The organism is Vreelandella profundi (genome assembly GCF_019722725.1).
GTDB lineage: Bacteria > Pseudomonadota > Gammaproteobacteria > Pseudomonadales > Halomonadaceae > Vreelandella > Vreelandella profundi.
The window spans coordinates 1,896,166-1,953,836 of the sequence record NZ_CP077941.1; the positions used below are offsets into that span (position 1 = coordinate 1,896,166).

Sequence of the window (57,671 nt, forward strand, 5' to 3'; positions counted from 1 at the left end):
TGCCCGCAATGGCTTTTACCCGATTGTCTTGAAAGAGTCCCTTCATCTCCGCTTTTTTTGCTGGTTCTGGCTTGTTGGCTGGCGGCAGGTTGTCTGAATGATTATCTGAATGATTGTCTTCTGACATTATGCGTTCCTCTATGATCTACGCTTAGATTGGCAAGCCAAGGTGTGTTCAAACTGAAGAAAAAAGATAGCAACAGCGATTCCCTTGCGGCGGATGACTACCCTTTCAGCATACACAGCTCACTGCATCTAGCCAGTTTGTTAGTGAATTCTTATCGCCATGATGCTGTCGAGCTACTGCTTAGTTTAAAAGCTAATGCTGTAGGCTAACGTGAATGCTTACCTTCATGAAAGCCTGACGCCTGACCCTCAAGCACATCAAACCATGCAAGGGTCGTGTGTAAGGACACCACGCTGCCTACTATTAGCAGCGTAGGTGGTTTTATGTCGTCCGCCAAGAAAGCATCGGGCAGCGATGAAAGGGTTCCCACGTGCGTACGCTGCTGGCGAGTAGTGCCTTGTTCAATAAGGGCCAGCGGCGTTTGTGGCGACAGCCCGTGCTTCATCAGCGCCTGGCTAATGACCCTAACGCTGCCTAACCCCATGTAGAAAACCAGCGTTTGCGCGGGTCGGGCAAGTGCATCCCAGTCGAGCTCGCATTCTCCCTGCTGCAAGTGGCCGGTCACAAAGCGAACCGACTGCGCATGATCTCGATGAGTAAGCGGAATGCCTGCATAGGCGGCACATCCTGAGGCTGCCGTGACGCCAGGAATGACTTCCACGCTGACCTTAGCGGCTCGCAGAGCTTCTAGCTCTTCACCCCCTCGGCCAAATATAAAAGGATCACCGCCTTTGAGGCGCACAACGCGCTTACCCTGATGGGCCCATGCCACCAACGCTTGATTGATCTCATTTTGAGGGACGCTGTGCAGCGAACGAGCCTTGCCAACATAGTAGCGCTGCGCTTCGCTAGGGATGAATGCCAGAATCTCATCACTAACTAAGCGGTCATAGAGCACAACGTCGGCCGCTTGCAGGCGTTTATAGGCCTTAAGCGTCAGTAATTCTGGGTCACCAGGGCCCGCGCCGACCAAACTCACCCAGCCATATGGCTGATCAACGTGCTGTTGTCCTGCTTCCAAGAAACCACCTCGAGGAATAAAAATTGGATTCTATATATTAAAAAGTAATTAATTTTATCATTAAATCCCGTAAACGCCTCGACTAAATTGACGTGTTTCCAACTCGGAAAAACTAAAATGCAATAACTATATTTTAAAAAAGTATAAAAAAGAGACATTTTGTCAGCAATTGATTACATTCTGGTTACGTATTTAGGGATAATCTTCGCGATTGAATTTTATTGGCATTTGTATGGAGATTCACGCATGCCCGTGAATGAAATTGATGCACCACAGCAAATTAGTGCCGACCACTTTATCCCGCATATACCGGGCGTTATTTTTCAACTCCACCGCGCGCATAGCGGGCATATGCGATTTCCGTATTTAAAGGGCGGAGGCGTCGCTCTCAAGTATATTGACTGCGACCTACTTGCTCTAAATGCCGGACCGCTCGTTGAACAATTAACCGGTAACGATCACCCTAAAATCATGTCCGCTATAGAGCACTCAGCACGCCTAATGCTGCCTCTTAAAACGCGCTTTAGGCTATCGCTTCCCAAAGGCGAGCCTCATTGGATTGCCGTTAGCGCCAGCCCCAAACCGGTCAGCGACGGCGTGCAATGGAACGGCATGATGATGGATATTAGTGATCATGTGGCCGAGGAACAGCGGCTACGCAAGCTATCCGATACAGACCCCCTGACCGAGTTGCCCAATCGGCGTAGGCTGATGGGACACCTAACCCACGTTGCGTCTCTAAGTGCTCGCCACGGAACCCCGCTTTCGATCATGATGATCGATATCGATCACTTTAAACGCATTAACGACCGCTGGGGCCATCTGCATGGGGACGACGTCCTCAGGCAGTTAGCCACGCAGGCACAGACGCTAATGCGCCGTGAAGACATGATTGCCCGCCTGGGAGGCGAAGAGTTTATGGTCGTGCTGCCGCTGACGCCGCTGCAGCAGTGCCATGCACTTGCCGACCGGTTACGACAAACTATCAGTGCGCATGACTTTGGCATGGGTTCAGGCCATGTCACGTTAAGTATAGGTGTTGCCGAATACCGCTGCGGCGAGCCTCTAACGAGCCTAATTGAGCGAGCGGATCAGGCGCTGTATAGCGCCAAAAGCGTAGGCCGCGACTGCGTTCGTCTTCTACGCTGATAGCTACACTAATATTCGCTAATAAGCCGTACTTATGGCACATCAGCTCATCACCGCATCAGGAGTCCCCTCATGGAAACGCTCGCCCGCTTAACGTGTGAACCATGCCGTAAAAATGTGACTCCACTGAATTCAAAAGAGGCATTCACGCGGCTAAAAAGCCTTAGCCAGTGGCAGATTGTTGAGCACGATGGCATCATGAAGCTGTCGCGATGCTTTAAGTTTCGCGATTTTGCTAGCGCACTGGCATTCACCCAGCGCGTTGGCGATCTTGCAGAGCAGGCCAATCATCACCCCGTTATTATCACGGAGTGGGCCAAAACCACCGTTACGTGGTGGACGCATGCCATCAAAGGCCTGCATTTAAATGACTTCATTCTTGCCGCCAGAACCGACGAGGTAGCCGACTAAATGTTTGAGCATATTGAGCGAGTCCCAGGAGACGCCATTCTCGGGCTGATCGAAGCTTTCAAAAAAGATACCAATCCGCAAAAAGTGGATCTAGGTGTTGGTGTTTACCGCGATACACAGGGCAATACGCCGGTAATGCGCGCCGTGAAGGAAGCAGAAGCTCGCCTGCTCAAAAATGAAACGACGAAAACGTATATTGGCTCTCACGGTGCCCCAAGCTATGGAGAAGTAGTGCTGCCCATGGTGTTTGGCGCTGACTCCGCCGTATTAAAAGCCAATCGTGCCAGCGCCACCCAGTCTCCAGGCGGTACCGGTGCGCTGCGTCTTGCGGCTGACTTTATCGCCTCGCAGCTGCCGGGCAAAGGTATTTGGGTCAGCGATCCCACGTGGCCAAATCACCACGGCATTTTCACCGCAGCGGGTATTGAGCTTCACAAGTATCCCTATGTTGATCCTGATAACCGTCTGGATTTTGACGGTATGCGCGCCGCGCTAAACAGCATTCCACAGGGCGATGTCGTTGTCCTTCACGCCTGCTGCCACAACCCGACGGGCTTTGATCTTTCCCATGAGCAGTGGCAGGAAGTATTAGAGATTGTTCGCGAGCGCAAGCTGCTACCGCTGATCGATTTTGCGTATCAAGGATTTGGCGAAGGCTTAGAAGAAGACGCTTATGGCGTTCGCTTACTGGCTGAACAACTTGATGAAGTCATTATCACCAGTTCTTGCTCGAAAAACTTCGGCATTTACTGTGAGCGCACCGGCTGCTTGATAATGGTGGCGAAAGATAGCGAGCAGATGGAAAACATTCGCTCGCAGGCGGCGATCGTTGCTCGGGAAAACTATTCCAACCCCCCGGCTCACGGCGGCTCTATTGTCAGCGAAATTCTACATGACGCAGAGCTTACTGCGCTGTGGCGTGAAGAGCTGACCGAAATGCGCGACCGCATTAATACACTGCGCCGCGATTTTGTTGAAGCACTGAAGCCTTACGGGCTGGATCAGAAATATGCGTGCGTTGCTGAACAGCGCGGTATGTTCTCTTACACCGGCCTAACGCCGGAACAGGTCGATCGCCTACGTGATGAGTTTGGCATTTACATGGTACGTTCAGGCCGTGCCAACGTAGCGGGGTTTTCTAATGAAAATCTGCCCTACCTTGCCAAAGCTATTGCTGCCGTTAACGACTAGCATTACGTTTTGTAATGCGTTAAATGCCCAGGCAATGCCTGGGCATTTTTGTATCTTGGGATGCTATATCGACTTGTGTACAATTACCCGCTTGCCGCCAGAGCCTGGGGCGCCCGTGCGGCGCTCATTGCAACGCAACGACTGACCGATTAGTCAACTCCTCGGTACACTCAGCGAAGCCTTGTAAACAACCATCACACTTTAGAGGCCTATCATGGCGGCTGCTAGCACCCACTATCCGTGGTACAAAAAAGAAGATACCGACGCGTTCTTCGCGCTGTTTCAAAACAATATTGCCAATTTCGTTATCATCGCCATTACTATGCTAAACATGGGGTTCCCCTCTTCCATTGTTTATGGACAGGTATTGCCAGGCGCCGCAGTCGCCGTGATGGTGGGAAATTTTTACTATGCCTGGAGTGCGACAAGGCTGACGCGTAAAGAAAATCGTGCTGATGTAACGGCGCTGTCTTACGGCATATCAACCCCCGTTATGTTCGTATTTTTATTCGGTGTTTTGCTGCCCGCCAAGCAGCTAACTGGCGATGCGGAAATGGCCTGGAAAGTCGCCGTGGCCGCCTGTTTTATTAGTGGTGCCATCGAAGCCGCCATTAGCATTATTGGCCGCTGGGTGCAGCATCATTTGCCTCGCGCCGCTATGCTTGGAGCCGTTGCGGGTGTCGCGCTCACTTTCATTGCCGGTGAAATGCTGTTTAAGACCCTGGAAATGCCGATCATTGGCCTACTGGTGTTAGCGATCATCATCGTCGGCTTAGTCGCGCGGGTCAGCATGCCTTTCAAGCTGCCTGCGTCTCTGTTTGCGATTATTGTCGGCACGGCCATGGCCTATTTAATTGGCGATGCTGACACAGAGCGCTTCAGCGATGCTTTTACTCACCTAGGCTTCTACCCACTACTGCCTAACCTGGCATGGTTTGAAGGGTTGGGACTGCTGCTGACGAGCATGCTCGCCATACTCACGGTAGTGCTGCCCATCACCCTCTATAACGCTATTGAAACAATGAATAACGTAGAGGCAATGGAAGCGGCCGGCGACAAATATGATGTACGTGAGTGCCAGGCAGTAGACGGTGTAGGCACCATGATTGGAGCACTATTTGGCGGGGTATTCCCTACCACGGTATACATTGCAACGGTGGGTGCTAAATGGATGGGCGCAGGGCGCGGCTATAGCCTGCTCAATGGAGCCGTTTATGCGCTTGCGACAATGTTCGGATTAATCGCCGCGCTGGCAGCGATTATTCCCGTTTCCGTGGTCGCGCCTATTTTAGTTTTTGTTGGGATATCGATGATTGCGACGGCGTTTCAGGCCAACGATACACGCTACTATCCTGCTGTTGCCTTGGCCATGCTGCCCTACTTCGCAAACTATGTGATGACACGCTTCAATCGTGGCGCCGGCGAAGTGGTTAGCGATATTTCCAGCGCCATTGTCGTTATGGGCCAAGGCGCTATGTTTATGGCGATCCTGCTGGGCGCCATGACGGTGTCAGTCATCGATCATCACTTCAAACGCGCGGCAGCCTTTGCGGCTATTGCCGCAGGCTTTTCGTTTATCGGCTTAATGCATGCGCCTAAGCTTAGCTTTAACGCCGCGCCCGAATTTGTAATGGGCTACTTAGGAATGGCGTTACTGTTTGTATATTTCTCGTTTCAAGAATCAGCCCGAAAACGCTAATTGACGAATCCCGCCTGCCGGTGTGGGCGGGATAAAATACGCGTTAGCACGCGCCAAGCCATTAAACCTGCCAGCAGATTTCCCACGGCCCCACCGGCCGCTAGCCCCCACCAGCCGAAGAGCTGAGACCCCACCCATAGGCAAGGTAAGTAGCAAATAAATAGCCGCGCACTGGATAATAGCATCGCGCGCAATGGCCAACCCAAGGCATTGCCGGCAGAGACTACTAACATACAAATGCCAAGAGCGGCGTAGCTAGGCAGTAAAAAGCGTATCAACAACGTAAGCTCACTTTGCACATCTGGATTGCCTGCTAGCGCCATGGCAAGCCAAGGAGCGCCAAGCGCCAGCACCACGCCAAGGCCTAGCTGCCAAAACAGCGCCACTTTGATAGCTAATTTCATCAACTGATGGATTTGCCCCCAGTCGCCCGCGCCATAGCAGCGTCCCAGCCACGGTGGTAGTGACATCGTCATTGCCAGAATCACCATTAGCGAGAGCGTTTCCAAACGGCTCGCCAACCCCCAGGCGGCTACTTCGCTTTCACCCAGGCCTGCTACCACAGAAATAGCCAACATGGCCGCTAAGGGCGGCATCAGTTGACTGACCATGGCAGGGGCAGCAATTCCCGTAAACGGTCGCCATGACTGCTTGGCCTCTAGCCACAGCCCGTCTGTGGATGCCCACTGGCGGCGGGCCAGTTTCAAACCTGTGATCGCCAACCCTACTGAGAAAGCAATTGCGGTAGCCCAAGCAGCGCCTGGCAACCCCCAGCCCTGCCAATCACCTACACCGAAAATAAACACAGGATCGAGAACAAGATTGATGAGACTGCTGAGCACCATCATTTTACCCGGTAACCGAGTGTCTCCATGGGCGCGAAATACGCTATAGCTAAAATACAGCAGCGCCCCTAACCATGCAGATAGCAGCTGAGGCCCCCAGTAGATACGGATATAAGATAGCGTTGCTTCATCCGCCCCCAGCAGTTGAAAAATGGGCACATGAAATAACCACAAAACGATCGCCAATACGCCGATCACGCCACCGCCGGCCATTAACACTAGGCTGCTTAAGCGCTTTGCGCGCTCTTCTTCTCCAGAGCCCAGCGCCCGGGATATAAGTGCGGCGATAGCGATCCCCATTCCCACCTGAATACCAATAATCAAAAATGACAACGGGAAGGTAAACGACTGGGCTGCCAATGGCGCGGTCCCCAAGCGGGCAATGAACGCGCTATCAACCAGTTGAAAACCCAATAGCGCCAGCACGCCAATAGCCATAGGCCACGTTTGGCGCCATAGGGTTGTCGCCAACTCTTTTTGATGCATAACGGCTACCAAGCACTCTCTCCTTACGACAGGGGTTAATACATACAGGGCTTAATACATCATCGGTTTAACGTAAAACGCCACCGCCCTTTTAAAGAGCGGTGGCGCAAGCACTAAAGCACTGTATTACTGACGAATGCCTTCGAAGGTCACATAGAGCTCAACTTCATGCATTGCCTCAGGGAAATCGCTCATGTCGATTCCATAGTCGCTCAGCAGCAGCGTGGTGGTACCTTCGAAGCCTGCGCGAGAATTGCCCCACGGGTCATCGCCTTCACCCAGTAGCGTCACAGGCATTTCGATTTCTTGAGTTTCACCGTGCAGCGTTAGGTCACCCGTTAGCACGCCTTCGTCATCACCCGTTGACTCGAACCCTGTTGAGGTAAAAGTAGCCGTCGGAAATTCGCTCGCGTTCAGAAAGTCGCCGCTCAAGATATGACGATCACGCTCAGCGTGATTGCTATTCAAGCTATCAACCTGCACTTCGATTTCAGCAGAGGATGCGTCAAGGTCTTCAGAGTCATAAGAAAACTGACCGTCAAACGTTTCAAAGCTGCCTAAAAGGTAAGAAAAGCCCAGGTGGCTAATTTTGAACTGCACAAAAGCATGCTGACCTTCCGTATCAAGCTGGTAATCAGCTGCCTGTGCTTGGCTCAATGGCACCAGTGCGAGGGCGGCAATAGCAGATGCAAATGCGGTTTTTTTGAACATCATTGATAATTCCTCTGTTGACTGAAAAGTCACTACGTTGGCTCAAAAGCGTCGTAGTGTTTAGAAAAAGTGCAGTGTTTAGAAAATATAGCGTTTAGAAAACATAGCAATCGGTAACGCTTTTATCATGACCTGTGAGCACAGCATCAACGTACGCTGCGATTGCTACGCTGGGCGTGAACAGGATTCACCATACGCACCAGCGTCTTATTACGATTCAGCCAATGGTGTTTTAGCGCAGCAAGCGTATGGCCTGCAGCTAAAAACATCAGCGTTAGAGCGCTATACCAGTGGACGTCACCTGCAAGGCTTGCCTGATTGGGAAAATTTTGCAGCAACGCCGGGACTTCAAACCAACCAAAAACGCTGACGCCGCGACCATTGGCAGTAGAAATTAAGTAGCCACTGACCATTACCAGCAGCACAACCGCATATAGCCCGATATGTCCTAAGTGGGCCGCAATAATTTCTAAGCGGCGGCCTTCCAGTTGGGGTGTAGGCTGGCATAAGCGCCACACCAAGCGCCCTAGAGTAGCAAACAAGAGTAAAACACCAATTGAGCGGTGTACCCATGGGCCTTGATTATACCAAGGATCATAATAGCCCAACCCCGTCATCCACCAGCCCAGTGCAAATAAGCCAATAATAACCAGGGCACTTAACCAGTGAAGCAGAATACTGACGATCCCCCAGCCACGCTGCGTGTTACGCCACATTAGTTATTCCTCACTTTATTAACGGCTGTTTGCTGTGACGATTGGCACATACTGAAGGCTAATCATTTATTAGCAGCCAGCATACCGTTTAGCGCTAGTGGAATCTGCTGAAAAAACCAGAAAAAGTCATTCGTAAAAATCATTGATTAGCGCGCTAGCAATAGCCAATAGCAGCACTGGTGTCACATTGACCTCGGCTGACATAAAGCTTTACAGCGAAACAAAACAGCAAAACAGGCGCCTCGATTCATTCTAAAATATAGAATGATAAGTGCAATTTAAATCAATTTTTATATTTTATTAGCGGGCTTACAATAGTCACATGTTCGAAAACGAACACGGCGAAATCGCCACCAATACATAATTGAAGCACGCTAATGAGGTTAACTATCATGAACAAATTTACCGCAGCCGCCGCCATTGCCCTGACACTTTTTTCTGGTGCAGCACTGGCAGAAAGAGGCTCGGATGAATTAAATGAAGTCGCTCACGCTACTTCTCAGATTCAGCACCCAACAATTGCCGAGCGCAGCATGACGCCAAGCGATTTAACTGCCGTGAATGGCGATGATGCAAAAAATGCGGTTAGCCATCCAAAGTCGACGGCCCAATATCAAAGTAATGGCGGACAAGACATCGCACTTACTGAATTAACGTCAAGAAATTCGTAATACGGATAGCTGTAGGCTCTCATTCAAGCCGATATCCAGCGGCGCTTTTTAAACATTTTAAGTGCCGCTTTAAAACACACAACCCCACTTCTGGTGGGGTTGTGTCGTTTCAAAACAATAAAAGTAGAGCCACTGGTCTTTTAGACTGTTTTGGCCATTAGCGCATCCAAACCGCGGGCTAAATCGCGCTGAATGTCTTCCTGACTCTCGAGCCCAACCGCAACACGAATAAGCCCGGGAGCAATACCCGCCGAAGCCTTTTGAACATCTGAAAGACGCCCATGCGTGGTCGTCGCCGGATGCGTAATGGTGGTTTTGACATCCCCTAGATTGCCCGTAATGGAAAGCATTCGAGTCGCATCAATAACCTGCCAAGCCCCCTCTTGACCACCCTGCACTTCAAAACCTAGCACTGCGCCAAAGCCTTTTTGCTGCTGCTTAGCCAACTCATGCTGAGGATGTCCTTCCAAGCCGCTGTAATACACCTTTGTCACCGCCGGATGGGCATATAACCAGCGCGCCAGTACCAAGGCATTTTCACAGTGTGCCTTCATACGCAGTGACAGAGTTTCTAACCCTTTGGTAAAAATCCACGCATTGAAAGGACTCAAGCAAGGGCCGCAAGTGCGCACCACGCCAAATACCTCTTCGAGCAATGCATGACTACCGACCACCGCGCCGCCAATTGCGCGGCCTTGGCCATCCAGGTACTTGGTTGCTGAGTGAATGACTAAATCCGCGCCAAGCGCCAACGGCTGCTGAAGTGCCGGGGTTAGAAAGCAGTTATCAATCGCTAACAGCACATCATGTCGCTTGGCTAACGCGGCTAGCGCCGAGATATCGGCGATCTCAGACAGCGGGTTAGACGGCGTTTCAGCAAATAATAACCGCGTCTTTGGGGTAATCGCAGCTTCCCAAGCAGAGAGATTGGAAAGCTCTACATAGCGGGTCGTGATGCCTAGTTTGCCCAGATATTTATCGAACAAGCTCACCGTGGAGCCAAACAGCGACCGAGACGCTACAATTTCATCTCCCGCAGAGAGCAGCGCCAATGCGGTCGATAAGATGGCAGACATGCCAGAGCTTGTCGCCACGCAGCGCTCTCCACCTTCAAGTGCCGCTAAGCGCCGTTCAAAGGTATGTACCGTGGGGTTGGTGAAGCGCGAATAAACGTTGCCGGGCTCTTGTCCACCAAATTTACGCGCGGCTTCCGCAGCGCTTTCGTAGACAAAGCTCGACGTCGGAAAAATAGGCTCAGAGTGCTCCTGCTCAAAGGTACGCTGATGACCTGCACGGATCGCCAGCGTCTCTAATGACCACTCATCCTGGTGATTATCGTCATGCATAGAGCTTACCTCTTAATCGTCCAGGTCATTAATCGTCCAGGTCATCGTCCTGATTGTGCATGCCGACCAGGGCATGATCACCAGCGCTCTGATCTTTCGCCGAATCGTTACGGCTGGCTTCCAACGCCGCCAAATAGGCGTCATCAATATCACCGGTTACGTAGTTACCGTCAAACACGGAGCAGTCGAAGGCCTCCATTTCAGGATTCACTTCGCGACAGGCCGCCTTTAGATCTTCTAGATTTTGATAGAAAATGCGATCAGCGCCAATCAGTTCGCCCACTTCCTCTTCGGTACGCCCATGGGCAATGAGTTCAGAAGCGGCCGGCATATCGATGCCGTAAACATTTGGGAAACGCACCGGCGGAGCCGCCGAGGCAAAATAGACCTTACGTGCCCCCGCGTCGCGGGCCATTTGAATAATTTGCTTACAGGTAGTGCCGCGCACGATCGAATCATCAACAAGCAGTACATTCTTACCGTTAAACTCAACGTCAATGGCATTGAGTTTTTGGCGAACCGATTTTTTACGCTGGACCTGCCCCGGCATAATAAAAGTGCGCCCGATGTAGCGGTTTTTCATAAACCCTTCGCGATAGGTCACTCCCAGGTGCTGCGCCATTTCAAGCGCGGAGGTTCGCGACGTATCAGGAATGGGGATAACTACGTCGATATCGTGATCTGGCCACTCATTTAAAATGCGATCACCCAGTTTACGACCCATCTGCATGCGGGTTCCGTAGACATAGGCACCGTCAAGCAGCGAGTCCGGGCGCGCTAAATAAACATGTTCAAAGATGCAGGAGCGAAGCTGCGGGCGATCCGCACACACCTGGGTATGAATATTGCCTTCGATATCAACAAAAATGGCTTCACCTGGCGATAGATCGCGCTCAAGTTCAAAGCCACCTACATCCAGCGCAACGGATTCGGAGGCAATCATGACGGCTTGGCCGCTCTCTTCTTCACGGGTGCCAAACACAACAGGACGAATCCCGAAAGGATCGCGGAAAGCCACCATGCCGAAGCCATTAATAATCGCCACCGCCGCGTAGCCACCCTTGCAGCGGCGATGAACTCTACGCACGGCATCAAAGATATCTTCCGCTTCCAGGTGCAGGCCCTGCTTACCCAGCTCATGGGCAAACACGTTAAGCAGCACTTCGGAATCAGAACTGGTGTTAATATGGCGAAGATCTGTGGAAAACAACTCTTGCTTCAACTGCTCCGAGTTGGTCAGGTTACCGTTATGCGCTAGGGCGATACCGTAGGGGGAGTTGACATAAAACGGCTGAGACTCAGCTTCACTCGAGGAGCCGGCCGTTGGGTAACGTACGTGGCCAATGCCCAGGTTACCTTTTAAACGAGCCATATGGCGGGTATGAAATACATCACGTACCAAACCATTACTCTTACGCAGCAAGAAGCGTCCTTCGTTCCACGTCATCATGCCGGCAGCGTCTTGGCCACGATGCTGAAGTACGGTCAAGGCATCGTAGATTCCCTGATTTACCGCCTGCTTGCCCAGAAGGCCCACTATACCGCACATTCACGTTACCTCGCTTAATGCCATGGCTTCACCTAAGTCACTTACCTAGGCAAGCCCGTACGTTCGAAGAATCGACTTCAGTAACAGGTCAATCACCTGCCGGAATAACTTAACTACTTATATGCTCGCAGCGAGCCCCAATCATCAAACGCCTTCGCGGAGGCGTAGGTCGGGTAAAGAAATATCGCGTAGCGACGCGGGCGCTTCTGGCAATTCGCGATCCCACTGATCTAATTGGCTAACGGCCCAGTCGCGCAGTTGGATAAAGGTCGGGCGCAGCTCAGCCTGCTGCCAGGCCTGCAGCTCTGACAGCGGAGTGAGCGTAATCAGTACCGTCGCGACCAGCAGGATAACGGCCCCGCGCGCCACGCCAAAGGCGGCGCCCGCGACGCGGTTTAACAACCCCATGCCAACCCACTCAACCGCAGCATGCACTAAGCGAATAACAATGCCGCAAAGCAAAATAACCGCGAAGATCACTAACGCAAAGGCTAGAACCAAGCGCGCATCAAAGCTTTCAATAAATCCGCTCATTAGCTCTGCAACCGGCTCGGCCAGCACTCTTGCCACCATTAGAGCCACTACCCAAGCCGCCAAGCCTAGCGCTTCACGAACAAATCCTCTTACGAAACCCGCCAGCATCGAAAGCGCTAGCACGGCCAAAAAAACGGCATCAATCCATGTTAATGCCATCGTTAGTCTCTTACCCGTACAAGCAGTCCCTGCACATTGGCACGCTCTTTAATCGACGTCATCGCAGCTTCACCATCTTCCGACGTCGCGTAAGGTCCCACAAATACGGTCGTCATGTTGTTATCCCGATCACGCTGATAGACGGTAAAACCTTCGCCGGAAAGCTGCTCGCCCAAGCGCCGGGCATTTCCCGCTTCACCAAAGCTACCAACTTGTACCGCCCACTCCCCTTGAGCACTAGCGGATGGGCTGGATGAGCTTTGTGACGTGGTATTACTATTGCTGCTGCCACTGCCGGCATTACTGCCGCTGTTATTACTGGCCATTAAATCAGCGATAGGATCGTTATCAGGCGCAGCCGGTTCAGCGCTACCGGGTGATGGGCTTGCAGCCTCAGCTTGATCGGTTTGTGGCGTGCGAGGACTGACGTCAATGGGTATATAGCCGTCACTATTCGCACTGCTAGGTGTTGACGACAATGAGGGCTCGCTAACGGTTGAAGGTCGCTCAGGCGCAGGTACATCGCGGCGCTCTACCTCAGCCGGCTTTTCAATCACAAAGCTCGGCTGAGGGCGCTCTTCCCTGGGCGCGGGGTCACTCATTAGCCATGGCACAAAAATCGCCAGCAGCGCGAGTAAAATCACTATTCCACTGATACGTTCCGTTTTACCGTATTTCATTTTCGTCTCCATCAAGCGGCACCGCGCCTGTTGGCAGTGGCCTAGCTAACAACGCCGCTACAGTAAAGAACGACCCGGTGGCCAAGACACGATCATTGGGCGTTAACACCTTCGTAAACCAATCAGCGCCTGCTTGCGGCGTGTCAGCGCAAAAGTGTACCCGCCCTCCCTGAGCAATTATTCGTTGAGACAACTCTTCCGCTTGGCAGCCACGCTCCCCAGTCAGGGTCACACACACCCAGTCAGTGATACGGGCCGACAACGCCTTTATGACACCGTCGATATCTTTATCATTCAACATACCGATAAGGCCCCACTGCCGGCCGTTGCTGGGCGGAAGCGGCAAATAGCTGGCGATATATTCCGCAGCATGAGGGTTATGCCCGACATCTAAACACCACTGTCCCATCCACTGCATGCGTCCTGCTAGCGTGACGCTACTTAGCGCCTCTTGCACGCGCCCTTGTTCAAGCGCGAGCCCAGTGAGCGCAAGCGCCTGCAAAGCCGTGGCGGCATTATCAATCGGCAGCCCAGGATCAGGCAGCCGATCAAGAACGATGTCCGCCTTGTCTGCTTGGCGGCCCTGCCAACGCCACGTCTTAAGCCCGCTAACAACGGCGTCATGCTGAAAATGTTGACCTAATTGAAATACGGGAGCTGCCAGCGTTTGCGCGTATTCAGCAACGCTTTCGGGCAGCGTTAAGCTACCGAGCACTGCAGGATGTGCGGCACGAAAGATACCGGCCTTTTCACGCCCAATCTGGGCTAGATCGGTACCCAGAAAATTCGCATGATCCTGCGCGATCGTGGTCACAACCGCCACATCCGCATCAATAATATTAACCGCATCAAGCCGGCCACCCAGCCCCACTTCTAGCACGGCGAGATCAAGCTCTGCACGGGCCAAGCACCACAATCCACACAGCGTGCCCGCTTCAAAATACGTCAGGCTTATTTCAGGCTCTTGTAAACGCGCACGCTCAACGTGCTCAAAACCCTCAATAAGCAGCTGATCATCGGCATCCTGACCGGCGATTTTGACGCGTTCGTTATAGCGCAGCAAATGGGGCGAAGTATAACTACCCACCCGCTGACCGTGAGCACGGGCTACGCTATCGATCATGGCCAGGGTTGACCCCTTACCATTCGTGCCGGCGACGGTAATCACACTGGAGGCAATGGGGCGAGAGAGCAGCCCCATACGATTAGCCACCTGCGACACCCGCTCCAGGCCCATATCAATGCCAACCGGATGCAGCGTTTCCAAGTGCTGAAGCCACTGCTCTAAAGACCACCGTTCTAAGGACAGTCGCTCTGAAGGCAGTGGCGACACGACGTCAGAATCAGGCATTGCGCGAATGATCGTCACTCTTAGCCGTATCAAGCTTATTCAACGTTGCGTCTGCATCATCCGCTAAAATAGCTTCCTCAACGATTGGCTCAGAAACCTCCGCCTCATCGTCTACATTGACAGTTACTGGCGCTGCATCGTGATGCGTTAGCTTACGCAAAACGCTGCCCACGCGTGCGCGCATCTCATGACGATGGACAATCATATCTACGGTACCGTGATCGAGTAGAAACTCACTGCGCTGAAAACCTTCCGGCAGCGTTTCACGTACCGTCTGTTCAATAACGCGAGGCCCCGCAAAGCCAATCAAGGCATTGGGTTCAGCAATATTCAAATCACCGAGCATCGCCAAAGACGCAGAAACACCACCAAACACAGGATCTGTCAGTACCGAAATATACGGCACGCCCGCCTGTTTAAGCTTCTCAAGCGCCGCCGACGTTTTTGCCATCTGCATCAGTGAGAAGAGCGCTTCCTGCATGCGCGCACCGCCGGAGGCTGCAAAACACACCAGCGGAATATTCTCGTCCAGCGCTAACGTAGCAGCGCGAACAAACTTCTCACCAACGACCGCCCCCATCGAGCCACCCATAAAGGTAAACTCGAACGCGACAGCCATCACCGGCAGGCCAGCTAACTCACCGCGCATCGCCACCAGAGCATCTTTCTCACCGGTGTCTTTTTGCGCTGCGGTCAGGCGATCCTTGTACTTTTTAGAATCGCGAAACTTCAACCGATCATTGGGTTCGAGATCAGCTGCAATCTCTTCGCGTCCGTCTTTATCCAAGAACCAGTCCAAGCGCTTGCGTGCCGTCAAGCGCAAATGGTGATCGCACTTGGGACAAACGCTGTTATGTTTCTCTAACTCAGGGAGATAGAGAACCGCTTCGCACTTGGGACATTTACGCCAGAGGCCGTCGGGCACGCTAGCGCGACGGTCTTTACGCTGGATACGACCCATTGAGGGAACGATCTTGTCTAACCAGCTCATATCAAAGAGGCTTCCGTTTTACGTCAATGCTTGGCAAAACCAAGCTCGATGAGTGTCATTAATCTATTTAGTATAGGCGATAAAGCGCTTTACTTTAGGCATCCATCGCCGTGCGCATTTCTGCCAATACACTTTTCAACTGGCCCGCGATAGTTTCCGGGGCATCTAAACTTTCAGCAATGCGATTAACCAAGGCGCTGCCAACAATCACGCCATCGGCTACTTTAGCCACTTCGGCTGCCGTCGCGCCATCACGAATACCAAAGCCAACGCATAGCGGCAAATCGGTCATTCCACGCAGCGGCGCCAAGTGTTCAGCTACATCATCTGCGTTTAGCGTGGCGGCACCCGTCACGCCTTTCAGCGAAACATAGTACAAGTAGCCATGACCATGGGCGCATATTGTAGCGGCACGCTCGTTAGAAGTGGTAGGCGCAACGAGAAAAATCGCGGCTAAATCACGAGACTTTAGCAACGGCCCAAGTTCATCCGCTTCTTCCGGGGGCATATCGACAATCAGAACGCCGTCTACGCCAACATCGGCTGCTTGATCGGCAAAACTCTCATAGCCAATGCGCTCGATGGGATTTAAATAGCCCATTAACACCACCGGCGTGTTGGTATCTGCCTGGCGAAACTCTTTGACCATCTGCATTAAATCAATCAGCCGCGTACCTTGCTTCAATGCACGCTCACAGGCTTTTTGAATCACAGGACCGTCGGCCATAGGATCGGAAAAAGGCACGCCAAGTTCAATAATATCGGCGCCCGCGTCCACCAGTGCATGCATAAAGCCCACGGTATACTGCGGCGCTGGGTCCCCGGCGGTAATGAAAGGGATGAGGGCCTTACGGCCCTGCTGTTTAAGTTCACTGAAACGCTGATCAATACGGTTCATGCTTACCCTTAAAAAAGCTGCGCGTAAAATGACTGATTGTTAAAACTCAATGCCATCAATTTTGGCCACCGTCATAATGTCTTTGTCGCCACGTCCGGAAAGATTGACAATAATATGCTGGTCAGGACGCATGGTCGGTGCCAATACTTTGGCATGGGCCAGCGCATGCGCAGACTCAAGGGCCGGCATAATACCTTCCATATGCGTTAGCTCGCGAAACGCTTCCAGCACTTCTTTATCATTGGCCGCTACGTAGCTTACGCGCCCGACGTCCTTCCAAAGCGCGTGTTCAGGGCCAACACCAGGGTAATCAAGGCCCGCCGAAATAGAGTGGGTGTCGGACACTTGGCCTGCTTCATCGGACATTAAATAGGTACGGTTGCCGTGCAATACGCCGCGTGGTGCGTTCGTCGTCAGTGGCGCCGCGTGGCGGCCGGTTTCAACGCCGTCACCCCCGGCTTCAACGCCAAACATAGCCACAGCGTCGTCTTCCACAAACGGATAGAAAAGCCCCATGGCGTTAGAACCACCGCCAACGCAGGCAATTAGGGCATCAGGTAGGCGGCCAATCTGCTCAAGGGACTGGCGCCGCGCTTCGCGCCCGACTACCGAGTTGAAATCACGCACCAGCAGTGGATAAGGGTGCGGGCCGGCCACGGTGCCAATGATATAGAAAGTGTTATCGACGTTAGTTACCCAGTCGCGCAGCGCTTCGTTCATGGCATCTTTAAGCGTGCGGGTGCCTGACTCTACCGGAATCACGCGGGCACCCAGCAGGCGCATGCGGTAAACGTTCAATTTCTGACGCTCTACGTCTTCAGCGCCCATATAAACGTCGCACTCAAGCCCTAAGCGAGCAGCCACGGTAGCGGAGGCAACGCCATGCTGACCGGCCCCCGTTTCGGCGATAATACGCGGCTTGCCGGTTTTCTTAGCGAGCAGCGCCTGGCCAATCGTATTATTTACCTTGTGAGCACCGGTGTGATTCAGATCTTCCCGCTTCAACCAAATCTGCGCACCGCCCAGGCTCTCCGACCAGCGTTTGGCGTGATAAAGCGGTGAAGGGCGGCCGACGTAGTGAGCAAGATCATAGTCAAACTCGGCTTGGAAGTCGGGGTCATCACGTAAACTTAAGTACGTTTTTTCCAACTCTTCCAGCGCGAAGCTGAGGGTTTCAGACACAAACCGACCACCGTAGGGGCCAAAATGACCACGGGCATCCGGCATTTGGGTTAGCTCGCTGAACTTCGTTTCAAGTACAGTTTTAGAAACACCAGTCGCAGAAACGGTCACAGAGATACCTCACAAGATCGCCAGAACAGGCAAACAATAAATGGATCAACGTAAAACGCAGCTCGATAAACATAGGCTAACGAGTATCGGCTAATGCCACATGGCGAACAAAAGCAGCCATTTTGGCAGCATCTTTACAGCCGTAGGTAGCTTCAATACCACCTGACACATCAACGGCATAGGGCATAACGTGACGCACAGCATCGGCAATATTGTCTGGCGTCAGCCCACCGGCGAGGATAACAGGTTTTGCAAGATTTGCGGGGATTCTCGACCAATCGAAGGTCTCCCCGGTGCCTCCCGGGGTTCCTGGCCGATAGGCATCTAAAAGCAGCGCCTGGGCCTGGTGATAGCGCCTAGCCTGTTGTGCCAAGTCTATTTCATCACGCATACGCAATGCTTTTATCCACGGCACTCCATACTGCTGGCAGTCTTCAGGCGTTTCGTCACCATGAAACTGGAGCAAATCAAGATGCGGCAAACACCGCTCAATCAACTCCTCAGACTGATCCACAAACAGTCCAACGCGGGTCACAAAGGCAGGCACGCGAGCAGAAAGTAAAGCTAGCTGCTCAACAGTCACACTGCGCTTACTTTTTGGCCACATGACGAAACCTAACGCATCGACGCCTAGCGCGACGGCGCTGTCGATATCATCATGACGGGTAAAGCCGCAAAACTTGATCCGCGTACGCGTTAATGGGTGAGCATTCAAAACGACGCTTCCTGTTCAGAGCTAGGCGCACTGTTTAGCGAGCGGCTGCGGCGATAGGCAACGCGGGGCGTATCCGGCAATTCGCGCTCGCCCGTCCACTCGCCGGTAAATGAAAGAAGATGCGGCCCCAGGGGCTCTTTAGGCAAATCAAAGCGCTCATCATAAACGGAATCGACAAAATGCAGCCCACAGGCTGGCGCGGTAACGTCGCCCTTACGTCGATTCTGCAGTGCTAGCAGTTCGCCAATATACGCCTCGCTCTGCGCGCCGCGCCCAACGCTAACCAGCGCGCCTGCAATGTTACGAATCATATGATGCAAAAATGCGTTGCCCTGGATATCGATCATTACGAGCTGGCCATAGCGTTTGACATCGATAAAATGCATATGTCGCCAGGGCGTTTTAGACTGGCAGCCAGCGGCACGGAAGCTGGAAAAATCATGTTCTCCCACCAGTGCCTGGGCGGCACGATGCATGGCATCTGCATCTAGCGGGTCACGGCACCAGGTCACATTGGCTCGTTCTAGCACCGGGCGGCTGATTTGATTTAGCAGCACATAGCGGTAACGACGGCCCAGCGCGCATAGCCGCGAGTGAAAGTCATCCCCCACCGGCTTTACCCAGCGCACGGCAATATCACGAGGCAGATTGGTATTGGAACCAAATATCCAGGCTTTTTCTGAGCGCCCTACCGGCGGGTCGAAATGCACGACTTGACGCGTAGCATGCACGCCGGAGTCGGTGCGCCCGCTGGCGTGAATCTGAATCGGCTCATTGGCCACCTTGCTCAAGGCGTCTTCTAACGACGCCTGAACAGAGGCAGCATGTTTTAAGCGCTGAAAACCGCAGTAATGGGTACCGTCGTATTCAATACCCATTGCCAAACGGCCAGTCAGCGGAATTTTCTCATCAAAGGGATAGAACAGCGTCATCAAGCCACGTCATTTTGAAGATTTTGAAGGTTCGCTATTATCCAGGCCTCGCGGCCTGAATGCTACCTCTTCAATTTCCCACTCTTCCTCAATCGGCCTGCGCAGCTTTTAGCAGAGGCTATTGTTGGGTTCTGGCGCACTGGGCTAAATTCAGCCTCAGCGTGATGGGATGCGCTCCGGGAACTGGCGGTCTTCTGGCATCGGCGGAAAGTACTGAAAGACCCAGGTCTCGCTGATGGTCTCACCCTCGGCGCTCAGCGTCAGGCGCATGTCGAGCGGGTCGATAGCGTCGCTGGTGGGATACCAATCGAACTGAATACGAAAGCCCTCGAAGTCATCTACCCAAAAAATCTGGATATTCTTGACCTCGCCGTCGGGCACGTCGAGGTGGGTCTGAAGCCCGATCTCGTTGTCGTGAAAGTGCTTAACGCGACCACCGACGTAATCGATCGCGATACGCTGCGCCCAGACTTCCGGGAAGTGCTCGCCTGGCGCCCAGCCTTCTGGGAAACCACCAATACCGGTAAACGTTTTACGGACTCGCGCCAGGTCGCTCTGCACCGGCGGGAACGCGCTCCAGTGAAGTTTGTAGGCGTAGTGCAGTGCCTGCCCCGCCTCGACCGCTGCTTCCGGCTTCCAGAAGGCCACGATATTATCCATGGTCTCACCCGAGGTGGGAATCTCAAGCATCTGAATTTCACCCCGTCCCCAGTCGCCCAGAGGCTCGACCCAAAGACTGGGACGGTTGTGGTAGTTGCCCACGATATCTTCGTAGCTGTCGAACTCGTGATCGGTCTGCAGCAGACCAAAGCCCTTTGGGCTGTGATCGCTAAACGAGTTGAACTGCAAGCGTGGCGGATTATTCAGGGGCCGGCAGATCCACTCGCCGTTGCCGCGCCAGATCGAGAGCCTGTCGGAGTCGTGAATCTGCGGGTGGAAGGTCAGGCACATGTCGCGCTGCTGGGTGCCGCAGCTGAACATGCTGGTCATCGGCGACAGCCCGAGCTGGGCAATCGATTCCCGCGGGTAGAGGTGCTTGTCGATCTCCATCACCACTCGGGCATCTTCACAGTGGATAATGAAGCGGTAGGCGCCAGCCAAGCTCGGCGAGTCAAGCAGCGCATGGGCCACGAAGGTCGTGGCGCCGACTTCCGGCGTTTCGAACCAGAAGCGAGTAAACGCCGGAAACTGCTCATTGGCTTTATCGGTGTAGGTATTGACGGCAATACCGCGGGCGGAGATGCCGTACTGATAGGTGTCATCGACCGCGCGGAAGTAGCTGGCGCCGAGAAAAGAAACGATATCGCGCTCGGTCAGCGAAGGTTCCTTGAACACCCGAAAGCCGGCAAAGCCCAGCTCACTCTGCCCTTCGAGCTGCGAGACATCGACGTGAGCGCCCGAATAGTTGAACAAGTTGGGACGAAAGTGAATCTCTTTTGCCTGGCTGGTCTCCGGGTCCACCGAATACATCCGCACCGGCTGGTTGAATGCCATCCCCACGTGAAAGAACTGTACATCAAGCGGGCCATTCAGTTGATTCCAGAGAGAGTGATTGGGATCATAGCCGATTTCGTTATACCGCTGCGGCGTGAGATTGCTCAGCGTCGGCGGCAACTGCTGAACAGTGCTTTGATAGGGTTTGGCGGCGAGGTTGCGGGCATAATCCTGAAGCCAGTCGAAACTGAAGGCTTGGGAGTCGCCATCCGCGATACGACTAGAGGCGCTGGCCGCGGCGAACAGAGAAGCCGATGGCAAGCCATACCAAGCCGCTAGCGCCACCGCGCTCTTGAGCACACTTCTACGATCCATGAACACCTATCCTTTGTATGTAGACAGTCAATTCGCAGCATCTCCGATCCGAGACCTCGTCAGCTGCATGCAAGATGCGAATTTCAGACGCCGTATTCCGGCGGCAGTTCCCTACATCAAGCCTTGAGCGCCCTCGTCATCGGTTATCGACCGGCTTGAATGCCACTTCCTCAATTTCCCACGGCGCATCGATTGAGCTAGGGACGCGATTAGCGCCAGTTTCACGCTGCGTAGCAAACTGTTCGTTAGGCTGATGATAATCAACCAGCCAGTGATCGGGGTTTTCTCCCTTTTCACGCTCTCCTAATGGGTGTCTACTGTGATCATCATCGACCTTCTGCTGCGAGGCAGGCACGCCTGCCGTACTATCCGGCCCGGGCGTTAACGTGGGTGAGAAAGAGGGCTTTATCACGGCCTCCGCCATCGCTGCGTCGTCCCAGGTCTCATCTTGATGCTTACGCCGCCAGATCAATAACACAACCAGTAGAACGATGGCCGTTAGCCCAAGCGGCCACTGGTAATCCGCGATGAAAGTGTTCGCACTCTGACCCTCGCTCGTACTGGCAGCAGGCCGCGTGGGCGGTTGCTCTGCAGCAACCGCTTGGCTAACTAGCGACTCGCTGAGCGCCTCGGCCAGCGAGGCAATATCACTGCGCAGCTCACTTAGCTCGGTGCGCATTAGATCGCGCTCGTCACGCATCTGTTGAAGCGCTGCCTGGTTTGAGTGCAGCTGCTCAGCTAGGGCGGCAGGTAGCAAAGCTTCAGGCGGCTCTAAGCTCTCTTCAATCACCGCGAGCCGGTCTGCTGCGAAATCATCGGCGTTATCAGCACTATGGGGAAGATCAAGCTCACTCGCTGGCATAGCTTGCGTAGGCGCTGCTGGAACCTCTGGCATAGCCAAACCTGAGTGCGCCAGTACACGCTCTGCATTCGGCACGCGTAGCGTTTGGCCTGCTCGCATCTCGTTAGCATTACCTGATGGAAAAACATCAGGATTAACGTCAACAAGCGCCGCCATCATCTGCTGAACGCTAGCAGCGGCGGGCTTAGTTCGCTCGGCAACGCTCCATAGCGTGTCGCCGCGATTGATATAAGCGTGCGGTTGGCCATCGTAATCTTGCGGATCAAAGAGCAAGGTGACATCGCGGGTCTTAGACCCCTTGGGATACTCCAAGGTGAGCAGCAGCTCAAGCCAAGGCTCCTCCATGGCCTGCGGCGAACTTAAATACACCTCGCGGCGGCCCTGCCGTTCCTGAACCCGAGCACTCACGCTAGCGGCTGGCGGCATCCACTCAAGCCCTGCGGCAGCGAATTCGGCCTGATTGGCAATCCTAATATTGATATTTTCCAGCGGGTAATCACTGCTTCCAAGCAGGGGCATAGAAGCTGTTAGCGGCTCATTTAAATAAGAACTGACGTTCGCGTACCCCAGCTCAACGGCAATGGCGAGAGGGCTCACCAAATTTAGTGAGGCACACACAGCCCATGCGCATATTTTTTTCATAAAGCTCCCTAGCGTATTGCTTTATTATTCCCACCGGCTAAACCAAATAGTGTTACTTCCCTCCCTATAACTTAACTAAATATTGGCTTATTTCCTATTCATGCGCGTTGTTGACACAAAAAAACGGGAAGCTGCGAACAGCTTCCCGTTTAGATCGATGTACAACCGCAACCAATTACTGCTCGCGTAAAATCTTCAGCATGCGCTTAAGCGGCTCAGCGGCGCCCCAAAGCAGTTGATCGCCAACGCTGAACGCTGAAAGATACTCACCGCCCATTTGTAGCTTACGCAGACGCCCTACCGGCACTTGCAGCGTACCCGTTGCGGCAGCAGGCGTTAGCCCAGCAATGGTGGCGTCTTTATCATTAGGAATCAATTTAACCCATTCGTTGTGCTTAGCGATGCGGTCTTCAATCTCATCGAGCGGCACGTCGTGCTTCAGCTTAATCGTGAACGCCTGGCTATGAGAGCGCATCGCGCCAATACGCACGCACAGACCGTCAATGGGAATCGGATTGTTGTCGAGGCCCAAGATTTTGTTGGTCTCAACGCTACCCTTCCACTCCTCACGACTCTGGCCGTTATCCAACTTAGTGTCGATCCACGGCAACAGGCTGCCTGCAAGCGGTGCACCAAAGTTATCAGTCGGGAAGCTACCGCTGCGCATCGCCGCCGTTACTTTACGATCGATCTCTAAAATCGCACTAGAGGTATCCTTCAGTTCATCGCCAACGCTTGCGTGGAGCTGCCCCATTTGATTGAGCAACTCACGCATATGCTTAGCACCTGAGCCTGACGCGGCTTGGTACGTCATGGACGTCATCCACTCAACCATGTCGGCTTCAAACAAACCGCCCAGCCCCATGAGCATGAGGCTGACGGTGCAGTTACCGCCAACAAAGGTTTTAGCCCCTTTGGCGAGCTGGTCATCGATTACCTTGCGGTTAACCGGGTCCAGTACGATCGTCGCTTCGTCTTCCATACGCAGCGTGCTAGCGGCATCAATCCAGTAACCTTTCCAGCCAGCGCTACGCAGATCTTTATAGACAGGCTTGGTGTAGTCACCACCCTGGCACGTCACAATGACATCCAGCGCTTTGAGCGCCTCAATATCAAAGGCATCTTTCAGCGAAGGCACCTCTACACCGATGTCGGGGCCGGGCTGGCCAACTTGGGAAGTGGTAAAGAAAACCGGCTCTATGCCGTTGAAATCACCATCTTCTTGCATGCGTTGCATCAGCACCGAGCCAACCATGCCGCGCCATCCCACGAAACCGACTTTCAACATATGAAGTCCTCCTGCAAAGAATGAGTCCTTGCATTATACACAAATCGTTAGGGTAATTTTGGAACCAGCAGAGAGGTTAAGGGCTGCTCCTTGGCGAAGCATCCCTTATTGGTCGTCAATTACTGCTTGGCAAACGCAGCGAGCACCGCATCGCCCATTGCATCGGTGCCAATGGTTTGCATGCCGTCAGAAGCAATATCCGCCGTGCGTAAGCCATCATCCAGCACGCTGCCTACGGCGGCCTCTATGCGCTCTGCCATCGCGGTCTCATCGAGCGAGTAACGCAGCATCATGGCAACCGAAAGCATCATCGCCAGCGGATTAGCAATATTCTGCCCAGCGATATCCGGCGCGCTGCCGTGGCAAGGCTCAAACATGCCCTGCCCGCGCTCATTTAACGACGCCGAAGGCAGCATGCCTATAGAGCCGGTCAGCATCGCCGCGGCGTCAGAAAGAATATCGCCAAACATATTGCCGGTCACCACCACGTCAAACTGCTTAGGCGCGCGGACCAGCTGCATGGCTGCGTTGTCTACGTACATATGCGAAAGCTCAACGTCCGGATACTCCGGCGCCAGGCGCTCCATCACTTCGCGCCATAGAATAGTCACTTCTAGCACATTGGCTTTATCCACCGAGCAGAGCTTCTTGCCACGCTTTTGGGCCATTTCAAACGCCACGCGTCCGATACGCTCAATCTCGCTTTCAGAATAAATATAGGTATTAAAGCCCACGCGCTCGCCGTTGCGCACTTCAATGCCACGAGGCTGGCCAAAGTAAATACCGCCGGTGAGCTCGCGCACAATCATAATATCGAGCCCAGCGACTAGCTCAGGCTTCAGGCTTGAAGCGCTGGCTAGCTGCGGATAGAGCATGGCCGGGCGCAGGTTGCCGAACAAACCAAGATTTTTACGCAGCCCCAGTAAGCCTTTTTCAGGGCGCTTAGAGAGATCTTCAATTTTATCCCACTTAGGGCCACCCACTGCGGCTAGTAGAATAGCGCTAGCCGCTTTGGCTTTAGCCAGCGTTTCCGCGGGCAGCGGGTCGCCGTGAACGTCGTAGGCAGAACCGCCCACTAAGGCCTCTTCTACTTCAATATCCAAACCCGCTTCTTGGCACGCCTTTAACAGGCGGGCTGCCTGGGCAGCAATCTCGGGACCAATACCATCTCCCGGCAACAATAAGACCTTGTGTGTCATGCAGATTCCTTAACAATCAAATCGATAAACGTCAGGCTTAGGCGGTATCACGGAATAACCAGGGCCGCGCAGTCCTATGTTTTTGCTCAAAGGCGCGAATAGCGCCTTCATCTTTCAGCGTTAGGCCAATATCGTCCAAGCCTTCCAGCAGGCAGTGTTTGCGGAAATCATCCACTTCAAACGCCAGAACCTCGCCGCTGGGCGTAACGACACGCTGGTTTTCTAAATCTACATCCAACTGGTAGCCCTCATTGGCGTCCAGCTCGGCGAACAGACGATCCACCACATCTTCTGGAAAAGTAATCAACAAAATGCCGTTCTTGAACGAGTTGTTATAAAAGATATCGGCAAAGCTAGGCGCAATAACCACTTTAAAACCGAAATCTTCCAGTGCCCAAGGCGCATGCTCGCGCGAACTGCCGCAGCCGAAATTGCGCCGTGCCAGCAGCACTTCAGCGCCTTTAAAGCGAGATTGATTCAGCACGAAATCAGGATTCAGCGGGCGCTGCGAACAGTCTTGACCAGGCTGGCCCTCGTCTAAATAACGCAATTCATCAAAGAGGTTAACGCCAAAGCCGGTGCGCTTTATCGACTTCAAAAACTGCTTTGGAATAATCAAATCGGTATCGACGTTGGCGCGATCAAGCGGCGCGACCAGGCCTTCAAAACGGGTAAACTTTTTCATGGCTTAGGCCTCCTGAGCGTGAGTGGCGTCATTGGCTGGCAAGGTGCGCACGTCAACAAAATGACCGGCGATCGCCGCTGCAGCAGCCATAGCGGGGCTGACCAAGTGAGTGCGGCCACCGTAGCCCTGGCGGCCTTCAAAGTTGCGGTTAGACGTTGAGGCACAGTGCTCACCGGCACCCAACTTATCCGCATTCATGGCCAAACACATAGAGCAGCCCGGTTCGCGCCACTCAAAACCTGCTTCAATAAAGATTTTATCTAAGCCTTCGGCTTCTGCCTGACGCTTCACCAAACCCGAGCCCGGCACGACCATAGCAAGCTTAATCGAGCTAGCCACTTTTTTGCCCTGGGCAACCTTGGCGGCCTCACGCAGATCTTCAATGCGCGAGTTAGTGCAGGAACCAATAAAGATTTTATCAAGCTTGATATCGGTGATTTTCTGGTTAGCGTGCAGCCCCATGTATTCGAGCGCGCGGGTATGGCTGCGCTGTACGGTTTCATCTTGCGCGGCGAATGGGTCAGGCACCTGGCCAGAGATACCGGTGACCATTTCAGGGCTGGTGCCCCAGCTCACCTGCGGCTCAATGTCTTCAGCGTTAAGAACAACCACCTTATCGAACGACGCATCCGCATCCGAAACTAATTGGCGCCAGTCTGTCACCGCCGCTTCCCACTGTTCGGCGGTGGGCGCAAAGGGGCGCTTGCCAAGGTAGTCAATTGTGGTGTCGTCTACCGCAATCAAACCCACCCGCGCGCCGGCTTCAATCGCCATATTACACACGGTCATGCGGCCTTCCATAGAAAGCGATGCAATCGCACTGCCGGCAAATTCAATGGCATAGCCTGTGCCGCCTGCGGTGCCTATTGTGCCAATAATCGCTAGCACCACGTCTTTAGCAGTCACGCCTAGACCCAGTTCGCCGTCAACGCGAACCTGCATATTTTTCATTTTTTGCGCCAGCAGGCACTGAGTCGCCAACACATGCTCAACTTCCGAGGTGCCAATACCGTGAGCAAGGGCGCCAAAGGCACCATGGGTGGCAGTATGGGAGTCGCCGCACACCACGGTCATGCCCGGCAGTGTTGCGCCCTGCTCAGGGCCGACTACGTGAACGATGCCTTGGCGCGGGTCATTAATTTTGAATTCTTCAATGCCGTACTCAACGCAGTTATCGTCCAGTGTTTGCACCTGAATCAGCGACACCGGGTCTTTGATACCGCTATTGCCCTCGGCACGTTCTTTCACCGTGGTTGGCACGTTGTGATCGGGCGTGGCTAAGTTGGCATCCAAACGCCATGGCTTGCGATTAGCTAAGCGCAGGCCTTCAAACGCCTGGGGCGAGGTCACTTCGTGAAGCAACTGGCGATCAATATAAATCAACGCGGTACCGTCATCGCGCTGTTTGACTAAATGCTGGTTCCAGAGTTTGTCGTAAAGCGTTTGACCTGACATGTGATTCTCCCGGGCGGCGCCCTTTTCTTGCTAGTTGGTCGTGCTAATGGGTCTTGCTGGCATCTCTGTGCCAGTGATGATTAGAGTGTTACGCGGGCTGCGCATAAAAGCAATTCATGTTATTCATAGTTTAGATTCCAAATAGGAATACCAAAATGGATACTCAAAGCCTACAGGCTTTTCTGGCCGTGGCCGATACGCAAAGTTTCTCGCGCGCGGCCGAACAGCTCCACCTAACCCAGCCAGCCGTGAGCAAGCGCATTGCGACGCTTGAATCCCAGGTGGGCACGCGTTTATTCGATCGCATAGGACGACGCATTGCATTGACAGAGGCTGGCAGCGTGCTGCTACCTCAAGCCCGAAGCATTCTATTTACCGTAGAAGATAGCCGCCGTGCGCTAGCCAACCTTTCCGGCCAGGTGGGTGGGCGCCTAACGCTTGCGACCAGCCATCACATCGGCTTACACCGTTTACCGCCGCTACTCAAGCAGTACACTCAGCGCCATCCAGAGGTAGAGCTAGACCTGCACTTTCTCGATTCAGAACAGGCGTATCAAGGTGTGTTAGACGGCACCTTGGAAATGGCGGTGGTGACACTGGCACCTCACTCCTATGCACAGCTGCACGTAGTCGAGCTATGGCGTGACCGGCTGTGTTTTGTTTGCGCAACGGACCACCCTCTCGCCAGTCACTCCCAGGCCCGCCATCGATCGATGGGTCATAAAGGCCTGTCACTCGCGGCGCTGTGTGACTATCACTGCGTGATGCCCGGGGCAAAGACGTTTACCGGCTCGCTCATTGCTCAGCGGTTCAATGAAGCAGGCCTTCAGCTACCGGTCAGTATGGCCACCAACTACTTAGAAACGCTTAAAATGATGTGCAGCGTTGGCTTAGGCTGGAGCCTGCTACCAGAGAAAATGATCGACAATGAGCTGGTAGAACTCAATGTAGACACTGCGCCCATCTATCGCCCGTTAGGCTATTTAGTACATACCAACCGTACGCCTTCTAACGCCGCTCGCCGGATGATCGAACAGCTAGAGCAAGCTTCCCAAGATGCAGCGCTTCTATAGAGCCTTAGAGACACCTATAGCGATTTAGTTATACCTATAGCGTTTTAGTAATCCTGCTATTCTGAAGCGTCTGCGCATTGCCTAGCTAAAAGTGATGAGCAAACAAAAACAGGCATTAGAATTCTCACCCTTTTTGCTGACAACAACCCTTTTCAAGTTCACGTTTTAGTCGTGCACTGACTTCAAAGATACTCCTATACACTAAGCAGATACATTTGATTACAAAATGTCGCCACTGCCCTTCAGTGTAGGAACCTCATTATGCACAGCCGCCCTAACGCCCTACTGCCGATTTGCCTGCTCGCCTGCCTAACCGCTGGAGCAGCGCAGGGGCAGACCACGACGGATGCGCAACGCGAGGCTTTGGTTGTCCAGGCGCGCCAAGGGGCGCTGCAAACCTCTATTAATGGTCTGCAAACCCTTTATTACCAAACCCAAAATGTGCGTGTACGCGAAGACTTAGTGGCTTTACTGGTGCGCGCTGATCGTTACCAGGAAGCATTGGCTGTGTGTAGCGGGTGCCAAACAGACGACTATAGCGATTCTGAACTTGCCAACCTTGCCGGCGCGGCGCGCAGCGCGGGTGACTTTCCGCAAGCACTGGTATTGTTTCGCGCCTTAACGTATCGCAACCCGGCAAACGCGCAGGGCTGGCTGGGGCAAGCCCTGGTGCATACCGATATGGGTAATCACACCCTCGCGGATATTTCTCTACAGCAGTACAACCAAGTCGCAGGCACTACCACCGCAGGGCTTGAGGCACGAGGCTACTTGGCGGCACGTACCGCCAACGCCATGCAAGAGCTGAGTGCCCGGCAGGCGCTAGTGGCGCAAGACCCAGGCAACACGAGTGAATTACATGCGCTTTATCGCTTAGCCGTCGGCTTAGGGGCGAGTTCGGCAGCTCGGCGCATCATGCAGACCAATCCTGATACGTTTACTAGCAGCGATCGTCTCTGGCTTACCTATTACGAAGGCGTCACTGACATCCGTCTGGGCATTCATACGGATCAGCCCTTTCGCGTTCGCAGCGGCTTAGATGAGTTGAATAGCGTCCTGAGTGAGCCCGACGCCCCGCCTGAGCTGATCACTATCGCTGAATATGACAAAGTCGTGGCCTTGGCAGAATTGCGGCGCTTTTCAGAAGCAGAGGCACTCGCGGTAAGGCTGGAAAACCAGCACGGCCAGCTGCCAAGCTACGTTTCCCGAGCGAGAGCCTATGCCCTGAATGGCATGGGACGGCCAGATGAAGCCATCACTCTGTATGAAAGCTTGATACGCCAGTCCCCCGAACAGGCGACAAATCCCGATGACCCTCTTAACGAAGGGCTGTTTTTTAGTTACACCGATGCCCAGCGTTTTCGTGATGCCGACAAGTTACTGCAACAGTGGATGTCCAGTGAACCCGAACAGCGCCTGGACTTCACCCGAACACTGCGCATAGAAAACCCCAACTACCAAAAAGTATTGCTGCTTGGCGTACTTCTTGATGCCTGGCGAGGCCGTGCGGAAGAAGCCAGCGAACAGCTCGCTGCCTATCAAAACCAAGCGCCCGCCGATCCCTATCTTTGGCTAATGAAAGGTGATCTTGAACGCAGTCGAGGCTGGCCTAGGCAAGCAGAAGACTCCTATCAACATGCCGCTCCTCTACTTCAGCCCGACAATCAGGACGCCGCTCGCCACGGCGTGTTACTCGCAAGGTTACAGCGCGGCCAGTGGGAAGGTACCACCACGGAGGTCGCTAAAGAAATTGCACAGGCCCGCCCCAGCGCGACACGTGACGACCTAGTCCGTGAATGGCGAGAACTTCGCGCCCCCCAGTTGAGCAGCTCGTTCGAGCGCAGTGAAGGTCAGGGAAGCGGTACCCAAGCATCACGGGAATGGCAATATGAAGTTCTTCTAGAAGGCCCCCGCAACAGCAGCGGTTCGCGCCCCTTCGCCCAGCGAATTGGTCAATATGGCGAGTTTGAAGGCGAGAATCTTTATGCGTCTTATAACGTGGCGGGATATGAATGGAATCTGCATCCTGCCACCTTAAAGTTAGCGGCTGGACAAGGGACACAGCTCAATGAAGATTTTCTGGCCCTGGCAGAACTACGCTACGCCCCTACCGATCATTTAACGACCACTCTCGCCGTTGAAATCAATACCACCGATACCCCGCTACGCGCCTTACGCGATGGCATTAACGCTGACCGCTATCGAGGTGAATTAGCCTATCGCCGCGATGAACGGGGTGCCGGTGCCATTGGCGTGATGGCCACCGACTTTGACGACAGCAACTTACGCCAATCTATTTACGGCTACTGGAATCAGACGCTCTATCACTTGGACCGCTGGCAGCTTAATGGCGAGATACAGGCGTCCACCTCACGCAATGATGATGTTGAAGCCAGCTATTTCAATCCGGGCCGCGACGCCAGCCTAGCCGGTGTATTGACGCTCAACTATGAGACGCCCATCGATTATCGACAGTCTTTCATACAGTCGCTTTCAATCGGCTCAGGGCGTTACTGGCAAGAAGACAACGACAGCGAAAACACCTGGGCAGTGGGTTACAAGCATCAGTGGGAGCTAGTCCCTACCGTCAGTTTCGAATACGGAATTGCGCGGGAACGCGCCGTCTATGACGGCACGCCTGAATACGACAATGTTATTTCAGCCGGCTTTGTATGGAGATTCCTATGACACTTTGGCGCGTCATTTTATTGGGTGCTGTTTTGCTGGTGGTCGTTAATATTCAGCAAGTCCAGGCCGCACGCTCACCAAATGATTACGTGGTAATTAGCTACCACGACATTGTGGATGCCAGCGTCACTCCCGAGATGGATATCTATTCACAAACCATTACACGCAGCCGATTAATCGAACATTTCAATCTCATCGACGCAGGGGGTTATCAGCCCGTTAGTTTGCAGCAAATCATTGATGCCAAAGCGGGAGGCCTACCGCTGCCAGACAAAGCAGTACTGCTGACCTTCGATGATGGCTATCGCAGTTTTTACGATATCGTCTTTCCATTACTCCAGCTGTATAACTTCCCCGCCGTTCAAGCCGTGGTCGGTAGCTGGCTGGATGTACCTGCTGGCGGGCAAGTGCCGTATGGCAGTATTACGCTGCCTCGTGAGCGTTTTTTATCGTGGGCACAAGTCAAAACGTTAGACGCGTCTCCGCTGGTTGAAATTGCCTCTCACTCGTACGGCCTGCATTACGGCGTGGTCGGCAACCCCATGGGTAACGAACAGGCAGCGGCAGTGACCAGCATTTGGAATGCCTATAGCGGGTACGAAAGCGAGGCAGAATACCTTGAGCGGGTGCGGCAAGACATGGCGCAAACGCAGCGACGCTTCCAAGAGCAGACTGGGCGTAGCCCACGCATTATCGTGTGGCCCTACGGCGCTTATAGCGAAGCAACGCTTAACATTGCAGCGGAATATGGCATGGACTACACATTCAGCTTGCTTAGCGCCCCTAACCAGTTAAACGACTCAATGCGTACCATGAACCGCTACCTCATCGACCAGGAAACCAGCCTGCAAACCATTGATGAGATCCTTTCCAACAGAGTGTGGGAACCTGAAGAGCTGCGCATTGTGCATGTCGATCTAGACTATGTGTATGACCCTGACCCGATTCAACAGGAGCAAAATCTTGACCGCCTGATTGAGCGCATTTCTCGCTACGGCGTTAATACCGTTTACCTTCAGGCCTATGCAGACCCGGATGGTGACGGCGTGGCGGACGCACTTTACTTCCCTAACCGCCACCTGCCGGTAAGAGCGGACCTGTTCAATCGCGTGGCCTGGCAGTTAAAGAAACGCGCTAACGTAAAGGTATACGCCTGGATGCCGGTGCTGTCGTTTGACCTGGGAACGGGGTACCAATATGTCACCGACGTCCGAACCGGCGCGGAATCACCTGATAACTACCGCCGGCTCTCGCCCTACGTGCAAGAAAACCGCCGTATCATTCGGGAAATCTATCAAGATCTTGGTCGGCTGACCAAGTTCGATGGACTGCTGTTCCACGATGACGCCTTCTTCACCGACTTTGAAGATGCCAACCCTGACGCCATCGCCGCCTATGAAGATGCGTCATTGCCAAGCGATATCAATGCAATACGTAACGACGATGGCTTAATGACTACCTGGGCGCGCTTCAAAACGGCGTATCTAACTGACTTCACCTACGAGCTTGAACAGGCCGCGAACTACTATCGTCAGGCTGACAACAAAGTATTTACCACATCGCGCAATCTGTATGCCGTCACGGTGATGGAGCCTCGTAGCCAGCGATGGTTTGCCCAGGATATTCAAAGCTTCGCCGCCGGCTACGACTTTGTGGCGGTCATGGCGATGCCGTATATGGAAGAAGCAGAGAATCCCGATGAATGGCTGCGAGCACTCGCCCAGCGTTCGCTCGCGCAGGTAAGCGCCGAACAACTGGTCTTTGAGCTACAAACGCAGAACTGGCATACCCAAACCCCGATTCCCAGCGAAGAGATAGCTCAATGGGTACGTATTCTGCGCGAAGAAGGCATCAAGAACATTGGCTATTACCCGGATGATTTTTTACAAAACCATCCAGACGTTAATGTCATGAGGCCAGTCTTTTCCATTGGACGCCGGTTTAGGGCAACGCCATGAACATACTCAACGCTATGGCTATCTTCACCCTCGGCTATCCCAGCCTGATGGCGACCATATGGATCTGCGGGGGCATCTACTTCTACGTTCATTGGGAGCGCAAGCAACCCTGGCCCCAGACGTTTTCCTGGGATGAAAATGCGCCAAAGGTGACCGTCCTACTGCCTTGCTATAACGAAGAGGCAAATGTAGATGAGACGATTCACCACCTCTTCAACCAGAACTATCCGCATATGGACGTCATTGCCATTAACGATGGAAGTACGGATAACACTGCCACAAAGCTGGATGCCTTGGCGCTTATTCATCCCACGTTAAAAGTGCTGCACCAGCCTAATCAGGGCAAAGCCAGCGCCATGAACAACGGTTTAAGCCAGGCGATAGGCGACATTATTGTCGGCATCGATGGCGATGCGATCATGGACTACGACGCCATTGGCTATATGGTCGGCCACTTCCTTGGCAGCCCGAAAGTTAGCGGGGTCACCGGTAACCCGCGAGTTAGGACGCGCTCAACGGCCATTGGTAAAATTCAAACCGGCGAATTTTCAGCCATCATCGGCCTGATAAAACGTGCCCAGCGCATTTACGGAATGGTATTTACTATTTCTGGCGTTATTTGTGCCTTTCGGCGCAAAGCATTAGAAGAGATCGGCGGCTGGAATACAGACATGGTGACCGAAGATATCGATGTGAGCTGGCGGTTACAGCTGGCCGGTGGGCAGGTACGTTATGAGCCTAGAGCGATGTGCTGGGTGCTAATGCCGGAAACGCTACGTGGCCTGTTCAAACAGCGGCTACGGTGGGCACAGGGTGGCGGCGAGGTCTTTCTACGCTACTTTCCACAGACAGTGCGCTGGAAAAACAGCCGTTTCTGGCTGCTGATGCTGGAATACATTATCAGCGTGGTTTGGTGTTACTCGGTTATCACTCTGATACTTGTTTGGTTGGTATCTCATCTCTTAATGCCGATGGAGTGGCCCGTTACGGCAAGAGTACTTTCCTATTTTGGCAGCATCTTAATCGCCGTCAGCTTCATTCAGTTTACCGTTAGCTTTTATATCGACAGTCGCTACGACAAACAGATATTCCGCTGCGTTTACTGGAGTATCTGGTACCCCTTCGCCTACTGGCTTATCAATATGGCTACCGTGGTCATTGCCTTCCCCAAAGCCATGATGCGGCAAAAAGGCAGGCTTGCCACTTGGAATAGTCCTGACCGCGGGGAGCAATTCAATGAGCAATAAGCTAGTGCCCGTCATTATCGACAACCCTTACCAAAAAGGCTGGGGCTATCGCGTTCGCGATACCATTATCACCCTCGCTACGCTGGCGTTATGGGTGCTTGTGGTAGCAAAAATGTACATGTTCTTCTTTGTGGAAGAGGAGATTCTGGGTCAGCTTTATGACTCGGTTATGATCAAGTTGGTGCTAATCGGCTTTGTCGTCACCTTCCTCACCTTTCACTGCTGGGCGGTTTACAACCAGTTCCTGTATACCCGCCTATTAAAACGCCAGCTGCGCCACGTGCAGCCGACAGTGACGGCTATAGATAACGACGCAGAAGAATCTCTAGAGTGCAGTAAGGTGTATGAACAAGAGAAAGTCTGAATTCCCAATCAAAAAATGCTGCTGACCCCATAATTTGATGGGAACGGGAGATGAAACGATCAGAATATGAGCAGCGGCTAACAACAGAAGGTAAAGCTCAAGCGGACGCTTGGCTGGATCAGCATGGCAGAGAGTATCGCGCAGGGCTGGTGGCGGAAGGTAAGTGTTGAAAGTGATGCGCCTAGCATAAGCAAGCGTTATCAAGCGTACTTGCATACAATGTAAGTCCATTTGAACGCCAAGCCTCAGGCCTATTACTGTGACCACCCTGCATCGAAATGAAAAAAGCCGAGCTAAGCCTGTTGGCAAAGGCCTACACCCGAAGAATCTACACAACCAAGGCTATGATTTCCCAGCGCTCGTAAAAAGCCACCCTGCTCTAGCCCCCCATGTAAAACCGAATGCTCATGGCAAGCTTTCTATCGATTTCGCAGACCCTTTGGCAGTTAAAACGCTTAACGCCGCGTTATTAAACCGCTACTACAATATTGCCGATTGGGATATTCCAGATGGCGCGCTTTGCCCTCCCATCCCAGGCAGGGCTGACTATATCCATTACATGGCCGATTTAATTGGGCTTGAGCGCGAACAGCCCAGCATCAAGCTGCTCGATATAGGAACGGGGGCGAATGGCATCTACCCGCTACTGGCCTGCCAAATTTACGACTGGCAGTGTGTGGGTAGTGACATTAACGCTCAATCGCTTGAGAACGTAGCCACGATTATCACCCGCAACCCCACGCTCAAAGATCGCTTCACGCTGCGCACGCAGCACGATAAAAACCATATGTTTGAAGGTATCATTCAAGCTGGGGAGTTCTTTGACGTCAGCGTATGCAACCCACCCTTCCATGCTTCCCTTGATGAAGCACTGAAAGGCAGCCAGCTTAAGCTCAACAACCTGGCGCGTAGTCGCGGTGAGCAAAAAGCAAAAACCAACTCTCCCACTTTGAATTTTGGTGGGATGGGGGCAGAGCTTTGGTGTAAGGGAGGCGAACAGCTGTTTCTTAAAAAGCTAATAAAAGAAAGCCAAGTGTATTCAACTCAATGCCGCTGGTTTAGCAGCCTGGTTTCAAAAGCCGACAATGTAAAACCTGCCACGAAGTTGATGCGTAAGCTCGGTGCCGTTGATATACGGGAAATAGAGATGACGCAGGGAAATAAGATGACGAGGATATTGGCCTGGACATTCATCTGAGGCGTTTTTGAGGTGACGGATGAGCATGCTGATCACTCTTCGTCTGTTTTCCCCTACCAAAACCTAGGCATCAGCTGGGTTTTCTACAGCCTCAACGCTATACACAGTGGTGCGCTTTAGCGCATCCACTACTGTGGCTTGTTAAGCTGCTTCGAAATCTAGCGGATGAATATCGTCCAAATTCAGTGTGCTGCGGGCTACCCAAAGATCGTACATATCTTGCATCGCAAGCCAGCTTTCGGGAGAGCGGCCGACCACTTTTGAAAGCCGCAGAGACATCTCAGGGCTTACGCCACTATCTTTCTTAAGAAGCCGAGACAGAGTAGAAGGCGAGACACCGAGACTTGAGGCTAGCCGACGTGAACTAATGCCAAAAGGCTCCAAATATATATCCCGGATGAACTCACCAGGATGCGGGGGATTATGCATGATCATCAGTGATAATCCTCGTAACCAAGTATGTAAGCGTTGCCGTCACGAAATTCAAACGTCAGGCGCCAATTGCCATTGACCCAAACTGACCATCGCCCTTTGTCTGTACCTTTCAGTACGTGCAGCCGGAAGCCCGGGATATCCATGTCATCCACTGACACTGCAGTATCAAGGGCAGCAAGCTGCATGCGCAGTTTTTTGGCATGATCAGCCTGTATACCTGACGCGCTACCCGTCGAGTAGAATCGTTTCAGCCCTTTGTGACGGAATGATTTAATCATTGCACAATAGTAGCACGATGCGCACCACGCAACAATAAGTGAGCGCCTAAGCTCAGTTTCGAAGGAGGGTCCGGTCGCATCGTTGCGATACTTGGGATGGAAAACCGACAAATCCAATTTATGCTCGATCAGATAATGCACCGCGTATTCAAAAATGCCTGGCTGGAGCTTGTCTTGATAGTTGATCACGACCATTGCGCTCTGATCGTGATTATAGGGGTTGAAGCGCGGCATGCTGACCACTCCCCTTGATCTTACCAAAACTTAGGCGTCAGCGGAGTTTTTCTACAGCCTCAACGCAAAGCTAAGCGGCGAGCGAATGCGAGTCCACAGCCCGCCGCGTAGCGGTAAATTTAGGGCTTATGCTTCAGCGACTTGTTAATTTCTAACTAGGCTTAAGTGAATATTTCTCAACTAGCTCAGGTTCAATCACATGAGAAGATAGCTGCATATAAGCAACTGCGTATTCATTACATTTTTCAACAATTTCAATCATTTCGAGTTTATGGAAATCTTCAGAGCCAAATTTTGCAGCCATCGAAAAATCTGCACATAACTCAAAGAACTCCTGAGCTTCACCCATAATTTTATTTATATACGGAATATAATCTGGGAAATACAACTGAATTAAAATGTGGACCTTATTCACCCGGCTATCAATACTCATCAACAACTGACTCATTTCCGATGCCGTATAGTTTTTACTGAAATTATTAAACCAGCTATCAAAAACGTCTTCGACACGAGCTATATCTAAAACTTGAATATTAATAGCTTCAATTAGCTCTTCTTTTTTCTTTAATCTTAACTCTTTATCTTTAAGTGCAACTTCATGCTTATGAGCCATTTTCTGACGCCAATCCAACCATAGTTGACTCAATATGACTGCGAATATTGCCAATATACCAGTACTTAATGTGGCTATGGATTGATTTGCCTCTAAATATGTAAATAGTTCTTTAAACAACCTAGCACCTCAAAACCTTAAGGAAAAAAAAAGAAATTAACGCCCGGCTTACCGAGCAAATTTTTGTTGGCGGCTTTTGTGCATATTTTGCACAAAAGGTGGCGGCGAAAATTTGTCCGGTGCAGCCGTTTGTTAGGAGTTGGCTGCACGAACCAACCCACCTTCGTGTTCTTTGCACCAAATATTTACAACCTTGGCACAGTTGAGCATGGCCTCTGGTGGGAAATGCGTAACAACTTCACCGTATCGAATTTCATTGGGGTACACAGAGCCACCAGCGAGGCTAGAATCTAGCAACTTGCCTACAGTGCCATTTGCTATGTTTGGCACAACTTCTTTACTACGAATAGAGGTTGCTCTCTGGTTTGTGCCAGTGATTTTACAAGTACCGATGACATTAAGCAGATCATCGAGTTTATGTGAGTGCTTTTTAAGTTCATCTGGCCTATAGCCACAGCTCTCCAATAGAGCTTTTAGGCTAATCTCACACGAGAGACAACTTAAATATAATATGGCTCTGCCTGCTTCCTCTTTCTCAGAAGAACTATGAAAAATTGCTTCAGCTGATTCGATAAGCCTTTCTGAAAATTCTAAACTATATTCCATGCTATGAAAGAGTCCTAACAGGTATTAGACAGCGCGTCCTATGATTGGGCGAACGCGCCAGCATGTTTACTTAGCAAATGTAGCCCACCTGTTCGCATATAACCACATGATTTTAAATTAAATTAAATTAAATTAATATTAATTAGGCTGTATTTTCACAATTCGCACGCTTGCGCGTTTAGCCAAACTCAATAAAACTGTACATCCATACACCATCATGGTCGATGACCAAATGGATATGCAAAACAACCCACCGAAGCTAATGAATCGTGTCAAGGCAGTGATGCGGGTAAAGCACTACAGCCCACGTACTGAAAAAGCCTACTGTTATTGGATACGCTAATTCATTCGCTATCATGGCATACGTCACCCTGCCACTATGGGCCCTTTTGGGGTGCAGGCTTTTCTTAAGCACCTTGCCGTTGAGCGATACGTAGCAGCAACGCTGAATCAAGCGCTTAACGCACTTGTATTCCTCTATCGCCATGTACTCAATAAGCCACTGGGCGATATTGGCACTTTTTCCCGAGCTAAACGCCCACGTCGACTACCCATTATGCTATTAAACCAGTTATCTGGCTCGATACATCTAAATGGCTATTTTGATGTATGGCTCGGGGCTGCGGCTCATCGAAACATGCCGTGTGCGCTGGATCGTAAGTATCCAAACGCGGGTATTTCCTTGGGCTGGCAATGGCTGCTTCCTGCAAGCCGCCCATGCTGTGATAATGCCGTTGTATAAAAGCGTTGCCTCTGGGGCCAACAGTTTGTTGGTTGCATTGGCCTAGTACCGCTCTTCGCTCGTTACCACGCACTACATGATGTGGTTGTGCATTTAGTGGCACCAATTCTCCCCCGTGCGTAAAAATCTCTTCCTTTTGCTACATAACACGTTGCTGCTAGCCTTCTGCCGTAAATCCGATTAGCCTGCTAATTCATTACTAAGGGTTTGACATGCAAGAGACAACTTCATGGCAGCGCTTGGCAGGCGTGCTGATTCTGCTTAGTTTAATTGCACAAATTATTGGTTTTACTGACTGGCTTTCCACCGCACACGCGGTGAGCTATTTGCTATGGGCGGCGGTTGTGTTGCTGTGGCGAGATATTCCGAGACGCTCAAGGCTTCAGGCGGGCGTACTTATCGCGCTTGGTGTGCTGATGTTGTTAGTAGCAAGGTTTGTGTACGGTGCGGAGATAGATTGGCCCAGCATGTTGCAAGGCAACATTTTTGTGGTCTCGATGCTGGTGGGGGTTAGCTTTATCTCTCTGATTGGTAAGCAAGGCAATAAAGGGGCGACGGGGCAGCGGGTAACCGGTGCTGGCGGTGTGCTGAGAACGTGGTTGGGCGTTCACTTCCTGGGTACCATCTTAAATCTATCGACGGTGTTGATGGTGGGCGACAAATTGGCCCGCCGTGGGCCGCTCACGACACCGCAGTTATTAGCACTCAACCGAGGTCTTTCCAGTGCGGCACTGTGGTCACCGTTTTTTGCCTCCATGGGGCTTGTCCTCGCACTGGTGCCGGACGTTCAGTACGCGCAAATTGCCATCGTAGGGTTTCCTCTGGCGATGCTATCAGGGCTACTCACCACGCTGGAGCTAAAACGCCGCTTTGATTTAACCGAAGTCGATGGCTTTTCTCTAGCGCCAAGCAGTTTGATGATGCCTGTGGTCATGGCGTTACTGGTGATGCTATTTCACTTCTTGCTCACACCAACCCTTTCCATCATCAGCATTATCACTTTCCTGCTGCCCTGCGTGGCGGTGCTGAGCAACCTACGCGATGGGCCGCGCTTTACTCTGCGGCGCATTCTTCAGCACACCACTACCCGACTACCCGCCATGCGCGGTGAGCTTTCACTGTTTTTAGCGGCAGGACTTTTGACGATTGGACTTTCGACACTGGTAACGGCAGTGGCAGGCAGCGACTGGACACTCTTCGCACGCTTTGGCACACCGCAAGCAATGATCAGCTTTGCGGCGATTACCTTAAGCGCATTAGCGGGCTTGCATCCGATTATTGGCGTGTCGGTGCTGGCGTCAATGCTCAATTTACACAATGGCGAGCAGACCCTGTTTGCGTTTGTCGCATTAAGCTCGTGGGCAGTAGGCACTAGCGTAGGGCCACTTTCAGGCATCAATCTATCGCTACAAGGCCGCTACGGTGTGAGTGGCTATCGTATGATGAAAAACAATCTTCCCTATGCTGCGGTGATGAGCCTGCTTTCGCTAGGGGCGATTGCAGGCATCAGCTTGATGGTTATTTAGCAGATCACGTTTCGATAATTTTATTAGGGAAGCGGTAGAAATAACGATGGCCACACTCATGACAGGGCTCTAGGCGCGCCACGGTGGGCAGCGTGACCTGGGCATCGCAATGTACGCAGGCCATTAAGCCGGGTGCGGCCATTTCGCCTTCGCAGTAATCGGCGCGGGCTGCTTCTAAATCATCCTCGAAGCGTTCACGGTCCACTACGCTGCGATCGGCAACTGACAGCAGTGATTCCGCTACGCGCCGGGAAAGGCCGTCCAGGTCGATACCTAGCCAGCTGGCTACCTGCTTACCGGTATCGGCCATGTAGTAGCGCATGTCTTTCAAATCGCGCTCTACCCAGGCTCGCAGCAGGGCTAGCTCGTCTTTGGTGTATTCTTCAAGGTCTGATTCGAATTCAACCGCATCGTCCAAATCCTTCTGTAAGTTTTGCCAAGTTAGCTCGTTAGCGCCTCCCTGCATCCGCTCTAACAGTCGTTCGTAGCCTTCGCGTAGGCGGTTGTCATTCTGATGTTCACTCATGGTGCCTCTCCTTTTGTCGACGCATGCAGTTTCCTATCATCGGCTTACCGTTCAAGGATACACCTGCATAGGATACAATCAGCCTTACTTATCTGACAGATGTCATCTCACATTCACTTTGCGCCCCTTTTGGGCGAATACGCCAAGGCATGAATAAACCGATGGACGCACATTATAGCCCTCGTGAAATTGAACGCGACGCCCAGCAGTACTGGGACAAACATCAGTGCTTCAAAGCAGTAGAGGACGCGAATCGCGAGAAGTTTTACTGCCTTTCCATGTTCCCCTACCCCAGCGGCAAGCTGCACATGGGGCACGTGCGTAATTACACTATCGGCGACGTCGTATCGCGTTTCCAGCGCATGCAGGGCAAAAATGTCATGCAGCCCATGGGCTGGGACGCATTCGGCATGCCGGCGGAAAATGCCGCCATCCAAAACCAGGTCCCGCCGGCCGAGTGGACTTATCAAAACATCGACTACATGCGCAATCAGTTGAAGGCACTGGGCTTTGCCTACGACTGGAGCCGCGAGTTCGCCACCTGCGATACTAGCTACTACCGCTGGGAGCAGTGGTTTTTCACCAAGCTAGTCGACAAAGGCTTGGTGTATAAAAAGATGTCAACGGTAAACTGGGACCCGGTTGATCAAACCGTACTCGCCAACGAACAGGTCATTGATGGCCGTGGCTGGCGTTCCGGTGCGCTGGTTGAGCGCAAAGAGATCCCGCTGTGGTTCTTGAAAATTACCGATTACGCTGAAGAGCTGCTCACGGACCTCGATAAAGTCGAGTGGCCGGAGCAGGTTAAAACCATGCAGCGTAACTGGATTGGCAAATCTCGCGGCGTCGAGCTGACCTTTGATGTGAAAGACGCCGATGGCAATGCCAACGAGCCGCTAGCGGTCTATACCACTCGTCCTGATACGCTATTAGGCGTGACTTACGTCGCGGTAGCCGCCGGCCACCCGCTGGCCAAACAGGCGGCTGAGCAGAACGCTGAGCTTGCCACCTTCTGCTACGAGTGCGCCAAAGGCGGCACTTCAGAAGCGGAAATGGCCACCAGAGAGAAGCTGGGCATGGCCACCGGCCATCGGGCAATTCACCCGCTGACGGGCGATGAAGTGCCGGTGTTTGTCGCAAACTTCGTGCTAATGGAGTTCGGTACTGGCGCAGTAATGGCCGTACCCGCTCATGACCAGCGCGACTGGGAGTTTGCCACTAAGTACGGCATTGAAATCAAACCGGTCGTTGCCGATGAACACGGTAAAGCGCCTGACCTTTCCGAAAGCGCCTATACCGAACATGGCGTCTTGATCAATTCAGGCGAGTTTGATGGCCTTGAGTTTCAAGCAGCCTTCGACGCCATTGCCGCGAAACTTGCCGCACTTGGCCGCGGCGAAGTAAAAACCAACTTCCGTCTGCGTGATTGGGGCGTTGCCCGCCAGCGTTATTGGGGCGCACCCATCCCGGTTAAATACGGCCCTGAAGGCCAAACGGTACCGCTTACCGATGCAGAGCTGCCGGTATCGCTGCCCATGGAAGTCACTGTGGACGCCTCTGGCTCGCCGCTGAAAAAAATGCCGGCGTTCTCTGATCTGGGCGACGGCTGGACCCGCGAAACCGACACCTTTGACACCTTTATGGAGTCATCCTGGTACTACGCGCGCTTCTGCTGTGCCGATAATACTGAAGCAATGCTGGATGAGCGCGCCAACTACTGGCTACCGGTTGATCTTTACATTGGCGGCATCGAACACGCCATTCTGCATCTGCTTTATGCCCGCTTCTTCCACAAGCTAATGCGCGATTTTGGCTTGGTGGATTCTGACGAGCCATTCCAACAGCTGCTGACCCAAGGCATGGTTATTGCCGAAACGTTCTTCCGCATTAAAGATAACGGCGGCAAAGAGTGGTTTAACCCGGCAGATGTTGAAGTGAAGCGCGACGAGAAAGGCCGCCCGCTCAGCGCCCTTTTAATGAGCGACGGGCACCCAGTAGAGATGGGCGGCATCGAGAAGATGTCCAAGTCGAAAAATAACGGCGTTGATCCGCAGTCGATGATCGATAAGTTCGGTGCGGATACCGTGCGGCTATTCATGATGTTTGCCGCCCCGCCTGAGCAATCGCTGGAGTGGTCTGATTCCGGCGTTGAAGGCGCTCATCGCTTCTTGAAGCGCCTTTGGCGTCAGGTCAATGAGCACATAGCCGCCAGCACCCCGGGCGCGCTGAATATTGACGCGCTCAATGACGACCAGAAAGCGCTGCGGCGCAAAACTCATGAGACCATCAAGAAAGCCAGCGATGACATTGGCCGACGCACTACATTCAATACCGCGATTGCCGCCGTTATGGAGCTTTCCAACGCCATCGGCAAATTCGACGATACGTCTGAGCTGGGCTTAGCGGTAAGCCGCGAAGCCTTGGAAGCGGGCGTCTTGCTGCTAGCGCCGATTACGCCTCACTTGTGCCATAGCCTGTGGGAAACGCTGGGGCATAGCGGCCCTGCCATTGAAGCAACTTGGCCGGTGGTTGATGAATCTGCGCTGACCCGCGATAGTATTGAGCTCGTCGTGCAGGTTAACGGCAAGCTGCGCGCTCGCCTTGAGGTGCCCGCCAGCGCTGATAAAGCGTCTATCGAAGCACTCGCCATGGAGCATGAAAACGTTCAGCGCTATATTGAAGGCAACACGGTGCGCAAAGTTATCGTGGTGCCGGGCAAACTGGTCAACATTGTGGTGAGCGGATGAAACCCTTAAATGCCTTAACTCGTCGACGTTTTCTAGCGACCAGCATCGCCGCCTCAGCGGCGGTGCTACTCAGCGGCTGCGGCTTTCAGCTACGCGGCCGTGATTCGCTGCCCACCCTGCCCACGCTTGCGTTAGAAGGCGATAACAACAGCGCGGTTGCTCAGCAGCTAACGACGCGCCTGCGGCAGCTAGGCACTCAGGTGGAGCCTGGCGCCCCTTGGCGTGTGACGCTTGGCGCGCCGTCGCTCGTTGAGCGTCGCTTGGGCGGTGATGGCCGCGCAAGTCGCGAGCACGAACTCACCCTGAGCATATCGCTGTCCGTGCAAGAACGAGCCTCTAACGCCTACCACATCAATAATTCGACGCTGTCCTCTAGCAGCCGTATTCGCGTTAATGATGATGACTTGCTCAATCGCGAATCTCTGTTTGCAGAAGCTGAGCAAACGCTGGCTCGTGAGCTGTCGCAGCGGATCATCGAACGCCTTGCCAACGTTGAGGGTATGCAGTGAAAGTATTTGCCGACCAGCTACCCGCTGCCTTGGCAAAGAAGCTGCCGCGCGTGGTCATTGTGGCCGGCGACGAGCCGCTACAGCATCGCGATGCCTGCGATGCGGTAAGAACCATGGCCCGTCAATCTGGTATCGAAGAGCGAGAAGTACTGGACGTTGAGGCGAACTTTGCCTGGGGGCGCTTGATTGAAGTAGCCAGCAATCTCTCGCTCTTTGCGACCAATAAGCTGCTGGAATTACGGGTAGGCAACCACAAACTTGGCCAAGACGGCAGTAAAGCGCTGGCACAGTACGCCGAAACCTTGGATAACAGCGACGACATACTCCTCATCAGCATGGGGAAGCTAGACGCCAAGCAGCAAAAAAGCGCCTGGTTTAAAGCGTTAGATAAGCAAGGTTTGTTTGTACCGGTATGGCCCGTCGATGCCTCGCGTTTGGGTTATTGGCTGCGTGACCGCGCCTCGCGACACGGCTTACAAATAGACCTGGATGCGGCGCGCCTATTGGGCGAACGCACTGAGGGCAATTTGCTCGCCGCTGATCAAGAGCTGCAAAAACTAGCGTTGATTCACCCTCAAGGCATGCGCTTGAATGTAGAAAGCATTGCCCAAGGAGTCGAAGACAGCACTCGGTTTGATGTATTTAATTTGGCCGACGCCTGTTTGAAAGGTGAGCCCAGTCGCGCGTCTCGCATTGTTAATGGATTAAAGAGTGAAGGCATAGAAGCGCCGATTGTGCTTTGGGCGCTGAGTCGCGAGCTGAGAACATTGCTTTCGCTGCACCAACATCTGGATCAAGGGCAAAGCTTTGAGCACGCCTGTAAAACGCAGAAGCCGATGATTTTTGACAAGCGGCGCCCTGCTTACCAAAAAGCCATCGCCCGCCTGCCCATGAAGCGTCTTCACAAACTGCTGCTAATGGCACAGCGGCTAGATCTAGCCGTAAAAGGCGCAGCGGCCGTTCCCCTATGGCCTGGGCTACATGATTTAGCCATGACCATTGCCGGTGGCCGTGGGCTACTCGCAGAAACGGCCTGGACCTATCGCGTGAATGCGCACGGTTAATCGGCAGTGTAAGTGCGATGATGAACACCCGTCTTTAGTGCAAATAATGAGTACTTTTGCTCTTGGGCTTAAAAATGTGGCAAATTATTTCTATACTGTTGATTCAAGCGACAAAAAAGCTTGTACTCCCCCTGACTAGTCTAAGGAACAAGACGATGAAATCATTGCGTGCTTACCTCTCTACCCTGCTGATTGCGGCGCTCGTTATTACCAGTTTGCCCGTCGCTGCAGCGCCTGTTACGCCTCACTCAATGGATCTAGTCTCTACCCAATCTGTTTTAGCAGGTGATCGTGCTGGCGCTGATCGCGAGCGTATTAATGAAGTGTTAGCTCGCGCAGATGTGCAAGATCAGCTACTAAAGCAGGGTGTTGACCTAGACGAAGTAGATGCGCGTGTTGCGGCGCTTAGCGATTCTGAAGCGCAGCAGATGGCTGATCAGCTAGACCTAATGCCTGCTGGTGCGGGTGGCGGCGTTATCGGCGTACTGTTTGCGGTATTTATCATTCTGCTAATTACCGACATTCTCGGCCTGACAGACGTATATCCGTTTACCCGTTGATAGGCAGCACATGACCAACACGTTTTTTTACGCCCGCTTTGCGGGCGTTTTTATGATACTCCTGCTCCTTAGCGCCTGTGCCCGTAATCCGGTATTGCTACAAAGCAGCTACAGCAACCTTCCCGCGCACGCTGAAATAGACAGCGTGCCGTTTTACGCTCAAACGGAATTCCAATGCGGGCCTGCCACGCTTGCCATGGTGCTTAACTATCAAGACGTGGACGCAGAAGTTGATACGCTCATTCCCCAGGTGTTTTTACCCGGGCGCGATGGCAGCGTACAGCCCGAAATGCTGGCAACCGTTAGACGCTACGAGCAGCTGGCATATCCCGTTCGTGGCACGATGGATGCGTTACTCGGCCACTTAGCGGCAGGTGACCCGGTGGTGGTGATGCAGAATTTATCTCTACCTATTTATCCTATGTGGCATTACGCCGTTGCGATTGGCTATGACCTGCCTAGCGAAACGCTGATTCTGCGCAGCGGTGAGATTGAACGCCATACCATGTCATTTAGCCGCTTTGACGCGACCTGGGCGCGCACCCATCGCTGGGGATTTGTGGTCGCAGAGCCAGGCTCATTACCTGCCGGCATTACCGCACGCAATGCGCTAGAAGCCATTAGCGCCTATGAAGAAACCCATGGGGCTCAAGCAGCGCTTTCAAGCTGGCAAACGTTTGTAGAGCACCACCCTGCTGATGCAATTGGGCAGTTCGCGCTAGGCAACGCTCTTTATGCAGACCAGCAACCCGACCAAGCGCTTCAGGCATTTGAGAAGGCAACCGACATTGACCCTAAGATGGGCGCGGCCTGGTTAAATAGCGGCCTCCTACTTCTTCAAAAAGGATCGACTGATTTAGCTAGAGACGCATTAACTCAGGCGGCTTCACTATCAGGAAGTTGGCAGGACAAAGCACTCTCCGCATTAAGCACGCTAGATAATCATTAGATTTCAGCACTTTATAAGGATAGCTATTAAAATAACAATAATAATGAGTAAAGCTATAATCTCGCAATTAGTAAAGTTGAGGGATGGCACACATTGCATACAAGTGCTTAAGTTGCATGAGGAAGAATCCATGGGCTACCTAACCAGCGAGGGAGCGGTGCCATGCAGAATCTGTCTTTTCAGCCAAAGCGCTATAATCAGCCCAGGAAGCTATTATTAAGTCAGCATAAGAAAATAAATGGCGTCATTACGAACTACACGCTGGCCAAATAATGATTATTCATCATTGTTTTCGCCAGCCAAGATGGCGCTTTGCCGTTATTTTCGCACTGATGCTTTTGATATTGGCAGCTGCCACCGAGCGCTATGTGAACACTGCTTGGCAAAAGGCCAGCGTCGATTATAGCGTGCTAGCGAATGATATTATGCTGGCGCAGCAGGTGCCTCTTCAGCTGCAGGCTGTCGCAAAAGAAACCAGCCAGCTAAAAGATGCCAATATTATTGAATATCTCCACTATTTTATATTTCTTTCTCAACAACAGTTAGACAACTTGCAAACCAGTATCGATAAACATCACTTTCTTATACCCGGCGTTGCCTATCTTAGAAGCCATTTTATCGACCTTAATTATCAACTCATTAGATTAGCCCAGCGCGCCCGCATAGCTGAGGAAAATTCCGAACATATTGCCCTCTTAAAAAGCGATGCAATGGCGCTGGGCGATCAACAGCAGTGGCTTTATAACAAGCTTCTTGATGAAATTCACACTGTTTCATTACAACAGCGCACCGTCATGCGCCATCTCTGCATCGCTATTAGTATTTTGCTGGCATTAGTTATCAGCGCGGCCTTTACACTCACCATGGCAGCTTTCTATCTTTATCGGCAGCGTAATCAAATGCATAAGTTGATGCTAACCGATGAGTTAACCGGACTTTATAATCGCCGTCATTTAGTCAACGTCGCATTTGCAGGACTGACTCAGGCTCAGCGGAATAAAACCTCGCTAAGCGTGTTACTAATAGATATCGACAAATTCAAATGTATCAACGACACCTACGGTCATCCGGTGGGTGATGATGTGCTGCGTCAGGTCAGTAAACGGCTGGAAAAATTGTGCCGTCCATCCGACACCTTAGCGAGAGTTGGTGGCGAAGAATTCTGCCTATTGATGCCCAATACGTTGACGCACGACGCACTACAGGTGGCCGATAGGCTGCGCAATGAGATTGCATGCATGAGGCTCGACAGTATCAACGGGGTAGCTGCCACCATCAGTATCGGCGTCACGACCAGCGACGGTGGCGCTCACATTTTTGAGCATCTGTATTGCTACGCCGATAAAGCGCTCTATCAGGCCAAAACATTTGGACGTAACCGTGTTGAAAGTCTGCTTCCACCTGATATCTCTTTTCAAGCCGACGGCGAAACAGTATTTCTCCATCAGCTTGAGGCCACCCATTAAATACCCAGTGATAAGGCTTGATGGGTAAAGCGCGATCAGAAAACGCGATTTAAACCATTTTGGGCAGCCACTCGGTAAGCTTCTGCCATCGTCGGATAGTTAAAGGTCGTGTTAACAAAGTACTTTAGGGTATTGGCCTCGCCCTTCTGCTGCATAATCGCTTGGCCGATATGTAAAATTTCAGAAGCCTGGTCGCCAAAGCAGTGAATGCCGAGTATTTCCAGGGTGTCTTGGTGGAAAAGAATTTTAAGCATGCCTACGATATCGCCCGTAATCTGCGCCCGGGCGGTATCCTTAAAGAAAGCCTTGCCGACTTCATAGGGCACTTTAGCTTCCGTCAATTCGCGTTCATTGGCCCCGAATGAGCTGATTTCAGGAATCGTATAAATGCCTGTCGGTACATCGCTGACAAACCGATACTCTTTATCGAGCAGCTCATTACACAAGTTCAAGCCTTGATCGTAAGCGGCGCTGGCAAGACTGGGCCAACCTATTACATCGCCAGCCGCATAGACATGCGAAACCTCGGTACGATAATGCTCGTCGACACTTAGCTGCCCCCGGCCATTCGCACTCAGGCCAATATTCTCCAGGCCCAGGCTGTCAGTGTTACCGGTACGGCCGTTGGCCCATAAAAAAGCGTCGGCGCGCAGTTTTTTACCTGATTTCAAATGCACTATTACGCCAGACTCATCGCCTTCCACGCTTGCGTATTCTTCGTTATGGCGAATCAGAACACCGTGCTTACGCAGATGATAAGAAAGGGCATCGCTTATCTCATCGTCCAAGAACGACAGTAGGCTGTCGCGGTTATTAATGAGATCAACTTTGACGCCTAGACCTGAAAAGATCGATGCATACTCACAGCCAATGACACCGGCCCCGAAAATCACCAGCGTACGCGGGGTGTGCGAGAGGCTTAAAATAGTATCCGAACAATAAATACGCGGGTGACGGAAGTTAATATCCGCCGGGCGGTAAGGGCGCGAGCCTGTAGCAATGACTATTTTCTTAGCGACAAGCTCTTCCATGCCTTCTTGGCGATCACGCACTACTAAAGTGTGTTCATCTTTAAAACGGGCGACGCCATGGAACAGATCAATACGATTGCGCGCGTAAAACGTGGTGCGCATCTCTACCTGTTTGTCGATGGTTCCGCGTGAGCGCTCCATCACTTTAGGAAAAGAGAACCAGCGTGGCTCACCAATATCGCGAAACATTCGGTTTGTGTTGAACGCCATGATCTGTTTGACCTGGTGGCGCAATGCTTTAGAAGGGATCGTTCCCCAGTGGGTACAGTTCCCCCCCACCTGGGCTTGTTTCTCAACAATCGCTACGCGCTTGCCATGCTTTGCAGCATTGATGGCAGCGCTTTCCCCTGCAGGCCCCGTACCGATTACCACGACATCGTAATTGTGAACCGCCATACTCTCTGCGTCTCCCTCTTCCCGTTATACTCATCTCTCGTGATAAGCGCTGCTCGTTTTAAACAGACGCTTTTCGCTTAGCACATAGCGGCTATCGACGGGTCACATCGTAACCTAGATCGGCGCCGCGGCTTTCGTCACTGCGGCGACGAATACTGCCTTGCTTGCGGTTCTCTTCTTCACAAACTTCGTCTTTACCGCCGCAAATATCGCAACCTTCTTTTAATCCGAGCTGATTCAAGCCGCCACAGGTGCCCGCAATGGGTTTACGCCCCATAAGCACACCCACTGCCATGGCACACATGATCAGTGCCATAAAACCAAATGCCAGTAGCCAAATAGTCATATCAATCTCCCAACACGGCCTATTTTCATAGTGATGCTTTGCTTGCACGTAAATTGTCTCTTGCAAGTAACTGTCGACAGCTGGCCTGCCAAGAAGTGCCTTACAAGATTACTTTGTACACTCATTATACATCAGCGGATCAGCGGTTATAAGCGCCCGCTTAACGTGAGCAATAGCCATAAAAAAACGGGGCCAGCCAAAAGGCCAGCCCCGCTTATCACGTCTATATCTACTACGGCCTATCTAGGCTGTCGACTAACAGTCTTGCTGATCGATTAGCCGCCAAAGTCATCCAATAGGATGTTTTCTGGCTCGACACCCATATCCAGCAGCAGCTTGATAACAGAGGCGTTCATCATCGGCGGCCCACACATGTAGTACTCGCAATCTTCAGGCGCGGGATGATCCTTCAGATAGTTTTCGTACAGCACGTTATGGATGAAGCCGGTTGGCCCTTCCCAGTTGTCTTCGTCCTGCGGGTCTGAAAGCGCCAGATGCCATTCAAAGTTAGGGAATTCTTCGGCTAGCTGATCGTACTCTTCGTTATAGAACGTTTCGCGCCAAGAACGCGCACCGTACCAGAAGGTAATCTTGCGATCCGACTTCAAACGCTTCAGCTGGTCAAAGATATGGCTGCGCATTGGCGCCATACCTGCACCACCACCGATAAAGATCATTTCAGCATCAGTATCGCGAGCGAAGAACTCACCAAATGGCCCCATGACCGTCACCTTGTCGCCTTCTTTTAAGTTGAAGACGAAAGTAGACATCAAACCAGGCGCATGGCTAGTACCGGGAGGCGGCGTTGCAATACGAATATTGAACTTGAGGATACCCTTTTCATCAGGGTAGTTCGCCATAGAGTAAGCGCGAATAATTTCCTCGTTGTTCTTGTGGGAAACTTTGAACATGTCAAATTTTTCCCAATCACCGCGGTATTCTTCATCAATATCAAAATTAGAAAACTTGATGTCATAAGGCGGTGCAACTAGCTGCACATAGCCACCTGCACGGAAGGCAACTTCCTCACCTTCAGGCAGTTTCAAGTTCAGTTCTTTAATAAAGGTGGCAACGTTGGGGTTACCAACAACCTCACATTCCCATTTTTTAACACCAAAGACTTCTTCAGGAACTTCTACCTTCATGTCCTGCTTCACAGGTACCTGACAAGATAGACGCCAGCCGTCTTTCTTCTCACGCATGGTGAAGTGCGATTCTTCGGTCGGCAGGATTGAGCCACCGCCCTCTTCTACACGGCACTTGCACTGCGCGCAGGAACCGCCGCCACCGCAAGCTGAAGAGAGAAAAATACCGTTTGCTGCAAGCGTGTTTAGCAGCTTACCGCCGGCTTGGGTGCTTAACGTATGCTCAGGGTCGCCATTGACTTCAATGGTCACGTCCCCGCTACTAACAAGCTTACTACGCGCTGCCAGAATGATTACCGTCAAACTAATAACGATAACCGTGAACATGACAACACCGAGCAAGATGACAGTTGTATCAACCATGTCGGTTTCCTATTGCTAGAGGTTTTATATAACCCGGCGATGCGAGCATCGCCGGGAAAAACCGGCTCCGATTAAAGCTGAATGCCTGAGAAAGACATAAAGCCTAACGACATCAGACCCACGGTGATAAAAGTAATGCCCAGCCCCTGAAGGCCACCCGGCACATCGCTGTACTTCAACTTTTCACGAATACCCGCCAGAGCGGCAATCGCCAGCGCCCAGCCAGTGCCTGCGCCAAAACCATAGACCACTGATTCGCCAAAGTTGTAGTTACGCTCAACCATGAACAGTACGCCACCTAAGATAGCGCAGTTAACGGTGATTAGCGGCAGGAATACACCTAACGCGTTGTAGAGCGAAGGCACGTACTTATCAAGGAACATTTCCATGATCTGTACAAGCGCAGCAATAACACCGATGTAGGAAAGCAGCCCAAGGAACGAAAGATCAATGTTTTCAGCACCACTGATACCCGTCCACGTTAGTGCGCCTTCTTGCAGCAAGTAGGTGAACACTAAATTGTTGATCGGCACCGTAACGGTCAATACAACAATAACGGCAATACCGAGACCAATCGCAGAGGAAACCTTTTTGGAAACAGCCAAGAAGGTACACATGCCCAAAAAGAAGGCCAGTGCCATGTTCTCAACAAACACCGAGGCAACAAAAAGACTCAGATAATGTTCCATATTACACGGCCTCCTTGGGCTTGGTGTTTTCCTTCATTTTGAACTCATTACTTTCTACCTGCTCTGGATTAACCGAACGCATAATCCAAATCAGTAGACCAATAATGAAGAACGCCGAAGGCGGCAATAGCAGCAAGCCGTTAGGAACGTACCAGCCACCGTCTTGAACCGTCTGGAGAACCGTGAAGCCAAAGATGCTTCCAGCGCCCAGCAGCTCACGCACAAAACCGACAACCAGCAGTACAAAGCCGTAGCCTAAGCCGTTACCAATACCGTCTAAGAACGACAGGCCTGGCGAGTTAGACATTGCAAAGCCTTCTGCACGGCCCATAACGATACAGTTGGTAATGATCAGGCCTACAAACACAGAAAGCTGTTTGGACATCTCATAAGCGTAGGCTTTGAGAATCTGATCTACCACGATAACCAGTGATGCAATAATGGTCATCTGCACAATGATACGAATCGATGACGGAATGTGATTCCTAATCAACGAAACGAACAAGTTTGAGAACGCAGTCACAAAGATAACAGCCAGCGCCATTACCAGCGAAACGCTCATGCTTGTCGTTACTGCCAGTGCTGAACAAATCCCCAAAATCTGCAGTGCGATGGGATTGTCTCTAAAAATCGGCGCCGTTAAAACGCCTTTTGCATTTACGTCCGCCATGATTAAGCCCCCTCAACGTCTTCGAAGTCAGTATCGGTGCCTTCGGCATCTTCCGGCTCAGTACCGCTGCGGAATTTCGCCAAATACGGTCCGAATGCTTCCTCGCTTAACCAGAACTGCAGCATGTTTGTCACGCCATTACTGGTTAGCGTAGCGCCAGATAACGCGTCCACTTCATAGTCATCGCTCGCGCCGCCCTTAGTAAGGTGAATTGCCGGTGAGAGGTCGCCCTCTTCATCGTAAATTTTCTTACCTTCCCACTGGGCCTGCCAACGCGGGTTGTTTACTTCCCCACCCAGGCCTGGCGTTTCGCTGTGCTCGTAGTAGGTGATACTAACGATCGTGTTGCCATCACCCTCTACCGCTAAGAAGCCACGCATCAGTCCCCAAAGCCCTTGGCCACGAATAGGTAGCACAATCTGCTCTGGCTCGTTTTCGTCGCCAATCAGGTACACCGTCGCGTAGTTTTCTACCCGCGAGAGGCCTGCAATATCCTGATCACCTGAAAGTGTGCGGCCGGTAGCGGGGTCCCGCGAAGCCTCAAAGCTATCAAACGTATCGGGATCGAACTCATCCGTGTACTCGCCGCTATCCAAGTCGATAACGCGGGCGGTGATTTGCTCGCCAAAGGCCGCTTCAACGTCCATACCTGGCTCATAGAGTTTGGCAACGTTAAGGATATTGGTTTTACGGTCAAGTTCCTGGTTGAGCTGCTGAGCGGGGCGCAGTGCAACCGCCGCCGTCGAGACGATGACCGAGCACACAATACACAGTGCAAAGGCCACAATCAGGACTTTCTTGATGGAGTTATTACCTTGTGCCATTAGGCAGTCTCCTCGGCCGGTACACCGGTACGCTTAACGCGGCGCTTGATATTGGCCTGGACGAAGAAATGGTCAATCAGCGGTGCAAACAGGTTCGCGAACAGAATCGCAAGCATGATGCCTTCTGGGAAGGCCGGGTTCACAACGCGAATTAAGACAGTCATCACACCAATCAGCGCACCAAATATCAGGCGGCCCTGGTTAGTCATCGAGGCTGACACCGGGTCAGTCGCCATGAATACCATACCGAAGGCAAACCCGCCAATAACCAGATGCCAGTACCAGGGCATGGCGAACATGGCGTTGGTATCGGAGCCTATCAGGTTAAAGAGTGTACTGGTGGCCACCATGCCCAGGAACACACCCAGCATGATTCGCCATGAGGCAATACGTGTCCACAGCAGTACCGCCGCCCCCATAAAGATGGCCAGCGTAGAAACCTCACCCACAGAGCCTGGGATAAAGCCAAGGAAGGCATCCCACCAGCTAAAGGTATTGGTCAGCGCGGTCATGCCGTCTTGGAAGGCCAGAGAAAGCGCGGTGGCGCCCGTATAACCATCGGCTGCGACCCATACCGAGTCACCCGAGATTTGCGCCGGGTAAGCGAAGTATAGGAATGCACGCGCCGTTAGTGCGGGGTTCAAGAAGTTCTTGCCCGTTCCGCCGAAGATTTCTTTGCCAATCACCACACCAAAGGTGATGCCTAAAGCAACCTGCCAAAGCGGGATAGTCGCCGGAAGAATCAACGCAAACAGCACTGACGTTACGAAGAAACCTTCGTTCACCTCATGGCCACGCTTAATCGCGAACAGTACTTCCCAGAAACCGCCCACTGCAAACGTTACTAAATAGATAGGTAAGAAGTAGGTAGCACCAAGAACAAAGTTAGCCCATAAGCTGCTGGAATCATGACCCGACGCCAAGGTCATCATGATCGCTTCGCGCCAGCCACCCATTGATGCATAGCCCGCATCGATGGCGACGTTAGCTTGCCAACCGGCATTCCACATACCAAATAGCATGGCGGGGAACGTGCACAGCCAAACGGTGATCATCATGCGCTTAAGATCAATACCATCGCGCACGTGGGCCGTCGTTTTAGCAACGCTCGGCGGTGAGTAGAAAATAGTATCTACCGCTTCAAATAGCGGATAGAACTTTTCGTACTTCCCGCCCTTGTGGAAATGCGGCTCGATATTTTGGAGTGTCTGTTGAATACCCATCATCAGGCCTCTTTCTCGATCATGGAGAGATTGTCACGCAGGATGGGGCCGTATTCGTATTTGCCAGGGCAAACGTACGTGCACAGCGCCAGATCCTCTTCGTCCAGCTCAAGACACCCAAGCTGCATGGCAGCCTCAATGTCACCCACGATCAGCGAACGCAAAAGTTGAGTAGGCATAATGTCTAGCGGCATCACTTTCTCGTAGACACCGATGGGCACCATCGCACGCTCAGAACCATTCGTTGACGTCGTCGGCGCATAGTTGCTCAGCCCTTTAATTTTGGAAATATAAATTCCCAAAACCGAGTGGCGATTAGCACCGGGAGACATCCAGCCCATGAATGTGCGTTTATTGCCTTCTTCTAGCAAGCTCACTTGGTTACCGAAGCGGCCTAGATAGGTCAACTTGCCTTCTGCCGAAAAACCAGAAAAAACTGAACCAGAAATGACGCGAGTGTCATCAGGCTTGATAACGTCGCCGTCCAGCAGTTCATCCGTATTGGCACCTAGGCGTGTACGAATTAGCCGAGGATTCTCGGCACGTGGACCGCCGATGGCAATAACACGGCTCACGTCCAGCTTACCTTCTACAAACAGCTTGCCGAACGCAATCACGTCCTGATAGCCGATGTGCCACACTTTTTTATGCAGTGCGACCGGAGAAAGATAATGAATGTGGGTCCCTACCAAGCCAGCAGGATGAGGCCCCCCAAAGCTTTCGGTTTTCACACCGTCTACATCGCCGCCCGGAATAGAGGCATTTTCGCCTGTACCCTTTTCACCTGTACATAGGAAGACGTTGCCCTCGGTAAGGCGCGTTAACACCTTGAGGCCGTCCTCAAATGCCTGCGGCTGTTCATTAATGATCAGTGCAGGGTCAGGGCTCAGCGGATGAGTATCCACGGCGGTCACAAAAATATCGACCGGCGTGCTGTCGATAGCTGGCGTGCGAGAGAATGGACGCGTGCGTAGCGCTGTCCATAGCCCAGATTCCACCAGCTGATCAACTACGGCCTGACGATCAAGCTGTGCAATGGTATTACGATCATGAGCTGCGAATTCAATCGCCTCCTCAGTCTCGTCAACTTTAATCACAACAGATAGCAAACGACGTTTTTCGCCACGGTTTATTGCAAGCACTTCACCGGCAGCAGGCGCTGTATAGCGCACGCCATCAATCTTCTTGTCGGTGAAGAGCAATTGGCCTAGTTTGACCTTATCCCCTTCCTGAACTTCCATTGTTGGCTTCATGCCAACGTAGTCAGTACCCAGGATTGCCACGTGGTGCACAGGCCGCGCATCTTCAATACGCTGCTCGGGCGCTCCCGTGATGGGGAGATCCAGGCCTTTTTTGACTTCGATCATAGTCTCGCCCAGTTGTTGGATCGGATATACGAAGGTATGGGGTTCGAATGCTTCTTTTCTGCTCAGTGAATTCTTGTTTTCTGCTCAGATTGTTACCAGTCAGGCCCAAGCAGCACTTGAACCACCCCGAAAAATCCCTCTTATTATAAAGACAAGCGCGTCCAATGACCACATCCCTTATGATCTTCAAAAGTGCTATATACATACACAAGAAGGTGAATTGAGACCAAAAAAAGGCGCCACCCAGAGGTAGCGCCCGTTTGTCCTGCTCGCATGAACGTCCAACGCACGGACTTTCCTACGACTAATTACTTAGCGTGGTAACTTTAAGAACTGCACATTAGACATCTGCTGCAAAATACGCACTACCTGACAGCTGTAGCCAAACTCATTGTCGTACCACACATAAACGACAGCGTGATGACCGCTCGCAATCGTTGCCTTGGCATCCACGATGCCCGCATGGCGGTTGCCAACGAAATCAGATGACACCACTTCAGCTGAATCAACGAAGTCAATCTGCTTCTGATAGGCGGACTCAATCGACATGCGGCGCAGGTAGTCATTTAGCTCACCAGCGTCGACTTCCTTATCCAGCGTCAGGTTTAGAATCGCCATGGACACGTTGGGGATCGGCACGCGAATCGCGTTTCCTGTTAGCTTACCCTCTAGTTCAGGTAGCGCTTTAGCAGCAGCTTTAGCGGCTCCCGTTTCAGTCAATACCATGTTGAGCGCCGCGCTACGGCCACGACGATCGCCTTTATGGTAATTGTCGATCAAATTCTGATCGTTGGTGTAGGCATGAACGGTTTCAACGTGACCATTCACAACGCCGTATTCGTCGTTGAGCACCTTTAATACCGGCACAATCGCATTGGTCGTGCATGATGCAGCGGAAACAATAAGATCGCTATCGCCAATCGACGCATGGTTAATGCCATAAACAATATTCTTGATGTCGCCTTTGCCCGGCGCCGTTAGCAGGGCCTTAGCAGTACCTTTACACTTCAAATGCTGACCCAGGCCGTCTTCATCACGCCAGATACCGGTATTATCAACAATCACAGCGTTGTTAATGCCGTACTCGGTGTAATCAATCTCACTGGGGGAATCAGCGTAAATAACCTGGATAACGTTGCCATTAACCGTTAACGTGCGCGCCTGCGCATCGACGATAATCGTACCGTCAAACGGGCCGTGAACTGAATCACGACGCAGCAGGCTGGCGCGTTTTTCAAGATCTTTCGCCACGTCGCCACGACCGCGCACCACGATGGCGCGTAGCCGCAACAGATTACC

Annotated in this window: 53 protein-coding genes and 1 pseudogene (2 of these 54 only partly in view); 19 read left to right on the forward strand and 35 right to left on the reverse strand. The window is 52.4% G+C overall.

The window, feature by feature from the left end; all coding sequences use genetic code 11:
• Window positions 1–127: the 5' portion of a coiled-coil domain-containing protein gene (locus KUO20_RS08700; protein WP_235039493.1), read on the reverse strand. 911 nt of this gene lie to the left of the window's left edge; the window shows 127 of its 1,038 coding nt (coding positions 1–127); its start codon is at window positions 125–127; its stop codon lies beyond the left edge, outside the window.
• A gap of 205 nt (window positions 128–332) precedes the next feature.
• Window positions 333–1,148 carry a uroporphyrinogen-III C-methyltransferase gene (cobA, locus tag KUO20_RS08705; protein WP_235039494.1) on the reverse strand — a complete coding sequence of 272 codons (816 nt, stop codon included), beginning with the start codon at window positions 1,146–1,148 and terminating at the stop codon, window positions 333–335.
• 246 nt (window positions 1,149–1,394) lie between these two features.
• Between cobA and KUO20_RS08710 the strand changes: the two genes are divergently transcribed.
• The 4 genes from KUO20_RS08710 (at window position 1,395) to KUO20_RS08725 (ending at window position 5,598) form a co-directional block, all read left to right on the forward strand.
• Window positions 1,395–2,297 carry a GGDEF domain-containing protein gene (locus KUO20_RS08710; protein ID WP_235039495.1) on the forward strand — a complete coding sequence of 301 codons (903 nt, stop codon included), beginning with the start codon at window positions 1,395–1,397 and terminating at the stop codon, window positions 2,295–2,297.
• Between the two features lie 72 nt (window positions 2,298–2,369).
• Window positions 2,370–2,708 carry a 4a-hydroxytetrahydrobiopterin dehydratase gene (locus KUO20_RS08715; protein WP_235039496.1) on the forward strand — a complete coding sequence of 113 codons (339 nt, stop codon included), beginning with the start codon at window positions 2,370–2,372 and terminating at the stop codon, window positions 2,706–2,708.
• Entirely contained in the window at window positions 2,709–3,899 is a 1,191-nt protein-coding gene (locus tag KUO20_RS08720; RefSeq protein WP_235039497.1) for an amino acid aminotransferase, read from the forward strand.
• A 214-nt stretch (window positions 3,900–4,113) separates the two neighbouring features.
• Window positions 4,114–5,598, forward strand: a complete 1,485-nt coding sequence (locus tag KUO20_RS08725) for an NCS2 family permease (RefSeq protein WP_235039498.1) — start codon at window positions 4,114–4,116, stop codon at window positions 5,596–5,598.
• Here the strand turns inward: KUO20_RS08725 and KUO20_RS08730 are convergent.
• The 3 genes from KUO20_RS08730 to KUO20_RS08740 all read right to left on the reverse strand — a co-directional run bounded on the left by KUO20_RS08730 (window position 5,595) and on the right by KUO20_RS08740 (window position 8,356).
• Window positions 5,595–6,929: an MATE family efflux transporter gene (locus tag KUO20_RS08730; protein ID WP_235042452.1), complete on the reverse strand. Its 1,335-nt coding sequence runs from the start codon at window positions 6,927–6,929 to the stop codon at window positions 5,595–5,597. The two genes, KUO20_RS08725 and KUO20_RS08730, sit on opposite strands and share 4 nt — an antisense overlap.
• A 126-nt stretch (window positions 6,930–7,055) precedes the next feature.
• Window positions 7,056–7,640 (reverse strand): YceI family protein, encoded by a 585-nt coding sequence (locus tag KUO20_RS08735; protein ID WP_235042453.1) that lies wholly within the window; start codon window positions 7,638–7,640, stop codon window positions 7,056–7,058.
• Between the two features lie 146 nt (window positions 7,641–7,786).
• The gene (locus KUO20_RS08740; RefSeq protein WP_235039499.1) at window positions 7,787–8,356 is read right to left on the reverse strand and encodes a cytochrome b; all 570 of its coding nucleotides are present in this window, start codon (window positions 8,354–8,356) and stop codon (window positions 7,787–7,789) included.
• Window positions 8,357–8,748: 392 nt separating this feature from the next.
• On the opposite strand from KUO20_RS08740, the gene KUO20_RS08745 reads away from it, so the two are divergent.
• Window positions 8,749–9,027: a hypothetical protein gene (locus KUO20_RS08745; RefSeq protein WP_235039500.1), complete on the forward strand. Its 279-nt coding sequence runs from the start codon at window positions 8,749–8,751 to the stop codon at window positions 9,025–9,027.
• Window positions 9,028–9,167: 140 nt separating this feature from the next.
• Here the strand turns inward: KUO20_RS08745 and KUO20_RS08750 are convergent, their stop codons facing one another.
• From KUO20_RS08750 to leuC, 16 genes are all read right to left on the reverse strand, one after another.
• A complete protein-coding gene (locus tag KUO20_RS08750; RefSeq protein ID WP_235039501.1) occupies window positions 9,168–10,373 on the reverse strand; it encodes an O-succinylhomoserine sulfhydrylase in 1,206 nt (401 codons plus the stop codon).
• A gap of 28 nt (window positions 10,374–10,401) precedes the next feature.
• The gene (gene purF, locus KUO20_RS08755) at window positions 10,402–11,922 is read right to left on the reverse strand and encodes an amidophosphoribosyltransferase (protein ID WP_235039502.1); all 1,521 of its coding nucleotides are present in this window, start codon (window positions 11,920–11,922) and stop codon (window positions 10,402–10,404) included.
• A 144-nt stretch (window positions 11,923–12,066) separates the two neighbouring features.
• Window positions 12,067–12,615 (reverse strand): CvpA family protein, encoded by a 549-nt coding sequence (locus KUO20_RS08760; protein WP_235039503.1) that lies wholly within the window; start codon window positions 12,613–12,615, stop codon window positions 12,067–12,069.
• A 2-nt stretch (window positions 12,616–12,617) separates the two neighbouring features.
• On the reverse strand, window positions 12,618–13,295 hold the full coding sequence (locus KUO20_RS08765; RefSeq protein ID WP_235039504.1) for an SPOR domain-containing protein: 678 nt from the start codon (window positions 13,293–13,295) through the stop codon (window positions 12,618–12,620).
• Window positions 13,282–14,646, reverse strand: a complete 1,365-nt coding sequence (gene folC, locus KUO20_RS08770) for a bifunctional tetrahydrofolate synthase/dihydrofolate synthase (protein WP_235039505.1) — start codon at window positions 14,644–14,646, stop codon at window positions 13,282–13,284. The genes KUO20_RS08765 and folC overlap by 14 nt, the downstream gene beginning before the upstream one ends.
• Complete coding sequence (gene accD / locus KUO20_RS08775; protein ID WP_235039506.1) at window positions 14,639–15,637, reverse strand: acetyl-CoA carboxylase, carboxyltransferase subunit beta; 999 nt, start codon at window positions 15,635–15,637, stop codon at window positions 14,639–14,641. Before accD ends, folC begins: the two co-directional genes overlap by 8 nt.
• 94 nt (window positions 15,638–15,731) lie before the next feature.
• A complete protein-coding gene (trpA, locus tag KUO20_RS08780) occupies window positions 15,732–16,535 on the reverse strand; it encodes a tryptophan synthase subunit alpha (RefSeq protein ID WP_235039507.1) in 804 nt (267 codons plus the stop codon).
• A 39-nt stretch (window positions 16,536–16,574) separates the two neighbouring features.
• Window positions 16,575–17,828: a tryptophan synthase subunit beta gene (gene trpB, locus KUO20_RS08785; protein ID WP_422823074.1), complete on the reverse strand. Its 1,254-nt coding sequence runs from the start codon at window positions 17,826–17,828 to the stop codon at window positions 16,575–16,577.
• Window positions 17,829–17,904: 76 nt separating this feature from the next.
• Window positions 17,905–18,543, reverse strand: coding sequence for a phosphoribosylanthranilate isomerase (locus KUO20_RS08790; RefSeq protein WP_235039508.1), 639 nt, complete (start codon window positions 18,541–18,543; stop codon window positions 17,905–17,907).
• The gene (truA, locus tag KUO20_RS08795; protein WP_235039509.1) at window positions 18,540–19,475 is read right to left on the reverse strand and encodes a tRNA pseudouridine(38-40) synthase TruA; all 936 of its coding nucleotides are present in this window, start codon (window positions 19,473–19,475) and stop codon (window positions 18,540–18,542) included. Before truA ends, KUO20_RS08790 begins: the two co-directional genes overlap by 4 nt.
• Before the next feature lie 156 nt (window positions 19,476–19,631).
• Entirely contained in the window at window positions 19,632–21,284 is a 1,653-nt protein-coding gene (locus KUO20_RS08800) for a glucan biosynthesis protein D (RefSeq protein ID WP_235039510.1), read from the reverse strand.
• Window positions 21,285–21,420: 136 nt separating this feature from the next.
• Complete coding sequence (locus KUO20_RS08805) at window positions 21,421–22,788, reverse strand: type IV pilus assembly protein FimV (RefSeq protein WP_235039511.1); 1,368 nt, start codon at window positions 22,786–22,788, stop codon at window positions 21,421–21,423.
• Window positions 22,789–22,963: 175 nt separating this feature from the next.
• A complete protein-coding gene (gene asd / locus KUO20_RS08810) occupies window positions 22,964–24,076 on the reverse strand; it encodes an aspartate-semialdehyde dehydrogenase (protein ID WP_235039512.1) in 1,113 nt (370 codons plus the stop codon).
• Window positions 24,077–24,195: 119 nt separating this feature from the next.
• Complete coding sequence (gene leuB, locus KUO20_RS08815) at window positions 24,196–25,275, reverse strand: 3-isopropylmalate dehydrogenase (protein WP_235039513.1); 1,080 nt, start codon at window positions 25,273–25,275, stop codon at window positions 24,196–24,198.
• A gap of 37 nt (window positions 25,276–25,312) precedes the next feature.
• On the reverse strand, window positions 25,313–25,960 hold the full coding sequence (gene leuD / locus KUO20_RS08820; RefSeq protein ID WP_235039514.1) for a 3-isopropylmalate dehydratase small subunit: 648 nt from the start codon (window positions 25,958–25,960) through the stop codon (window positions 25,313–25,315).
• Between the two features lie 3 nt (window positions 25,961–25,963).
• Window positions 25,964–27,415, reverse strand: a complete 1,452-nt coding sequence (gene leuC, locus KUO20_RS08825; protein ID WP_235039515.1) for a 3-isopropylmalate dehydratase large subunit — start codon at window positions 27,413–27,415, stop codon at window positions 25,964–25,966.
• Window positions 27,416–27,570: 155 nt separating this feature from the next.
• Here leuC and KUO20_RS08830 point away from each other — a divergent pair, with 155 nt between their 5' ends.
• The 6 genes from KUO20_RS08830 (at window position 27,571) to rlmF (ending at window position 35,943) form a co-directional block, all read left to right on the forward strand.
• Window positions 27,571–28,488 carry a LysR family transcriptional regulator gene (locus KUO20_RS08830; RefSeq protein WP_235039516.1) on the forward strand — a complete coding sequence of 306 codons (918 nt, stop codon included), beginning with the start codon at window positions 27,571–27,573 and terminating at the stop codon, window positions 28,486–28,488.
• A 261-nt stretch (window positions 28,489–28,749) separates the two neighbouring features.
• The gene (gene pgaA / locus KUO20_RS08835) at window positions 28,750–31,176 is read left to right on the forward strand and encodes a poly-beta-1,6 N-acetyl-D-glucosamine export porin PgaA (RefSeq protein WP_235039517.1); all 2,427 of its coding nucleotides are present in this window, start codon (window positions 28,750–28,752) and stop codon (window positions 31,174–31,176) included.
• Window positions 31,173–33,134 (forward strand): poly-beta-1,6-N-acetyl-D-glucosamine N-deacetylase PgaB, encoded by a 1,962-nt coding sequence (gene pgaB, locus KUO20_RS08840; RefSeq protein WP_235039518.1) that lies wholly within the window; start codon window positions 31,173–31,175, stop codon window positions 33,132–33,134. The genes pgaA and pgaB overlap by 4 nt, the downstream gene beginning before the upstream one ends.
• Window positions 33,131–34,381, forward strand: coding sequence for a poly-beta-1,6-N-acetyl-D-glucosamine synthase (gene pgaC, locus KUO20_RS08845; protein ID WP_235039519.1), 1,251 nt, complete (start codon window positions 33,131–33,133; stop codon window positions 34,379–34,381). Before pgaB ends, pgaC begins: the two co-directional genes overlap by 4 nt.
• Window positions 34,371–34,745 carry a hypothetical protein gene (locus tag KUO20_RS08850; RefSeq protein WP_235039520.1) on the forward strand — a complete coding sequence of 125 codons (375 nt, stop codon included), beginning with the start codon at window positions 34,371–34,373 and terminating at the stop codon, window positions 34,743–34,745. The genes pgaC and KUO20_RS08850 overlap by 11 nt, the downstream gene beginning before the upstream one ends.
• 259 nt (window positions 34,746–35,004) lie before the next feature.
• Window positions 35,005–35,943: a 23S rRNA (adenine(1618)-N(6))-methyltransferase RlmF gene (gene rlmF, locus KUO20_RS08855; RefSeq protein WP_235039521.1), complete on the forward strand. Its 939-nt coding sequence runs from the start codon at window positions 35,005–35,007 to the stop codon at window positions 35,941–35,943.
• A 141-nt stretch (window positions 35,944–36,084) separates the two neighbouring features.
• On the opposite strand, the gene KUO20_RS08860 is transcribed toward rlmF, so the two are convergent.
• The 4 genes from KUO20_RS08860 to KUO20_RS08875 all read right to left on the reverse strand — a co-directional run bounded on the left by KUO20_RS08860 (window position 36,085) and on the right by KUO20_RS08875 (window position 38,229).
• Window positions 36,085–36,378 (reverse strand): HigA family addiction module antitoxin, encoded by a 294-nt coding sequence (locus KUO20_RS08860; protein WP_235039522.1) that lies wholly within the window; start codon window positions 36,376–36,378, stop codon window positions 36,085–36,087.
• Complete coding sequence (locus tag KUO20_RS16800) at window positions 36,378–36,890, reverse strand: type II toxin-antitoxin system RelE/ParE family toxin (protein WP_235039523.1); 513 nt, start codon at window positions 36,888–36,890, stop codon at window positions 36,378–36,380. The genes KUO20_RS08860 and KUO20_RS16800 overlap by 1 nt, the downstream gene beginning before the upstream one ends.
• A 151-nt stretch (window positions 36,891–37,041) precedes the next feature.
• Window positions 37,042–37,623: a hypothetical protein gene (locus tag KUO20_RS08870; RefSeq protein ID WP_235039524.1), complete on the reverse strand. Its 582-nt coding sequence runs from the start codon at window positions 37,621–37,623 to the stop codon at window positions 37,042–37,044.
• Window positions 37,624–37,755: 132 nt separating this feature from the next.
• Window positions 37,756–38,229, reverse strand: coding sequence for a hypothetical protein (locus KUO20_RS08875; protein ID WP_235039525.1), 474 nt, complete (start codon window positions 38,227–38,229; stop codon window positions 37,756–37,758).
• Between the two features lie 283 nt (window positions 38,230–38,512).
• On the opposite strand from KUO20_RS08875, the pseudogene KUO20_RS08880 reads away from it, so the two are divergent.
• Together KUO20_RS08880 and KUO20_RS08885 are read left to right on the forward strand one after the other, a co-directional pair.
• A pseudogene (locus KUO20_RS08880) lies at window positions 38,513–38,971 on the forward strand (phage integrase N-terminal SAM-like domain-containing protein).
• A gap of 212 nt (window positions 38,972–39,183) precedes the next feature.
• Window positions 39,184–40,497 carry a hypothetical protein gene (locus KUO20_RS08885; protein ID WP_235039527.1) on the forward strand — a complete coding sequence of 438 codons (1,314 nt, stop codon included), beginning with the start codon at window positions 39,184–39,186 and terminating at the stop codon, window positions 40,495–40,497.
• 4 nt (window positions 40,498–40,501) lie between these two features.
• Here KUO20_RS08885 and KUO20_RS08890 read toward each other — a convergent pair whose 3' ends face one another.
• Window positions 40,502–41,023 (reverse strand): zinc ribbon-containing protein, encoded by a 522-nt coding sequence (locus KUO20_RS08890; protein ID WP_235039528.1) that lies wholly within the window; start codon window positions 41,021–41,023, stop codon window positions 40,502–40,504.
• A 161-nt stretch (window positions 41,024–41,184) separates the two neighbouring features.
• Here KUO20_RS08890 and leuS point away from each other — a divergent pair, with 161 nt between their 5' ends.
• From leuS to KUO20_RS08920, 6 genes are all read left to right on the forward strand, one after another.
• Window positions 41,185–43,770: a leucine--tRNA ligase gene (gene leuS, locus KUO20_RS08895; RefSeq protein ID WP_235039529.1), complete on the forward strand. Its 2,586-nt coding sequence runs from the start codon at window positions 41,185–41,187 to the stop codon at window positions 43,768–43,770.
• Window positions 43,767–44,279, forward strand: coding sequence for an LPS-assembly lipoprotein LptE (locus tag KUO20_RS08900; RefSeq protein ID WP_235039530.1), 513 nt, complete (start codon window positions 43,767–43,769; stop codon window positions 44,277–44,279). The genes leuS and KUO20_RS08900 overlap by 4 nt, the downstream gene beginning before the upstream one ends.
• Window positions 44,276–45,343: a DNA polymerase III subunit delta gene (gene holA, locus KUO20_RS08905; RefSeq protein ID WP_235039531.1), complete on the forward strand. Its 1,068-nt coding sequence runs from the start codon at window positions 44,276–44,278 to the stop codon at window positions 45,341–45,343. The genes KUO20_RS08900 and holA overlap by 4 nt, the downstream gene beginning before the upstream one ends.
• Before the next feature lie 155 nt (window positions 45,344–45,498).
• Window positions 45,499–45,903: a PA2779 family protein gene (locus KUO20_RS08910; RefSeq protein ID WP_235039532.1), complete on the forward strand. Its 405-nt coding sequence runs from the start codon at window positions 45,499–45,501 to the stop codon at window positions 45,901–45,903.
• A 10-nt stretch (window positions 45,904–45,913) separates the two neighbouring features.
• On the forward strand, window positions 45,914–46,852 hold the full coding sequence (locus KUO20_RS08915; RefSeq protein ID WP_237673746.1) for a PA2778 family cysteine peptidase: 939 nt from the start codon (window positions 45,914–45,916) through the stop codon (window positions 46,850–46,852).
• A gap of 272 nt (window positions 46,853–47,124) precedes the next feature.
• The gene (locus tag KUO20_RS08920; RefSeq protein WP_235039534.1) at window positions 47,125–48,318 is read left to right on the forward strand and encodes a GGDEF domain-containing protein; all 1,194 of its coding nucleotides are present in this window, start codon (window positions 47,125–47,127) and stop codon (window positions 48,316–48,318) included.
• 35 nt (window positions 48,319–48,353) lie between these two features.
• Here the strand turns inward: KUO20_RS08920 and sthA are convergent, their stop codons facing one another.
• From sthA to KUO20_RS08965, 9 genes are all read right to left on the reverse strand, one after another.
• Window positions 48,354–49,745 carry a Si-specific NAD(P)(+) transhydrogenase gene (gene sthA, locus KUO20_RS08925; protein WP_235039535.1) on the reverse strand — a complete coding sequence of 464 codons (1,392 nt, stop codon included), beginning with the start codon at window positions 49,743–49,745 and terminating at the stop codon, window positions 48,354–48,356.
• 91 nt (window positions 49,746–49,836) lie between these two features.
• A complete protein-coding gene (gene nqrM / locus KUO20_RS08930; RefSeq protein WP_235039536.1) occupies window positions 49,837–50,091 on the reverse strand; it encodes a (Na+)-NQR maturation NqrM in 255 nt (84 codons plus the stop codon).
• 275 nt (window positions 50,092–50,366) lie between these two features.
• Complete coding sequence (nqrF, locus tag KUO20_RS08935; protein ID WP_235039537.1) at window positions 50,367–51,599, reverse strand: NADH:ubiquinone reductase (Na(+)-transporting) subunit F; 1,233 nt, start codon at window positions 51,597–51,599, stop codon at window positions 50,367–50,369.
• Between the two features lie 71 nt (window positions 51,600–51,670).
• Window positions 51,671–52,288 carry an NADH:ubiquinone reductase (Na(+)-transporting) subunit E gene (nqrE, locus tag KUO20_RS08940; protein WP_096279620.1) on the reverse strand — a complete coding sequence of 206 codons (618 nt, stop codon included), beginning with the start codon at window positions 52,286–52,288 and terminating at the stop codon, window positions 51,671–51,673.
• 1 nt (window position 52,289) lies between these two features.
• Complete coding sequence (locus tag KUO20_RS08945) at window positions 52,290–52,958, reverse strand: NADH:ubiquinone reductase (Na(+)-transporting) subunit D (RefSeq protein WP_235039538.1); 669 nt, start codon at window positions 52,956–52,958, stop codon at window positions 52,290–52,292.
• A gap of 2 nt (window positions 52,959–52,960) precedes the next feature.
• Window positions 52,961–53,782, reverse strand: coding sequence for a Na(+)-translocating NADH-quinone reductase subunit C (locus KUO20_RS08950; protein ID WP_235039539.1), 822 nt, complete (start codon window positions 53,780–53,782; stop codon window positions 52,961–52,963).
• Window positions 53,782–55,008, reverse strand: a complete 1,227-nt coding sequence (locus KUO20_RS08955) for an NADH:ubiquinone reductase (Na(+)-transporting) subunit B (protein WP_096279614.1) — start codon at window positions 55,006–55,008, stop codon at window positions 53,782–53,784. The genes KUO20_RS08950 and KUO20_RS08955 overlap by 1 nt, the downstream gene beginning before the upstream one ends.
• A complete protein-coding gene (locus tag KUO20_RS08960) occupies window positions 55,008–56,372 on the reverse strand; it encodes a Na(+)-translocating NADH-quinone reductase subunit A (protein WP_235039540.1) in 1,365 nt (454 codons plus the stop codon). Before KUO20_RS08960 ends, KUO20_RS08955 begins: the two co-directional genes overlap by 1 nt.
• Before the next feature lie 312 nt (window positions 56,373–56,684).
• Window positions 56,685–57,671: the 3' portion of a glyceraldehyde-3-phosphate dehydrogenase gene (locus KUO20_RS08965; RefSeq protein WP_235039541.1), read on the reverse strand. Its footprint extends 468 nt past the window's final position; the window shows 987 of its 1,455 coding nt (coding positions 469–1,455); its start codon lies beyond the right edge, outside the window — the gene reads right to left on this strand; the stop codon is at window positions 56,685–56,687.

Bases quoted from the DNA above. Each gene is read 5' to 3' on its own strand.
- pgaC (WP_235039519.1), top strand. From the start codon at position 33,131: ATGAACATACTCAACGCTATGGCTATCTTCACCCTCGGCTATCCCAGC.
- nqrE (WP_096279620.1), bottom strand. From the start codon at position 52,288: ATGGAACATTATCTGAGTCTTTTTGTTGCCTCGGTGTTTGTTGAGAAC.
- KUO20_RS08885 (WP_235039527.1), top strand. From the start codon at position 39,184: ATGCAAGAGACAACTTCATGGCAGCGCTTGGCAGGCGTGCTGATTCTG.
- KUO20_RS08765 (WP_235039504.1), bottom strand. From the start codon at position 13,295: ATGAAATACGGTAAAACGGAACGTATCAGTGGAATAGTGATTTTACTC.
- KUO20_RS08860 (WP_235039522.1), bottom strand. From the start codon at position 36,378: ATGATCATGCATAATCCCCCGCATCCTGGTGAGTTCATCCGGGATATA.
- accD (WP_235039506.1), bottom strand. From the start codon at position 15,637: ATGAGCTGGTTAGACAAGATCGTTCCCTCAATGGGTCGTATCCAGCGT.
- KUO20_RS08960 (WP_235039540.1), bottom strand. From the start codon at position 56,372: ATGATCGAAGTCAAAAAAGGCCTGGATCTCCCCATCACGGGAGCGCCC.
- KUO20_RS08945 (WP_235039538.1), bottom strand. From the start codon at position 52,958: ATGGCGGACGTAAATGCAAAAGGCGTTTTAACGGCGCCGATTTTTAGA.
- folC (WP_235039505.1), bottom strand. From the start codon at position 14,646: ATGCCTGATTCTGACGTCGTGTCGCCACTGCCTTCAGAGCGACTGTCC.
- truA (WP_235039509.1), bottom strand. From the start codon at position 19,475: ATGACGCTGTTCTATCCCTTTGATGAGAAAATTCCGCTGACTGGCCGT.
- KUO20_RS08920 (WP_235039534.1), top strand. From the start codon at position 47,125: ATGATTATTCATCATTGTTTTCGCCAGCCAAGATGGCGCTTTGCCGTT.
- KUO20_RS08950 (WP_235039539.1), bottom strand. From the start codon at position 53,782: ATGGCACAAGGTAATAACTCCATCAAGAAAGTCCTGATTGTGGCCTTT.
- KUO20_RS08715 (WP_235039496.1), top strand. From the start codon at position 2,370: ATGGAAACGCTCGCCCGCTTAACGTGTGAACCATGCCGTAAAAATGTG.
- nqrM (WP_235039536.1), bottom strand. From the start codon at position 50,091: ATGACTATTTGGCTACTGGCATTTGGTTTTATGGCACTGATCATGTGT.
- KUO20_RS08760 (WP_235039503.1), bottom strand. From the start codon at position 12,615: ATGGCATTAACATGGATTGATGCCGTTTTTTTGGCCGTGCTAGCGCTT.
- KUO20_RS16800 (WP_235039523.1), bottom strand. From the start codon at position 36,890: ATGCCGCGCTTCAACCCCTATAATCACGATCAGAGCGCAATGGTCGTG.
- KUO20_RS08750 (WP_235039501.1), bottom strand. From the start codon at position 10,373: ATGCATGACGATAATCACCAGGATGAGTGGTCATTAGAGACGCTGGCG.
- KUO20_RS08805 (WP_235039511.1), bottom strand. From the start codon at position 22,788: ATGAAAAAAATATGCGCATGGGCTGTGTGTGCCTCACTAAATTTGGTG.
- trpA (WP_235039507.1), bottom strand. From the start codon at position 16,535: ATGAACCGTATTGATCAGCGTTTCAGTGAACTTAAACAGCAGGGCCGT.
- pgaA (WP_235039517.1), top strand. From the start codon at position 28,750: ATGCACAGCCGCCCTAACGCCCTACTGCCGATTTGCCTGCTCGCCTGC.
- pgaB (WP_235039518.1), top strand. From the start codon at position 31,173: ATGACACTTTGGCGCGTCATTTTATTGGGTGCTGTTTTGCTGGTGGTC.
- KUO20_RS08800 (WP_235039510.1), bottom strand. From the start codon at position 21,284: ATGGATCGTAGAAGTGTGCTCAAGAGCGCGGTGGCGCTAGCGGCTTGG.
- KUO20_RS08875 (WP_235039525.1), bottom strand. From the start codon at position 38,229: ATGGAATATAGTTTAGAATTTTCAGAAAGGCTTATCGAATCAGCTGAA.
- KUO20_RS08900 (WP_235039530.1), top strand. From the start codon at position 43,767: ATGAAACCCTTAAATGCCTTAACTCGTCGACGTTTTCTAGCGACCAGC.
- purF (WP_235039502.1), bottom strand. From the start codon at position 11,922: ATGTGCGGTATAGTGGGCCTTCTGGGCAAGCAGGCGGTAAATCAGGGA.
- KUO20_RS08745 (WP_235039500.1), top strand. From the start codon at position 8,749: ATGAACAAATTTACCGCAGCCGCCGCCATTGCCCTGACACTTTTTTCT.
- KUO20_RS08910 (WP_235039532.1), top strand. From the start codon at position 45,499: ATGAAATCATTGCGTGCTTACCTCTCTACCCTGCTGATTGCGGCGCTC.
- KUO20_RS08720 (WP_235039497.1), top strand. From the start codon at position 2,709: ATGTTTGAGCATATTGAGCGAGTCCCAGGAGACGCCATTCTCGGGCTG.
- KUO20_RS08830 (WP_235039516.1), top strand. From the start codon at position 27,571: ATGGATACTCAAAGCCTACAGGCTTTTCTGGCCGTGGCCGATACGCAA.
- KUO20_RS08955 (WP_096279614.1), bottom strand. From the start codon at position 55,008: ATGATGGGTATTCAACAGACACTCCAAAATATCGAGCCGCATTTCCAC.
- nqrF (WP_235039537.1), bottom strand. From the start codon at position 51,599: ATGGTTGATACAACTGTCATCTTGCTCGGTGTTGTCATGTTCACGGTT.
- KUO20_RS08915 (WP_237673746.1), top strand. From the start codon at position 45,914: ATGACCAACACGTTTTTTTACGCCCGCTTTGCGGGCGTTTTTATGATA.
- leuS (WP_235039529.1), top strand. From the start codon at position 41,185: ATGGACGCACATTATAGCCCTCGTGAAATTGAACGCGACGCCCAGCAG.
- leuD (WP_235039514.1), bottom strand. From the start codon at position 25,960: ATGAAAAAGTTTACCCGTTTTGAAGGCCTGGTCGCGCCGCTTGATCGC.
- sthA (WP_235039535.1), bottom strand. From the start codon at position 49,745: ATGGCGGTTCACAATTACGATGTCGTGGTAATCGGTACGGGGCCTGCA.
- KUO20_RS08850 (WP_235039520.1), top strand. From the start codon at position 34,371: ATGAGCAATAAGCTAGTGCCCGTCATTATCGACAACCCTTACCAAAAA.
- KUO20_RS08890 (WP_235039528.1), bottom strand. From the start codon at position 41,023: ATGAGTGAACATCAGAATGACAACCGCCTACGCGAAGGCTACGAACGA.
- leuC (WP_235039515.1), bottom strand. From the start codon at position 27,415: ATGTCAGGTCAAACGCTTTACGACAAACTCTGGAACCAGCATTTAGTC.
- KUO20_RS08735 (WP_235042453.1), bottom strand. From the start codon at position 7,640: ATGTTCAAAAAAACCGCATTTGCATCTGCTATTGCCGCCCTCGCACTG.
- KUO20_RS08730 (WP_235042452.1), bottom strand. From the start codon at position 6,929: ATGCATCAAAAAGAGTTGGCGACAACCCTATGGCGCCAAACGTGGCCT.
- KUO20_RS08740 (WP_235039499.1), bottom strand. From the start codon at position 8,356: ATGTGGCGTAACACGCAGCGTGGCTGGGGGATCGTCAGTATTCTGCTT.
- KUO20_RS08725 (WP_235039498.1), top strand. From the start codon at position 4,114: ATGGCGGCTGCTAGCACCCACTATCCGTGGTACAAAAAAGAAGATACC.
- leuB (WP_235039513.1), bottom strand. From the start codon at position 25,275: ATGACACACAAGGTCTTATTGTTGCCGGGAGATGGTATTGGTCCCGAG.
- asd (WP_235039512.1), bottom strand. From the start codon at position 24,076: ATGTTGAAAGTCGGTTTCGTGGGATGGCGCGGCATGGTTGGCTCGGTG.
- KUO20_RS08710 (WP_235039495.1), top strand. From the start codon at position 1,395: ATGCCCGTGAATGAAATTGATGCACCACAGCAAATTAGTGCCGACCAC.